This window comes from Phyllobacterium sp. P30BS-XVII (assembly GCF_014138335.1).
In the GTDB taxonomy this organism is placed as follows: Bacteria; Pseudomonadota; Alphaproteobacteria; order Rhizobiales; family Rhizobiaceae; genus Phyllobacterium; species Phyllobacterium meliloti.
This window is the reverse complement of record NZ_JACGXO010000011.1, coordinates 1-57,671: the sequence shown is the minus strand read 5'-3', so window position 1 is coordinate 57,671 and position 57,671 is coordinate 1. Positions and strand designations below refer to the sequence as shown.

The following is a 57,671-nucleotide window of genomic DNA, read 5'->3' as shown; positions in this document are numbered from 1 at the left end:
AATTATCTGTCGCGAATATGAGATAAAGAATAACGCGCAAAGATCGTCGTGAAAACTACCTTCCAGGTAGCTGACTTGATGGTCTGCATTGTCTCATTATCGGCTGACCACGCAACTTCGGCGAAGAGAAAGCGATATGATGACGGATTTTGAGAAATTGGCGAACAGATATGTGGCCGTCTGGAACGAGCCGGACCAGATGAAGCGCCGTAACGGCATCGAGAGGCTATGGGTGCAGGACGGCTTGCATTTCACGCCGACCCGAGATGTCAAAGGCTATGATAGATTGGAAGCCCGAATTGAGGAGTCCCATAACAAATTCGTTCGAGAGCAGGGATTTGTCTTCCAGGTCGCGGGCGAGCCGCTGGGCCATCACGACGTCGTCAAGTTCCATTGGGTGATGGTTGACCCAAAATCGGATACCATCAACGCCGTTGGCTCCGACGTCCTGCTTCTGGATGAAAGCGGTCTCATCATTTCCGACTATCAGTTCACCGAGCCGCTCACGCGCGCCTGAAGAGGAGGGGCCCATGTCCGTCACTTATGTCATTACGTTCGATGTCGTCGCTCAACAACGATCGCGCTTCCTTTCGCTTCTTGAGGGCGTGCTAGACGCAATGCGATCTGAACCCATGTTCCATGAAGCCGTTCTCCACAGCGATCCGGCATCGGATTGCCGTTTCATGCTCTATGAGACATGGGAAAATCACGACGACGTGCTGAACGTGCAGCTACAGCGGCCCTACCGGCTGGCGTGGCACGAAGCATTACCCGAATTGCTTGAGAAAGACCGCGACATTTCGATATGGAAACCTGTCCGCTCGGATCGTTTACAGCAATAACCACGATCGCGTGATCACTGGGATTGCGGGAAAGAGAACAACTACGGACTTTATATCACTAATCGAGAATACCGAAGATTTCCAGGTAGGCCTTCCAGTTTATCTGCTGCCCGCACTAAACAGGGAGTGAAGATACAGCCCTGTTGTGGAGAATGAATGCTCGTACAGTAGGGGATGCTTCGGTTTTCCTATGGGCAACTGCAAGTTCCGAGGTTGTCTTGTTATCAATGATTGGTATGTAGCGAATGCCGGGCAAGTGAAGGCAATCAAGCGATTTGGGTACGAGGGCTATTCCAAGTCCGACAGCAACCATACTGGCTATAGTAAGAAAATCGCGTCCGTTGGGATTGATCACCGGCTGAAACCCGGCTTCGTTACAGGCCAAAATTGTGTTCCTGTGGAATCCAACATCTGGCGATTGTCGAGGCGCTATGAAGGTGTGCTTTGACAGTCCAATGAGGTCGATGTTCGTGCTTGACGCCAAGGGGTGCGTGTCCGGCAATGCGACAACGAGTGGCTCTCTCAATATAACGCTCGTCGTGATGCCGGAAGGGATTGGGGCCGGCGGCCTGATGTAGCTGAAATCCAACGTTCCATCTGCAAGTTCGGTGAGTTGCTGTAGCATCTCCATCTCGACCAATTGCAATTCCACGTCGGGATAAGCCTGCCTAAAACCGTTGATGGTTGCGATCAGCACGCCGCAATGGGCGGCAGAAGCGACATAGCCGATTGAAATTCTGCCCGTCTCACCGCGCCCGACGCGCTTCAATGCGGCGAGGGTGGCATCCGCTTGCGCCAGAACCTTTTTTGCTTCCTCAAAGAGCAGTTGGCCGGAGGCTGTCAGCCGCACCGAGCGGCGGCTCCTGTCGAGCAGCGGCACGCCCACAATCGATTCAAGATTTATGATCTGCTGGCTTAGACCGGGCTGCGCTATTCCAAGCCGCGCCGCTGCACGCTCGAAATTGTGCTCTTCCACCAGAGCCACGAAATACCGCAGATGTCTAAGCTCAAAACTACCGGCGCGCGTGGTGTGGATCGTGCTCATGTCACCCATTCGAATTAGAATAATTACAACCTATGAACTCGTCTGTTTTTCATAAGTATGACTTCTGAAAATACCCGGCGTCACTTATTGGATCAAGCGGCAATCCTTATTTATAAAGATGAGATATTTAATCAAGATTTATCCTGCGTTCGATCTTGTGATCGCGGGATAGCCGAATATAAGGCGTTAAGGTGGGTATGGGGTCGAAGTTGAAATTGTTGCGGGCAACGAGGGTAGTGCTTGCGGGGTGTGTCGTGTTTCCGTTTACGTCGCCTGTATACGCGCAGGAGGCGGGTAATGCGATTGTCCTTGACCCAATCATAATCAAAGCGAACGAGGACAATCCGACAGGTCCCGTCGATGGCTACGTGGCGCCAACGACTGTAACGGGGTCAAAAACATCAACACCGCTGATCGAGATTCCGCAGGCGGTAAGCGTGATCACGCGCAAACAGCTGGATGATCGCGGCGTGCAGGGTGTCAGCGAGGCGCTGAATTATACGGCGGGTGTTTTCAGTGAGCCCTTTGGCGGCGATCCCAGATTCTCTGACCCGATTATCCGAGGTTTTTCCGCCGAGCAGAATATCTACCTCAACAGCTTCCGTTTCATTCGCGATTTCGGCGCTTTGGCGTTCGAGCCCTATGGGATGGAGCGTATCGAGGTTCTCAAAGGTCCGGCATCGGTGCTTTACGGACAGGCTGTACCGGGCGGGATTGTCAATCTTATTGCCAAGCGCCCGACTTTTACGGAGTTTCGCGATTTCAGCACCGAGGTCGGAAGCAACCAGCGCTATGTGGGCAAGTTTGATATTGGCGGTGTTGTCAACGAGGACGTATCGTATCGGCTGACTGGACTTGGTCGTCTGGCGAATACGCAGCAGGATTATGTGGAAGACAATCGCGTCTACATTGCGCCGGCCATTACCTGGTCTCCCGACGCCGATACGTCGCTAACGGTGCTTGCCAGCCTGCAATACGATAAAGGCAATTCCCCGCTTGGACTGCCACAGGCGGGAACGCTTGATCCAAATCCCTATGGCGGAAAAATATCGAGAAGCACCTATATTGGCGAGCCTGATTTTGATCGCTCGAAAAGTCTGACGATGACTTTGGGCTATGAATTCCGTCACCGTTTCAACGAGACGTGGGAATTCAGACAGAATGCCCAATATGTGAATGTCGACTTCGATTATCAGAATGTCTATTTTTCATCGCTTCGGCCTGACTATCATACCGTGAATCGCAGTGCTTCCTTTCAGGAAGAGGATATTTCCAGCTTCGGCGTCGATAATCAGCTCGAAGCAACATTCGACACCGGCCCGCTTGAACACAAGCTTTTGTTCGGGCTCGATTATCGTGATCACAAGCAATATCGCTCGTCTAATTTCTCGACCGGGCAGACCCCGATTGATGTTTACGATCCCGTTTATGGCGCAACCATCAGATACAATCCCGCCTCAACGACAATCTCCAATGACAGGCTGCGGCAAACGGGTCTTTATGCGCAGGACCAGTTGAAGTTTGACAAACTGACAGTGACTTTAGGGCTTCGTCAGGACTGGTCCAACATCACGGATACGCTTGGCGACTATCAGGCGGATGATTCCGCCGTCAGTGGCCGGGCTGGCGCGGTCTATCTGTTTGACAATGGCCTTGCGCCCTATGTCAGCTATTCAACCTCGTTCGACCCGCAAGTAGGGCGCACCACCGCTGGTGATCCCTACAAGCCATCGGAAGGCGAGCAGTTTGAACTGGGCGTGAAGTATCAGCCAACCGGCCATGACAGTTTTATCACCGCCAGCTATTATGACCTTACACGAACCAATGTTGTTGTGAATCAAGCAGGTCTTGTCGGGGGGAACCTGCAACGGGTAACGACCCAGTCCGGCGAGGTTCGCTCGCGTGGATTTGAGCTTGAAGGTGTCGCAAGCCTGAAGCAGGGGTTGGATCTGACCGGAAGCTACACCTATACGAGTGCTGATATAGTGGAGGGTACAGATACCGTGACACGCGGTGTCATTACGGCCACGACCACCGGCAACACTCCGGCCAATATACCCGAGCATATGGCCAGCCTGTGGTTGAACTATGCGTTCCAACCGGACACCGCCCTTGATGGTTTTTCGATTGGCGGCGGCGTTCGCTATATCGGCAAGCGCTATGGCAATGATGCGAACACTATCAATCTGCCATCTGCAACATTGTTTGATGCCGCCATTCGCTACAAGAAGGGGGATTTCAAAGCGGCGCTAAACGTGAACAATATCGCGGATAATGATTATGTCGCCAGCTGCAGCTTTGGATGCACCTATGGCGAGGGGCGCAGTGTGATTGGTAGCTTGAGCTATAGTTGGTGAAAAAGCCTTTGGGAATGCTGCCATGATATCGCGCCGGAAAGCGCTTGGCCTTCTTGCGGCATTCAGTCTGGTTCCCGGCATTTCGCGGGCTCAGGGCAAACGCATTGCTGCCATTGATTGGGCGATGCTGGAAACGGCACTCGCGCTTGGTGCGTCTGTTGTTGCGGCAACCGAATTGAAGCAGTTCCGCAAGGAAGCCATCGAACCATCGCTTCCGCCTGATATTACGGATCTGGGTCTGCGCGGATCACCCAATTTTGAGCTTTTGCGGTTAATGACCCCGGATATTATTCTGAGTTCTCCCTTCTATGCGCGCAATCAATCCAAGTTTGCGGAGATAGGTCAGGTCATTTCCTTGCCATTCTACGTTAAAGGCGAACCTCCCTTCGAAAAGGCTCTCGCTGCTGTCGCGTCGCTGGGAAAAATACTTGGTGTAGAGGCGAGGGCCGAGACGCTGCTTGCCGAGACGAACGCTGCGATCGATCGATATCAGACTGATCTTGCGCGGTTCGCACTGCGTCCGACCTATCTGATCAATATTGGTGATGCCCGTCATTTTCGTGCCTTCGGTGCGGACAGCATGTTTGGTGACGTTCTTGTGCGTCTGGGGCTGGCCAATGCATGGATGGAGCGATCCCAGTTCAGTTTTGCGGCTCCCGTGCCGATAGAGAGGTTGGCAGAAGTTCCCGAAGCCCGTATTCTCATCGTCTCCGACATTCCGGTGGAAGCAAGGGAAGCCTTGAAAAACAGTATTCTGTGGAATGCCCTGCCGGCCGTGAAAAACCGGCGTGTGGTGCAATTGGACAATGTGAACCCTCACGGCGGAGTACCGGCTGCAATGCGTTTTGCGCGCTTGTTTCATGTGGCGCTGACACAGCACCCGGACGCGCTATGAGTTACGCCACGCAACGCATTCGCCGCCGCCTCCTGTGGTCCGTAACGGGTTGCACGGCCGCTTTATTGTGCCTTTACAATATCTTGCGTTACGCTCCTGCCAGTGGATGGCCGTCACTGCCGTTTGATCCCGGATCGATGACAATCGACCAGATCATCATCGTGTACGGATTGCTGCCACGCGCTGCTGTTGCCTTGTTGTGCGGTGCTGCTCTTGGTCTCTCAGGGGCGCTGTTGCAACGCCTGCTGCGCAACCCGATTGCCGATCCTTCCACTTTGGGCATCTCATCCGGCGCGCAGCTGGCCATGGTCATGGCAACGCTCTACGCCCCAAATCTGATTGAAAGCAGCCGTGGGCTTGTCGCGCTCTCAGGGGCGGGCGGTGCGGCGGCCCTTGTTCTCATTCTCGGATCGCGGCGTGATCTTGATCCGGTTGTGATGATCCTTGGCGGCTTGCTGATCAGTATTACCGCAGGTGCGCTCTCCGCAGCGCTCGTCCTTTCCCAAGGCGAATATCTTATGTCGCTTGTCGCGTGGAATGGCGGCGCGCTCAGTCAGCAGGATTGGCTGACAACACGAAACCTGCTCATCCAATTGGCGCTGGGCATCGTTGCGACAGCCATATTAGCCAGACCTCTCGTTATTCTCGGGTTGGATGACAGCAGTGCGCGGAGCCTGGGATTGAGCGTTGGTGCCTTGCGTCTGGCTGTTGTTGCATTGGCCGTCTGGCTTGCGGCATCAGTGTCGGCGGCGGTTGGCCTTGTCAGCTTTGTAGGTCTGGCTGCGCCATCGCTGGTGCGACTGGCTGGTATTCGGCGTACCTCATCCGTGCTGGTGGCCTCGCCAATCGCCGGTGCATTTTTGCTGTGGCTGGCTGATGGCTTCGTACAGTTGCTCAGTTCTTCGACAGGTGAAACCTTTCCGACCGGGGCAGTAACGGCCTTGCTCGGCGGCCCTTTGCTGCTTTGGCTATTGCCGCGACTGAAATTGCGTCAGCCTGCATCACAAAAATCCGGACAGTTGGCGCATCGCCTGAGACAACCCATAGTCTGGCTCGCGGTTCTTCTCGCCATCATCCCGTTGCTTGCGCTTTTGATCTTGTCGCTGGGCCGTATTCCCGACGGCTGGGTGATTTCAACTGGAGCGGTCTTTAAAGACCTGCTTCCATGGCGCGGCCCGCGACTTCTCGCTGCCGCATCAGCAGGCGCGCTTCTGGCGCTTGCGGGTACGGTCATGCAGCGGATTACCGGGAATCCAATGGCGGGACCTGAGGTCATGGGTATCAGCGGCGGCGCCGGAGTAGGCTTTGCAGCCGCGCTTTATATTTTCGCAGCTCCCGGACCTGCCGAACTCTTTGGCGGGGCGGCCATAGGCGCAATTGTGGTGCTTTTGGCTGTCACCGCTTACGTTCTAAAGCGGAATATCCCAACAGATAGATTGTTGCTCGCCGGAATTGCAATCAGCTCGCTCGCCTCCGCAATTCTTTCGTTGCTGATCGCGACCGGTGATCCGCGGTCGTGGCAGATTCTGGTCTGGATAAGCGGCTCTTCCCTCTCCGTGACCTTTACGCAATCAATTGTTTTGGCCGGACTGGCAATCGTCATATTGCTGGTCAGTCTGCTTTGTGTGCGTTGGCTTGAAATATTGCCACTCGGTGATGCAATGCCTCTTTCATTGGGCTTATCGGAACGGGGCAGCCGTATTGTTCTCATAAGTCTCGCGGCCATATCGACAGCTGCCGCATCAATGCTTGTCGGACCGCTGAGTTTCGTGGGTCTTATGGCACCCCATATGGCCCGTCTGGCGGGATTTCGCGGCGCGGCAACACATCTGCTCGCCGCCTGCCTTATCGGTATGCTATTGATGCTTGTTGCAGACTGGGGATCGCGGACGGTGACGTTTCCCTATGAACAGCCGCTCGGCCTTTTTGCGTCACTGGTTGGAGCGCCATATCTCATCTGGCTGATCAGTCGCAAAATATGATGAGATATCTTCATAAGAACGTCTAGGTGCAAAAGGCGTTATCGAGTCGCCCGAAGTCTCTGTTGATCTCGGCGATCGCAGCTCGGCTCACCCCCGTATCCGCGACGTCAAAGACCGTAGCCTGCGTGCTGCCTCCATTCTTGACGATGGCAGCTACTGCGCTTTCCAATGTTTCGCTGGTACGTCCGGTTATGATCACAAGAGCGCCCGCGTCAGCAAAGGCGCACGCAATCTCGAAGCCAAGGCCGCGGCCGCCTCACGTGATAAGTGCTACACGATCCCACAAGGAAAATTTTCCAGAATATTCATGTTACGTCCCGCGGCTTGGCAGCGTCATCTCGTATGCCAGTGGTCCTTCACCAATCTTGCCAAGCGATGTCTGTCAGAGCCCAGACAGTTCTCTTGGTTATCTGTCCGGGAGCATCGCGAGCAACACTTCCGGCAAGGCCTGCGCGACGAAATGAACGAGCGAATTCGGGAAGGCCATGGTCTGGAGTTTTCCATCGATTGCCAGATGTGCAAATCCATGAACCGTGGACCATGCTCCCAGCAACAGCGGTTGTAAGCGGCTTTCGTCGGCGGATTGGCCTGTAGTAAGATAATCCCGAATACTCGCTTCAAGCTCAGCCAGCGCCGCTTGCCCAGCAGCTCCAAGGCGCTCGTCATTTTCAAGCAGCAGGTCGTGGCGGAACATCAGTTGAAACCGTCCCGGAGCGCCGATAGCAAAGCTGACGTAGCTCTCGCCCTGTGAGCGGAGCTGGCTTCCCGGGTTGGAACTTGTTGTGCGAGCTTGGCGCAGGGCTTCGGTAAGTTCGACGAATCCGTCGATCGCAACTTCCGTTAAAAGTCCGGCGACACTGCCAAAATGATGGGCAGGCGCGCCGGGAGAAACCCCGGCCCGGCGCGCGGCTTCGCGCAATGAGAAACCTTCAGGTCCGTTTTCGCGCAAAATATCAGTGGCTGCCTGCAGCAAAGCGCTGCGTAAAGCACCGTGATGGTAAGTGTCACGGCCTTCGTCTTTTTCAGCTGGCGGATGTGATTTCGATGACATCGTGGTCGTATCTATACAGTGATTAAATTATGTGTCATTCTGAAACTATACACTGTTTATATGCCGAGCAAAGCCCACAGTCCGCAATTGTGCGGCAGTGCGGAAATGAGAGGTGCGCCATGGCTCTATGGACAGCCAACGACATACCTGATCAATCAGGACGAACTTTTCTGGTGACGGGAGCCAACAGTGGTCTCGGCTATATCACAAGCCTTGAATTGGCTCGCCGGGGCGCGCGTGTCCTAATGACAGCGCGCGATGAAACGAAGGGGCGGGCAGCCGTTGCGCAGATTCGGTTGATCGTTCCCCGCGCGCAACTGGAATTGCATATCTTTAACATGGCGGATCTTGAACAGGTCAAACAGTTTGCACTTGGGCTCATCACCAACGAAACGGCCATCGATGTCCTGATCAACAATGCTGGCATTATGATGCCGCCACGAACACTGACACCACAGGGTTTTGAGTTGCAGTTTGGCGTCAACCATCTGGCTCATTTCGCGCTGACAGGATTGTTAATTGAACGATTGAGCAAGGGACAAGATCCGCGAGTGGTTACGGTCACCTCTGATCTTCACAAACGTGGAACTATTCGCTTTGACGATCTGACAGGCGCGAAGGCATATGGCCGGGTTGCATTCTATGCGCAGTCGAAATTCGCAAATGCTGTTTTCGGGCTGGAATTGGATCGGCGCCTCCGGGCGCATCAATCACCGGTCCGGAGTTTGCTTGCACATCCCGGATATTCTGCCACCAATCTGCAGTTGAGCGGACCGACGGGGTTTCTCAACCTCTTTATGCGGATAGGCAATCGCTTCATGGCACAAACTGCTGAGATGGGTGCCCTTAACCTCTTGTACGCCGCTTGCGCTGCAGACGTTGAGGGCGGTCAGTTCTTCGGGCCAGATGGGCGCAATGAGATGAAGGGTTATCCAACGTTGGTCGAAGCAGTTTCCTCTGCCAAAGATCCGGTGCTTGCCGATCGCCTTTGGCAATTGTCGGTTGAGCTAACCGGCGTACGTTCGTTCCAGTATATGGGCTCTTAACCAGGAGGAGGCAAAGCTACGCAGACCGCTGCGAGGGAATTCAAGGCGTTTCGATTTTCGTACGCTGATGGACATGGTGAAGTATTGTCAGGAGGCAGGATCCCTATGACCCATAGAATTACAATGGCCGAGCCGTTGCCGATCACCGCTGTTGTTCGCGTCTCGCGCGCCAGTTTCGACCCCAGCCGGTTCGCCGAAGTTGACGGCGCAAGCAAGAAGACATCGGAGTATATAATCCCGGCCATCAGACGGCTGCCGGGGCTCCTTCACTTTTATGCAGGTGTATCGCCGAAGGGCTCGATCGTGCAAATTAGCGTCTGGGATACGGATGAGCATGCGGCAGCATTAGATCGACTGAAGGAGATGGTCGTTGACGGTCGGAGAGAAATGGAGGCGGTCGGCGTGACGTTCACCCCGATTTTCAACTATCCGATCGACTGGACCTGGACGGTATAATGGTCAGCTTTCCAACGAACACGGATTGGGGGACAGTTCAATTAGCCGGTGGCGGCTTTCTCGGCCTCTATACCGCATCCGTCCTGGCGGAGATCGAGCAGCGTACCAGATCACGCCCACCGCCGACCAATTCACGGCGCAGAAGTATCGTTGGAACGATCTCGCCGAATTTCCCGTCAAGCGCCTTACTGAGGACAGCGGCTGCTCCATCCAAACATGGCTTCAGGGATCCTACAAGTTTCGCACGCAGATCCGGCCTTGGGTGATTGGTGCTGGGTTCGATATCGACCTCGGCGTCTATTTCGAATGGAAGGGCGAGCCGCAGGATGGTAATCACCGCCCGGAGGAGCTGAAGGCACTCGTCCAAAATGCGGACCGTCGCAGTCGTTCGTTGACGTTCCGCTGTTTGAACGACTTTCCCAAAAGTGTTGCGCGCTGTTCGATCCGGAAAAGAGTCTCACGCAATTCAGCCGCACGATGCGGATCATCAAGGAGTGCAAAAGATTGCGTATCGCTGATCTCTTTTAGAAACTCCGCCGCCATGGCGAGATCATCGTACATCTGGTATCCCAGCACATCGTTTACCTGCTAAATCCAGGCTTCAGGACCTCCACAATCCTCCAGCGGACAATTGCCATGACCGTTGATGCATGTGGGATAGTGTGTGCGAGCTTTGGCAGTAAAGCGCTCTTCAAGTCGGATTTCTTGCTCCCAGGGAATGTTGAGATCATATTCATATAGAAACCGGCCACCTTTTCGCAGCTTTAAGCCACCGAGCGAAATGTCTGGGGATTTGCCTGCGGTTTCCCACGAACCGTATCGTGCCGTGTGGACGATGAACTGATACAGGTGGATGCTTTCCAACCCATCGCGACCTGAAGGACGCCATGAAGCTCTCGCACGGTCATTGTCGACAGCACCTGCACACGGCGCCACACCATTGGGCTCATGCCAATCAACCAGATTCGGAATTGCAGGACCCGTGGGCGCTTCGCCCAGCACTGGTGCGCCATTAGTTGCAGATGATGGATATCGCTTCTTGCGTGTCGGTTTCAAAACGGCTGACCTCGGCGAAAATCACCGTACTGCCTCTACCTTATTCACCATGGTTCCGGTACTGCCACACAATTCCTCATGCTCTCTCCGAAAAGTCATCTTTGAGCTGTCGGGCTCTCGGATCTGGGATCGGCACGGCTGCCATCAGCGCCTTCGTATAATCGTCCTGTGGATTTTCAAACACCGCGCGTCGGGTTCCCATTTCGACGATACGCCCGCCACGCATGACAGCGACGTGGTGGGACATTCGCTCAACCACGGCCATGTCATGCGAGATGAAGAGATAGGCAAGCCCCATCGTCTCCTGCAATTCGAGCATGAGATCCAGCACGCGTGCCCGCACTGAGACATCAAGTGCCGCAACACTTTCATCGGCAACAATAAGTTTTGGCTGCAGGGCCAGCGCCCGCGCAATGCAGATGCGCTGGCGCTGGCCGCCGGAAAATTCGTGCGGATAGCGTGTCGCCGCGTCGGGCTGCAAACCAACGCGTCGCAATAGTTCGGCTATCCGGTCATCGCGTTCGCTCCGCCCGCCAAGGCCGTGAATGATCAACGGTTCGGCAATAGCCGCACCAACCGCCATGCGCGGATCGAGCGAGGCATAAGGGTCCTGAAAAATCATCTGTGCCGAACGACGCACCGGCTGCATCTGGCGTGCGTTCAGCCCGGCAATGTTCCTGTTGTCGATGACGACATCGCCGGTGAAGGGGATCAGCCCAAGAACCGCCTTACCTGTGGTTGATTTGCCGGAACCGCTTTCGCCAACAAGCCCCAATGTTTCGCCGGGACGCAGCTCAAACGAGACATCATTGACGGCGGCAAGGTGTGGTTTGCCTTTGAACAGCCATCGGGCGGGGCTGCCATAGGTCACATTCAGATTGCGCACATGCAGGATCGGCGAGGGTGATGGGGGAACAGCGGTTGCTGCCTGCGGGCTGACACGGGGCGGGCCATCGGTGCCTGTGTGGGCACCAAGACGGGGGACAGCCGCCAGCAATTCCTGTGTATAGGCTTGCGTGGGTTTCTCGAAGATCGACAGCGCGTCATCCTGTTCAATGATGCGCCCGTTCTGCATGACCGCAACGCGGTCGGCCATTTCGGCAACAACGCCCATATCGTGGGTGATCAGGATAATCGATGCGCCGAATTCCTGTTTCAACTCACGCATCAGTTTGAGGATTTGTGCCTGCACTGTCACATCAAGCGCCGTGGTCGGCTCATCGGCAATCAGCACTTTCGGACGGCAGGACAGCGCCATGGCAATCATGACGCGCTGGCGCATTCCCCCGGAAAGCTCATGCGGATACTGGGTCAGACGACGTGCCGGGTCGGTGATATGCACGGCGTCCAGCATCTGACGTGCAATCGTCTGCGCCGTGCCGCCTTCGCTGCCCTGATGTTCGCAAATAGCCTCGGTCAGTTGTGCTCCAATCGACATCACAGGATTGAGCGAGGTCATCGGCTCTTGAAACACCATGGCCACATCGCCGCCCCGCACGCTGCGCATGGCACGATGTGACAGGGCCACCAGATTCTTCTCGCCAAGATGAATACTGCCCGATGCCACCTGCAGCGACGCTTTCGGCAGCAACCCCATGATGGAAAGAGACGTTACCGATTTGCCGGAACCGGATTCGCCCGCGATGCACAGCGTCTCCCCGAGATTAAGGTCAAAACTGATATCATCAAGAACCCGCCGCCGGCCTTCCGGCGTGCGGGCATCGACACAGAGATTACGGACAGTCAGAACAGGCATGGGAACAGGCACAATCACGCGAACACGATCCTCGGGAAATAGAAGGAAACCACCCAGTTGGGCGCATCGACGATTTCGCTGATGCGCAGGTCCCCGCAGACCGAACAGAGCAGATAGGCATCAATCGCGCTCATGCCATGTTCTGCACCCAGCAGATCGATCATGCGCATCAGAGCTTCGCGGGCGCCGGTCATCAGGTCCGGACCGATGCCGGTCGTCACCTCATAACCCGCACCATCCAGATGCCGTGTTACCGGTTCGGTCGTGGTGAACCTTGGGCTTTTCAGCCGCGCATCCTTCACCAGCTCGATGGTGGCTTCCACTTCCATCTGGCTTTCAATCGCCGTGCCGCAGACTTCGCCGTCACCTTGCGCCGCATGGGTATCGCCGATGGAGAAAAGCGCCCCGTCCACCTCAACCGGAAGATAGAGCGTCACGCCCGAGGTCAGATCGCGTATGTCGAGATTGCCGCCGACCCGGCGGGGCGGAACAACCGAATGCAGCCCCGCTTCCGCAGGGGCAACACCAATCGTTCCGGCAAAGGGTTTGAGCGGCACGCGGCCACCGGGTCCGTAAAGTGCCGGTGCCATGCTGATGGGATCATAGTTCCACATATGCAGGGCGGGCTCCTGAAACTGGTCGGCCAGCAGACCGAAGCCCGGAATATTGGCCGTCCAGCCGACACCGGATGGCACAAAGCGGCGGATCGTCACCTTCAGTGCATCGCCCGGCTTGGCGCCCTCGACATAGACAGGGCCAGTGACGGGATTGATCTTGCTGAAATCGAGACTATCGAGCGTCTCTAGCGTCGATCCCTTGCCCAGCTGGCCGCCAGATGAGTCAAGACACTCGAAATGAATCGTTTCACCGGCCTTGGCAATCAGCGCCGGTTCAAAATCGCGGTTCCAGCCGAAATGATGTTTTGTGCGATGAATGGTGTGGGTGCAGACGATGCACATGTCAGAACTCCCGGAAAAATGATGCATGCCCTCGGGGCGTGTTCCCCGAGGGTGTGACAGGCAAGGGCAGGTCTACTGCTTCACGTAGATCGCGTCGTAATTGATAACGCGGGTCGGATCGACATAGATCTTGTCCGAGCCACCCATGCGCGGCGACTTAGCCACAACACGGCGTTCGTTGATCACAGGAATCCACGGTGCATCGGCCATGATATCGGTGAATATCTTGCCCCAGACAGCGGCACGTTCGGTTGCTTTGGCCGGATCAGACATCGAGTCCGCCGCAACCGCACGCTTGTCGAGATCGGCATTGCAATACCAGGACCAGTTCCAGCCACCGGCAACCGCGCCGGAGCAACCAAGGATCGGGCCGTAGAAATTCGATGGATCGGGAAAGTCAGCAATCCACGCCATGCCGCCGGACCAGATCATCGGCGCTTCGCCTTCCGTACCGCCTGCGGCAATCACATTGGACTGGGCCAGCGCGCGCACTTCGGCCTTGACGCCAATTGCCGCCAGATCCTGCTGGATTGCCTGGGCAATACGCGGCTGCGGGTCGGTATTGGTGGAATAGAGGACTGTCTGGAACCCATCGGGGAAACCAGCCTCAGTCAAAAGTGCCTTGGCTTTCGCCACATCATAGGCATAGCCGGTATAGCTCTTGTCATAGCCGGGCATTGCGGGCGGCAGGGGCTGATTGGCCGGTGTGGCGCGGCCATTGAGAATGCGGGTAATGCGTTCCTTGTTGACGGCCATGTTCACCGCCTGACGCACTTTCACATTGTCGAATGGCTTGATCTTGGTGTTCAGCGAGACATAGCCGGTGTGCAGCTGTTCGCCGTCCACGATCATCCCGGCTCCGGCACGAGAATTCTTGATCTCCAGGAACTTTGCCGGAGGAATGCCATCACCGGCGATATCGACCTCACCCTTTTGCAGGCGCAGCAGAGCAACAAGCGGCTCCTGGCCAACCTCGACCGTAAACGTGTTGATATGCGGCATGTCCTTGACGAAATAATCGGGATTGCGCTCAAACACGAGACGCTGGCCGATGGTCCACTCCTTCAGCACGAATGTGCCGGAGCCAACGGGCTTCTTGCCGAAATCACCACCGGCGGCCTCAACAGCCTCCTGCGGAACGACGGAAGCGAAATTGATAGCCAGAACGTGCAGGAACGTCGCATCCGGTCGTGACAGATGGAAGATCACCGTGGTGGCATCGGGAGCCTCGATACCCTCAAGGGTCGTGGCCTTGCCACCGGACACGTCCTCATAACCCTTGATCGCACTGAAGAAACCGGCGCCGGGGCCTTGGGTCTTCGGATTGACCGCGCGTTCGATCGAATATTTCACATCCGACGCCACGAGTTCGCGGCCATTGGTGAACTTCACACCGGTGCGCAGCTTGAATGTATAGGTCAGGCCATCCGGCGAGACATCGAAAGTCTGGGCAAGAGATGGAACAAGATCAGGCGTTCCCGGCGTGTAGTCCATGAGCCTGGAATAAAGGCTCTTGATCATCGACCAGTTCACCCAGTCATAGCCCACGGCTGGGTCGAGTGTTGCAATGTCATCCTTGTAGGTGATGAGGACATCGCCGCCCTGTTTCGGCGTTTCCTGTGCCCAAGCGGGCAGCGGCGCCAATGCGAGCACCGTTGCCATGGTGGTGTTGCGAAGCCAGCGTTTTAACATTCTGTTCCCTTTTCTTGTTCTGGTTGAAGTTCAGCGCGCACGGATGCGCGGATCGAGCAGCGGCGCGATGATGTCGGCAAGTAGGTTGCCCAGAACAATCGCGAGTGCGGAAACGAGGGTGACGCCCATGATGATCGGAATATCGACCTGTTGAATGGCCTGCCAGGCCAGCTGGCCGATGCCGGGCCAACCATAAACAGCTTCGACCACCACGACACCGCCCATAAACTGGCCGATATCGATACCGATCATCGCAATGATCGGCAAAAGCGCATTGGGCAGGGCATGGCGCAAAACAATACGCGCGGACGACAGGCCCTTTGCCCGCGCCGTGCGCACATAATCCTGATTGAGCACATCGATCATGGCCGAGCGGACCATGCGGGCATACCAGCCCGCACCGAGAATACCCAGTGTGGCGGCAGGCAGCACCACATGGGCAGCGGTGCCAAAACCGCTCATCGGGAACCAACCAAGCGTGACGGCAAAGACGTAAAGCAACAGCAGCGCGACAACAAATTGCGGTGCTGAAACGCCGACGAACGAAGCCATCATCACAACGCGGTCAACCGCACCGCCACGGCGCAAGGCCGCTATGACGCCAAGGGTCAGGCCAAGAACGACCTCTACGAAAATACCAGCTGCCATCAAAATCAAGGTTGCGGGAAGTCGGGCGAGGATCAGTGCGCCCACATCGGTCTTTTGTGCGTAGGAGCGACCAAGATTGCCCTGGAGTATGCCTTGCACATAGGTCCAGAACTGCACGAGAAGCGGCTGATCCAGACCGAGTTCCCGGCGGATATTGGCAACCGTTTGTGCCGTGGCGCTGCGCCCGGCAATCATGCGGGCGGGATCAGCAGGCAAGGCATAAAGCAGCAGGAAAGTAATGGCAGCAACGCCAAGAAGGATCAGCGCGGTTTCCACGAGACGGCGCATAATGAGCAGGGCCATATCACCCCCTCCCGCGCTGGGTGGGATCGAGAATATCGCGCAAAGCATCCCCGACCAGATTGAATGACAATGCCGTTAGAAGGATGACCGCGCCGGGGAAGAACACCAGCCATGGCGCCGCCTGAAAATAGCTCTGGCTTTCAAAGATAATGTTTCCCCATGACGGTTGTGGCGGCTGCACGCCGATGCCAAGAAAAGAGAGCGTGGCCTCAAGCAAAACAGTTGTAGCGATGCCAAGTGTGCCCCAGACGATGGCTGTCGGCATGAGATGCGGCAGAATATGCACGAACAGAATGCGCAGGTGCCCGGCACCGAGGGACCGTTCCGCGAGAATGAAATCACGCTCCACCAATCCGCGCGTTTCCGTATAGACAATGCGGGCCACCTGCACCCAGTTGACCAGTGCAATAACCATCGCAACGATCCAAAGGCTCGGATGCAGCAATGCGGCCAGAACAATGGCCAGCAACAGGGCGGGAAACGCCATCATCAGATCGGTGAACCGCATCAGCAGGCCCCCGACGGCACCGCGTAAATAGCCGGACAGGATGCCGACCAGAAGGCCAATGGCGACAGCAATGCCATTGGCGACAAGGCCGATGATCAACGACGTACGGGCACCAAACAATAGACGCGAGAACAGATCCCGCCCGAGTGTATCGGTGCCAAGCAGGAACTGGGTGCTGGGCGGCAGAGGCGCGCCCTCAATCGACAGCCCGTCAAACATCTGATTGTCAGGGCTATAGGGCGCAATCAATGGAGCCCCGAGTGCCATCAGTACAACGAGCGCGACGATAATCAGGCCGAACAGTGCGGATGGCTGACGCAACAGGGTTTTTAAAACGCGCATCAGCCAGCCTCCGGCAAAGGTTCAGCACCGGCAAGAATGAGGGCCGCAACCTGCTCCATGGGCATTCGCCGCTGCATCGCGCAATTGCGCAGGATGCTGTAGGCATGTTCCTCATCGACATTATGGGCGGCCATGATTTTCTCGACAGCCGCGTGCACTAATGGCCGAAGCCGCACGCGTTCTTCAAGGTGTTGCAATTGCCGGGATGCCGCTATGCGTTCCGCATGAATTGCAATGGCCATCACAAGGGTGGGGTAAACAGCAGATGTTGCAACGGGCTTGGCAATAATGGCCCCGGCACCCTGTTGCATCGCCCAGGCGATACGCCCGGGCGCCTCCGAGCTGAGTAATGCGACAACAGGCAGTGGAGCTTTGCCTTCTGACCACGGCAACAAATCATCCCAGCCTTGATCCGCATCGACCAAAACAATATCGGGTAGATCCGTGGCCGCCAATGGCTCCCATTGCACGGTGACGTAAAGACCAAGCAGCTTGAGCTGACGTGTCAGGCGTTCCGTGGTTATGTCAGATCGATGAAGGATGGTTACGCGCCAACCGGTGAAATTAGGGGTATCTCTCATGAAACGATCCGCAATCTGACGGGCATTTTTGTCCGGCGACGGGTAAGATAGGGATCAGCTGCAATTGCTGGCTGTGAATTCACAATATCAAAGCTGTTGTCATCATTGATACGGCCAAGATGAAAAGGCAGCGCCATGTGATTGGTATCGGGATCGATCTGTACCTCACCGAAGACGGTCGACAGCGGCACACCGGATAAATGGCGGCGGACGGTTTGCGGATCATCGGTTCCGGCCGCAATAATCGTCTCGCCGCAGAGTTTGACGGCCGCATAGGCACTGGCAAAAATATTGGAAAGATGCCGCTGCGAACCGAAGCGCTTCGAAGCCTCTGTCTTGAAAGCCAGATTTTCCGGCGAAACAAGACTGTCAAAATAGGCCGCCACCGAAAAATGCCCAGTCGCCACGCCAGTACCAATCTCGTCCAGTTCACATTCGGAAAGATCGCAACTGACGACGGGGCAATTTTCCGGCAAAAAGGCTGGGTCACGATCACCAAGGACCTTGAATGCCTGCAGGAAAGCATAGCTTGCCGGACCAATCAGATTATTCAGCACAAAACTTGGCCGCCGCTGTTCAATATCAAGGATGATACGCTCAACGGCGGTTTCTTCCAGCGGCAGATAACGTTCACCCAGTACCTCCCCGCCAGCCTGGTAGATCAGCTCCCGCGCAAGCCGGTTCATCTCCCACCCCCACACATAGTTAGCACCGACCAGATAGGGTCGCCGACCATAGCGTGGCAGCATGTAATCGAATAGCGGTAGCAAGTGCTGATTGGGGCAGGCACCAGTATAGATCACATTTTCATTGGCCTCGAAGCCTTCATAGGGGCACATATACCAAAGTAAGCCATCATGCTTTTCGACAAGTGGGATCACTTCCTTGCGGGCAATGGACGTAATTGTCCCGACGATATGGTTGCAACCATGGTCCCGTAGCAACGAGCGCGCGCCATCAAGGTAGCCGGGAATATGACCCTGTGGATCGATGAATACAGGTTCGATGGCACCGGGATACTTATTCCTTATTTCATCGATGGCAAATTCAGCACCATCGCGGCTATCCCGCCCGATGGCTCCATAGGGGCCAATCGTCGAATAGAGAATGCCAATTTTTACTGCGTTGCCCATATCCCACCAAAACAAAAACCCCACGACGCGATTCCCATCTAGGATGGGGCGTCATGGGGCGAAACTGCCCATCGACTGTTGAAGTCATGTGAATGCAACAAACGTTGCGCAATCAATAGGCACGATTAAAATACGTGCACCCAAAACTTGTCAAGCGACTTATTTGAAGCCGCCATCAAGACGTTTCGGCAGGTGTCCGAAGAGACGATCGTTTGGTAGTGTTCTGCTGGTTCAATGTGTCTTGACCGGCAGCGCTACCACCTGAACGCGCCGCAACATCATATGGAAAAGACCAAGCGCATCCACCACGACTAGGCATCCTCGGCTGTATTGCAGGCATTACACTCAACACCGCGCTGCGTATGCGCAGGTTGGAAACCAGGCCTGCTCTCTGGCGGGGGCTCAGAGGTGCGAAGAGCGTCTTGCACGCCGGCACCCTTCTTCGCCTGCCGCTTCAATCGCGATCCAAAGCCGTGATTATTTGGGATCTTACGGACAGGCTGATCTCATAAACCCTGCCCCCGGCAATCGGCCCTTGTTGGATCTCTTCGAGCAAGGTGAGATAGACGCAGCATTTGCTCCATTTCTTCCATCTGGCTTCTTTAGACCCAACTCAAAGTTCAGGCAGTTACTGCCCGACTTTAGAGAGCAAGAACTACAGTACGCCTCTAGCGCCGGTTTCGTTCCAGGAATGCATATTCTAGGAATAAAAGCTGAATTGACGTTGAAATACCCGTGGCTTGTTCAGGCAATAAGCGAAGCGTTTGATAACAGTGCGAGACTTTGGCGTGAAAAGTGTGAGAAATTTGCAGAGACCTCGCCGTGGATAGTAGATGAGCAACGCATGGTAGCACTCGATTTACCGCCGGACTGGAATAAAACGGTTATTCTGCAAACGTAAGAATAATTGAGACTTCCTCGAGGAGCAACACCTGCAGGGGATATCCTCCCGTCGAATAAACCCATCTGATATTTTTGCGTACGATCAATCTTGATTTGGAAACTGCGGTGGCGCGAGATGTTTGGCGATAAATCTTACGCTCACCCTATGGATTCTACACTCTGCCCCAAACCACCCCTCTATTGGCACAGTGATATCCGTGGCTCGATAATTATATTTGTTGACGTTCTTCGAGAGGCAGGACGCCCGCCGCATCTTCCAGCGCTGACTTCAGCAGAACCTCATTGGCTCCTGCAGTTACAAATCGGCATTACTATCTGGCATGTAAATGGTGCTTCATCCGCGTTTAGTTGGTTGGTTTTTCAGGAAGAACTGTCGTTTGAAGGCGAACATATCCACGAATGTGCAAAACTCTGGGGCAGCCAGATTGATCTCAGATGGCATTTGGGGCAGCCATTTATCAAGCATCGCTGATAACGCTGTTTTCTCTGGGGCAGTGAGATATTTGATAAAATAGGCGATGCCGACATGAAACACATATGTTTCGTGTTTGGGATGTCGGATAGAAAGTAGGCCAGACAGTCGGTCGCGCAGGTCCCTCATTCTATCCTCATGAATCTGGTTTATTGGTTCAAGGTTTAATCCGATACCGTTGATGAGCGGTTGCCAACCGCTGACCTTTAGTTGCAAAGGTAATTCGCAGTCTAGATCAAACGTTGCAAGCTTGTTGCTGAACAACCTGTCACAGTTGTCCAGAGGCGCATTGGGCGATAGATCACTTGGCCAAAACCCCTCTGTCCTTACCTGATCGCACACGCCTTCGAATAAGGTCATATGCCAGCTGGAAGGAGGTAGCAGAGCATAAGTATGTGCCAGATCGCACCCTACCAATACATCATAGATTGAATTCAGAACGTCATGAAATGCGTTTTGTCTGGGCAAATGACAAATGATCGTATTGCCGGGAAAATGAAGAAAATTACCGTTGGTGTCAAATTTGCTGCCAACGCCACTGGGATGATTATTATGAGTTCCAATAACGGATTGGTCCTCTGGATAGCGTGGTGGATTATGCATGATTTGCGTCTATATCCGTAATATTATTGACCAAGTACAACTTTTTCTAGGAAATTGGGACTTGATTGCGTCAGCTTGATTCACCGGTAGCCATTCAACTGAATAGCTGCGCTGCTCAGTAGGCAAAGCGTCCAGAGCCATCAAGGTGCTGCTGTTAACCGGTGCCGAACCCAATTCCTTATTGAGCAAAGCTTGTGTGGCTGCGGATGTCAGCCAATCCACGAAGACCAGCCCGGCGGCCTTGTGCCGAGCATTGGATACAATGCCAACAACATTACCACCACCCGGCAAACCAAATTTTGGGATGTAGAATTTCATCCGCCTGTCGATTTCTCCCTTTTGCTGAAGCCCCGCAAGATTATCTTCCCAGGCAGCGACGATCTGGAATTCACCGCCATTAAGTCGGCTCAAGCTGTCGGCGTTCGATGCAGTAAAGCCGTAGTTTGCCCTATTAATCGAGAACCAATCCCAAGCCGGTTGGTAATTGCCTGATAAAATATCGGTCTGCTTAACCTTTGCTCGTACGACGGCTTGCAAAAACGCGTTGCCCGCACCGCCCCCGCGTGTGTCATTGAAGGCGAAGGCTTGAGGGTACTGCTTGATCCAAGCAGTTAGCTCGTCAAAGCTTTGCGGCAACTTGGCCTCATCCAATCGGGTTGGATCATAAGCGAATCCGGTTTGGTTGCCCCAGAAAGCGACCGCGTAGCCCTTGCTGTCGCCGCCGTTGATTTGCGTGCGTAGTTTTGAATACTCAGGCAAGATGTTGAGAGGACCAAGAAAATAGGATGCTACATCAAACTTGGGCAGTTGATCTCCTCCGATCGACATAACGTCAATATCACCGACTGACCGACCGTGTTCAGCAAGGAACTTGCTTAGATTGCCATCTGAAGTGCCGTCCGGAATTGTCACTTTGATTCCGTACTTTTGTTCAAAGCTCTTTGTCAGTTCGCGAAAACGCGGTTGAAGATACCAATTGAACCAAACGACCTCGCCCTCTTGCTTTGCCTGCTCGATGATTTCGGTCCATGGCTTTTTTACAATGTCTTCAGCCGCGAGCGTTGGCCGAGTAAGGGTAAGTCCTGCTATCGCGATAGATAAAAGAATTTTGAACATAGCATGCACTCCTATAATTGATTGTGGTTTGAGATCATCCTTTGCCGCCAACCGTTACCGCACCTTCGCTTTTAAGCAGGTGTTCGAACAGCAACATGAGGATGACATTGGGGACGACTAAAATAAGTGAAACAACCGCCGCATTTGGTCGAATGAAATTATACCCGAGATAGGAATAGAGAATGGTCGGAACTGTCGTAAAGTCTGGAGCGCCTAACACGAAGGCGAGGGCGAACTCCTCAATACTCTGGATGAAGACGATGAGGAGAGCTGCCAAGATGCCGGGTTTGAGCACCGGTAAATAAGCGGCGGCAAAGCGCGCATAGTGGCTGGCACCAAGATCGCGTGCGGCGTCAATCAGATCCTGTCGAACCTGCGAGAACGAGACAGAAAGTATCCTGATGGCATAGGGCAGAAACAGCACCGTATGACCAATTACAATGCCAACGAACTTGTTGTAGACGCCCAGCCTGTAGAGTAGTGCGGTGAAAAATAGGGCAATGACAAAACCTGGTAGGACCAGTGGTAAAAGAGAGATGAACTGGGCGATCGCCTTACCTCTGAATTCTAATCGTCCGAACGCAAAAGCGGTGGGCATTGCAAGCAGCAAAGCCGAAATTGCGACGATCGGTGCTAACATGTAACTGTTACCGATTGCGCCTGCCAGATTGGTGGTTTCCCACATCTCGATCCATCTGCGCAGAGAAAGCTTCATGGGAAACAGATCTGGGTAACTCCAGGCCTTGTCGGGATCTACAAGCGACCACAAGATTGCCATGCCGAATGGCATAGCAAGCCAGACCAGCATGACGATCGCAACCAAAGTGACAAGAATGGGATTGAGGCGTTTGCGAGACACTAAGGCCTCCTTCGCTTAATTGTAATCTGTGCGAATGTCGCCAATAAGAGAGACCCTGATAATGCTGCGACCATAAGAATGATCGCAACCACAGCAGCTTCGTTCCATTGCCCGAATTCGTGCTGTACGGTGTACATGTGTTGTGCAAGTGAGCTGACATTTGTCGGACCAGCGACGACCTGGAACGAATAATCGCCAGCGGCGCCAATAAAGATAATAATAAGGGCCGCCTGCATTGCTTTCAGCGTCAATGGCAGGACGATTTTGTGGAACCGCGACCAGGCGCCGGCTCCAAGGTCGCGGGCGGCATCCAGCAGGTCGGAGTGGATCGATTGCACTGCACCGCTCAATAACAAAAGTGCAAAAGGCATATTCTTCCAGACCTGCAGGAACATAACACCAGCACCATAACGATCATTCTGCATCCTGAATGGATTCTGTATGAAGCCCAAGCCGAGCAGCACTTCATTCAGGAAGCCGTGGAACGCAATTACGTTGATGAACAGGAATGCGGCAACCAGTCCCGGCACCATCATTGGTGCCTTAAGCAAAGCGGAGAGGAGCAATGATCCCGCGAACGGTTTACGCAACCACAACGCAATGGGATAGGCAAGCGCGACAGAAACAGTGGCCGAGACAAGTGCGATTTTCAAAGAGTATAGAATTGATGAACGCAGCAGGGGGCTGGCCAGTTGTCTTTCCCAGAAACTCAGGGAAAATTCACTTTCTCCAGCGAAGTTGAAATAGCCAAACGATTGAGCGACTGCCGTGCCAAGGACAGTACCCACAAACAAGATAATCAGACCAACTCCGGGAAGCAGCAACAAAGCAATACCGGCTCTTTGCCAAATGATCGAAGTGCCGTACGTCATTTGATCGCCTCTAGAATCGAAAAATTCGACGGATCAAGACGCAATGACAAGGTCGAGCCGATTGCTAGCGGCTTGCGCGTCTGGATGCGATATGGTGCTCCATCGCGCGAGCGGATCAACACATCCGTTACATTGCCCTGAAATGCTTGAGCGGTTACTGTCGCTGTGAAGACATTTGCTTGTGATACATTGTTATTGATAAGTACCTCAGCATCCTCCGGTCGCCAGCAGATATAATGACTTGGCGCGAGGGGTGCTATGCGAGAACTAATGTCCATTTCGCCAATACCGGTGTGCGCGCGCCAAGTAGACTCTCCAACTTGCCGGATAAAATTCGCCTCAAGAATGTTTGCGATGCCAATGAAATTGGCGACGAAGCAGTTCTTTGGCTTGTCGTAAATATCGGACGGAACGCCGATCTGCTCTATACGGCCATTGTTCAGAACCGCGATACGATCAGACATGGCAAGTGCTTCAGCCCGGTCGTGGGTAACATATAAAGCGGTAAAGCCGTATTCAGCCTGTAGTGACCGTATTTCGTAGCGCACTTGCTCACGCAGTCTGGCATCAAGATTGGACAATGGTTCATCAAAAAGAATAATTCCTGGCCGCATGGCCATCGCACGCGCTAAGGCAACACGTTGTTGTTGTCCGCCAGATAATGCCGACGGCAGTTTTGCGACATGAGGTGCCAGGTCGACTTGTCTGAGTGCAACTGCCAATCTGGCGTCGCATTCAGCTTTACCAAGACGGCTCTGCTTTGGACCAAAGAGAATGTTCTCCGCGACTGTCATATGTGGAAACAGAGCATATGACTGAAAGCACATAGCTGTGTCACGTTGTTCAGGGGGCAACGCGGTCACATCTTTACCGTCAATGAGAAAGCGTCCTCGTAATACCGAATGAAAACCGGCAATGGCTTTTAGCAACGTGGTTTTCCCGCATCCGGAGGGGCCGAGTAAGGTCAAAAATTCGCCGGACGCAACATCAATGGTGATATCGTCGAGCGCCTTATGGCCATTGGGAAAAATTTTGGAAATCTGCTGTATCGCAAGGCTTGCCATTTCCCCTCCGTAAGGTTGCATCGTCCAAGCAGTAAATATGATTTAATTTACACCATGAATTTACATTAAATGCATGACATGAACATGACAAACGCGTATTTCTACCGCTGGTGGGACATTCGGCGTCCTGTGATGGAAGGCGGGTGTAGTTTGACGAATATGGTTGAACCCTGGTCGCAACCGATTAGCTTTACTGACATTGAATATGAGATAATCCGCTTTATTCGGCGCAACCCGCAGAAGAGTAGGACGGAGATCGCTACTCATCTCAATATTTCCAAATCAATGCTGACCAAGGCAGTCGCCAAATTTGAACAAATCAATCTCGTTAACGAAGAGCGATCGACACTGGAGAACGGCGAACGGGGACAGCCACCGATAAGGCTATCTCTCAACAAAGATAGGTTTCACAGTATTGGGGTCTATGTCAGCCAACATTACAGCGCGGTTGTGCGGGCGGATATTGGAGGAAATGTCCATCAAGCCTATCTGCGTGAGTTGGATGCGGAGGGTGACGCAATCACCGAGATCGTTCTCAACGATATAGCAAGGCTACTGGCGCAATCGTCAGTTCCGCCGCTTGGGATAGGATTTGCCGTCCCAGCTATAGTAGGTGATAATGGCAATCTGTTTGAAGTGACGCCGTCACAGGCAAAATTGCCATTGGCAAATCTCGCCCTGGCGATGCAGATTCGTTTTGAATTACCGGTGTATTGGGACAATAGCGCCTACTGTATCGCTGCTTTCGAGGCTCACCAGCCCAACCATGCTCGGCGCTGCATCTTTTACCTGACGCTGGATTTTGGTATCGGTGGCGGGTTAGTTACGAATGGGGTTGTGTTTCGCGGCGCTCACAATCAGGCTGCCAATATCGGCGCGCTCATTCCCGAAACCGGGCCCCGACCAAACCTTACCGATCTCGCCAAATATCTTGACTGTCCGATACATAACTTATCCGATGCGTTCCTGGCGACGCTTTTTCGCGCGAATGATCCGCAGCTGCTCGCCTGGATTTTGGACCGTAGTAAGAACCTTTCCATGCCATTGGCGGCTGTTACACAATTGTTCAATCCGGATTTAATCATTCTGGGCGGATTTTTCCCACGTGAGATTTTGGAGGAGATGAGCAAACAGATTGATCTAAGCGTCTTGGATACGTTTGGCCGACGGCCACTGATCAAGCCTGACATCAGCGTGACACGTCTATTGGGTCCATCAGGTATCGCTAAGGCTGCAGCTTTGTTGCCTGTCCAGGCACGACTATTAGGTCAGCGCGCTACACCAGAAGCTAAAGCATCGTTGCCTTTGACGCCGGTGCGGTAACTATCACACTGATCAGGTCGTACGCCGCCGGTCCGGGCTTCTGTCCAAAGCTAAACCGTTCCAGCTTCATATTTGGTTCGTCTGTTTCAGTCGCTTTGCTTCAAACGTCCGCCACATCACATGTGCGGATAAAACACTTCGTGATGTGAAGTGAACTTAATCGCTGAATGCCACCCAAATGCGCCTTGCGTTATCAATCGTTTCCACCACTTCCATGATGGCCATGTCTGGCAAATAGGCAATAGACAACGGAGCGCTAGTACAGTCTACAAACCGGCGATTGCCAGAATTTTCGTTGGTTGCAGTATCCAGACAGGTACGCCGTTTTTACGAAGCTAGGCTCATGCGCTTGCATTTTGGTCACTGGGGCCAAAGCAATGTGGATGCCTTGCTACAGCAGGCTAGACCCCACAACAATCCCAGAAAATTCAGTCGTATCACTCGGTCACTTTGCTAGCAGTGTGATTGTCGCCTCACGCCGTGTGGCATCGCGTAAAATCGTTGCCATTATGCAACATTGAAGGGAAGCATTTTCAAACTAGGTAGCACTGCCGATAGGAATTAATCCCTTAAATTGGCAACACTCCTAAAGCATTTATTGCGCTAAAAGGAGTGTATTTATGAATTTTCAAAGTCTTTTATTGGGATCAACTGCAGCCCTTATTGCATTATCCGGGGCCCGTGCGGCCGATGCGGTGCTCGTGGCTGAACCGGAGTCTGTTGAATACGTCCGTGTTTGCGACGCCTACGGAAAAGGTTTCTTCTATATTCCCGGTTCGGAAACATGCCTGAAAATCGGTGGCCATGTCCGCTATCAGGCTAAAGTTGGTGATGATGCTGGCTCGGGTGAAGATCTGAAAACCTACAAGCAATTCTCGCGTGCCACACTGCGTTTTGATGCACGTTCGGACACAGAACTCGGCACATTGCGGTCCTTCATTGAAGCGACAGTTCAGTATGATGATGATAGCAAGGCGAAGCTTCCCCATGCGTATATTGAACTCGGCGGTTTCCGTATTGGCACCACTGATGATCTATTTGGATCGTGGACAGGTTCTGCCGCCGACGTCATCAGCGACGATGTGATCAATTATCAGTCGGGCAAAAGCAATCAGGTCAGCTACACTTTCACGGGTGAAAATGGGTTTTCGGCACTTATCGGCTTGGAGCAAGGCGAAGGCGAATACACGGGCGTCGGCTTGTACGCGCACCAGCAGAGTGTGGAAGACAAGAATGCGAAGAAGGCCAAATACGCAATTGATGACTACGTCCCACACGTCGTCGCTGGAGCGAAATACGTACAAGAGTGGGGTAGCCTCTCTGTGGTTGCCGGTTACGATAGCAAAGCTGAAGAGTTTGCCGTCAAAGCTCGTCTTAATGTGAAACTTACCGATGGTGTGTCTGCTTTCGTCATGGCAGCTTATCAATCTGATGGTGATGTTCACTATGAACGCGTGAACGGAAAAGGCTCCAGTGTTCGCAAAGTCAATTACTTTGGTCAATGGTACGGAGATTATGCTGTTTGGGGTGGTCTTTCGGCCAAAATTTCCAATAAAGCAACGTTCAATGGACAAGTTGCTTACGAAGCAGATGGCACTGTCGCAGGTGCTGCAAACGTAAAGTATGAACTTGTTCCAGGCTTTGTCATCACGCCGGAAGTTAACTACACTGCTTTTGGCGGTGGTCGTGAAGCGGTCAAGAACACAAGTGACGCGTTTGGCGGCATTATCCGCTTCCAACGCAATTTCTAGTGAATTGAATTTTGACGGAGAGCTCAAGGACAGCGCCGTCAGAAGGCAAAGATACCAGGCCTCCAGTCAACATCTTTGCAAAAGAGCGGTGGATCCTCTCGATCCGCCGCTCTATTATTTTGGTCGAGGATTGGTGTATCCTCTGTTTACATCGTCAACCTCTGCTGTGTGGGAACAAATAAAAACACCGGTCTGATGGGAGACCGGTGTTTCTGCATTTTCATTCAGAGTGTTTATGAAGATCAACATCTTCAGACGTCATACTAGCAGCTGCCAGATATATGAAAACAAGTATCGCCACTCATAATTTTTAACCTGATACCAATGTTGAACGCCATGGCAAATCTGTTTGGTTTGTGTGCGTTGTCTTTGAATGGATGACTAGGCCCGTCTGGCCAGCAGGCAACAGCGGGTACGAATGATTTTCCCCTGTCCTTGCGGACCTTCCTCGCGCCTCGGGCGCAGAGCGCCCTGACAAAATCATCCGCTTGCTATTCCTGCGGAATGTCTTCGCTTCGTTTCCCGCTATCCTCCGCTCCGTTCCGGTCCCTTGGGGAAGGGCAAGAGGCCCTCCCTGGAGTGCATCCCAGCCCTTCGCCGGTGTGAACGGCCGACAGCTCTTGACTCCCAATAATGGTCTTTCAAACACAATCTTGATGATCTCGAAAGCCGCCGTTTAAGCATCCGTAGTTGGCAGCAATGCCTAAAAGTCGCTTTTGGTACGCTTCAGGGCCTCTCATTTTTACTGCAACGCTAACATGTTGAAATAGGGACAATTCACGTCTCACAGTTGAGTGCGGTGCGACGACACGCCAGATGCGCGGAATGAATTCTGTATATCGCGGACTAACAGTTCGGGCTGTTCAAGCGCGGCGAAATGCCCGCCCTTCGCCATATCTGTCCATCGATGCACATCGAATACTCGCTCGACCCATGAACGCGGTGGGATCGGTAGTTCCTTCGGGAAACGTGCGAATGACATCGGCACGTGTACATTGGAAACATCCGGAAATGAAAAAGGCCGCAGCCGATTTTCCTTGTACATCCGAAGGGACGAGTCGATGGTGTTTCCAAACCAGTAGATTGATACATTCGTCAGTAACACATCAGCTGATATTACCGTCTCCAGGTCGCCGTCACAGTCGGACCAGCTCGCGAATTTTTCGGCTATCCAGCCCAGCAAACCAACCGGGCTATCTGAGAGGGAGAATGAAAGCGTCTGCGGCTTGGTCGCCTGCAGCAGTGAATAGGCACCCTCCATGCTCGCGAACGTTGCGGCCCGGTCCAGGAATTGCTGTTCCTCGCTTGTAATGGCCGGATATTCCGCCCCCAATGGCGGTCGAAAACTTCCGGGGATGTAATTCAAGTGAATCCCTTCGACACAGCCCGGATAGAGAGCACCAAGCCAGGCCGTTACCCCCGCCCCAATATCGCCGCCTTGCGCAAAATATCGCTCATAGCCAAGTTGAAGCATCAGCCTCTGCCAGAGTCCGGCAACCCGTCGGGCATTAAATCCAGTTTGCCTTGGCGCTGCTGAGAAGCCGAAGCCAGGGAGCGAGGGCACCACAACGTCAAATGCGTCCCGCGGATCACCTTCGTGTGAGCCCGGGTCCGTCAACAGCGGTATTACTCTTTCGAATTCTACGAAGGAGCCAGGCCAGCCATGTGTCAATATAAGGGGCCGTGCATTCGGTCCCACGCCCTTTTTGTGAATGAAATGAATGTGTTGCCCATCAATATCGACAGTGAATTGGGGCAGCTCGTTCAATTGCGCCTCCCTCGCGCGCCAATCAAACGTGTCCGACCAATGTGTTGCAAGCCTTTGAACGAGTGCGAGGTTCGCCCCGTCCTCGTCCCCGTCCTGAAATATCGAGCCGGGCCAGCGCGTTTGGCGCACGCGTGTTTTCAGGTCCTCGATCTGTTCGTCGGCGATACTGATCTGGAAGGGCTTCATGCAGCAATTCCTTCAATTGTGTGTTCTGTACTTCCATCCCGCCGATCTTCGACTGTTCGGCACCGAGACAATTTGCGCAACAGAAAAACGAAACATCTTCATCGCCAGTTCTCTGTATCCACACGAGAAATTGAATCGGAAAACCAACAACAAACACGGACCACTTAAAAAATGCCACTTATTGTGCCGTTCCCATCGGCCAACGGGTCACAGGGATAATAGGACGCTCTTCTCCTTCTCAAGCACACGACGAGCTGCCGGCCGCTCAATCAGACGGTCTTTCAGGGTCATGAGATTGGTAAGTTCACTGATCGGCAGCCCGAGATCGCGTCCCCAAGAGAAGAACACGAGGGCATATGGGTCAGCGACAGTGAAATGACTACCCATCATCCACGTCCGGCCTTCCATGATGCGGTCCATTTCTTGGAGGTGATCCCAATAGTTCTCCTTGCTTTTCGCTTTTACGGCCGCAAACAGGCTCTTGTCCGATACCACCTGCTCAGGGTGGTAAAACTTTGTGAATGTAGGATGGACGGTACCGGAGAGCCAGGCACAGGTCGCAATTGTCTGCGCTCGTTCAAACGGATCTCTGCCGAGTAGTGCTCGATCAGGAAAAGCATTCCCGATCCAGCCGAGGATAGCGGTGGATTCCAACAGAACCTCACCATGGTCGAAGCGAAGTGCCGGCACCTTCGCCCGCGGGTTGATCTCTCGGTACTCAGGTTTGAACTGTTCGCCCGTCAGGATGTTTACCTTCTTCAATTCGAAGACAGCTCCCGCCTCTTCCAGCGCAACATGAGAAGCCATCGAGCAGGCATGCGGAAAGTAATAAAGCGTCAACATGTGGAGTAGTCCTTTTTAATCGGATGTGGCAATCATTGCTTCGTTCTATCTGTGCGGCGGGATCCGTTACCTATGCTTGGTTCGGTCCACAATCCGCTGCGGCTCTTGCCGCCTGCACAACCGTCATGGCGATTGTTTCAGGTTGGGTCATATAGATCGCATGGCTCCCAGCGACTTCAACGATATGCGCGCCGGCCGACTGTGCCATCTGTCGTTGAAGACTGGGGTCGACGAGCCTGTCGTCGGTGGCGACCACATACCAGCTGGGTTTCGCACGCCACGCGGCAGCGGTGACTTTGCCGGCCATCGATGCGATGGCCCAAGGCTTGAGCGCTGCTGCCATGAAGCTGCTCGTTTCGAGAGGAAGGTCGCCGCCGAAAACTTGAGGGAATTTGGAGGTGTCAAACAGGATGTAGCCATCGCCGGTCGGCAGGAAGGGTGGTTTCGATCCGCCCGGCACGTGAGTGGCTGTCAACGTCTGGACCGATTCTCCCGCATCGGCGACGAAGGCAGCCACATAAACCAGGCTAATGACCTTCGGGTCGTTGCCCGCCTCGGAGATGACGACACCACCGTAGGAGTGGCCCACAAGGATCACGTTACCTGGAGCTGCGTCGATCGCGCGCCTCGTATTGGCAACATCATCCTCAAGCGACCGGATGGCGTTCTGCACGACTACGACGCGATAACCTTCGCGATTCAGTCTATCGTGTACTGCTCGCCAACCCGAACCATCCACAAACGCTCCATGCACCAGCACAATAGTTGTGGCGGGCACTGCCTCCTTGGTATCTCCTTGCATTGAAGTCGTGTGGTCCTGTGAAAACTCTGTCGTAGCCACTATGCTGCCTCCTTCTCAATAGGGGCGAGGGTCTGCGAGGCTACAAAGAACTCGCAGCACCATTGTCTGCCGGCAGCACATCTAACTGCTGCGTCAGGCGCGCGGAACTACTCAAATTGGCAAGATATTATTTCATTAAATGAAAGTATTGCGCCCACTCGACGGTTTACAATGGGCTTAGGGCTATGACATAGCCGCGAGGTCGGTGCGAAGCCGCGGCGCGGCAAAGTCCAGGAAACAACGGAGTTTGAGCGGCAACGGCGCTTTCGATGTATGGAGCACGTGGACCGGAGAGGGGGCCGGTTCCATCTCTTCGAGAACGATCTGCAACGTTCCGGCCTTTACGGCATCAGCCACCTGGTAATGCAGGAGTTGAGTGAGCCCCACCCCCTGAATCGCCGCTGCTGCTGCCGCCTCCGGGGTTGTTACCGTCAGGCGAGACGACAATGGGGGAATGCGTGCGTCCAGTGAGCCGGGAACGCCAAAGCGCCACTGTGCAACTTGAATGGGCATGTTTATCGTAATTGACGGAAAGTGCGCGATATCATCAAGTGTGCGCGGTTCACCCTTGTCTACAAACAAACGGGGACTTCCACACAGCACCGTTCGGATCGATCCCACGCGACTGACGGTCATGGCACTATCTGGAAGCTGGCCAATCCGGATCGCCACATCAACATTTTCCTCGACCAGCGCCAGATTGGTGTCAATGAGCACCAACCGCACATGAATTCCGGAGTAACGTTCCAGAAACTCGGTAATGATCGGTAAGACATGAAGGCGCCCGAACATTGTGGGAGCTGTTACAACCAATTCGCCGATCGGCTCGATGAATTCGCCTACTACTTCGCGCTCCGCCTGTTTCACCTTATTGAGAATCTCTCGTGTGGCAGCGACGTATACAGCGCCGGCATCAGTCAGCGTGATTTTGCGGGTTGTGCGCGTCAGCAGGCGGGCGCCAAGCAGGGCCTCCAGTTCGGAAATCCGACGGCTCAATGTTGGCAGCGATACCCGCATCGCCCGGCCGGCAGCCGAGAAGCTTCCATGATCGACAACTTCCAGCAGCATCGACATGGCCTCAAGGCGATCCATCCAATCCTCTCAATAAATGGAATAGTCATTTCTAACCCACACATAGTTCATACGTGGTCGGAATGCTAGTTACGATCGGCGAACAGTTGTGAGGAGAGCATCAGGTGCCAGTGCCTCATGGCTTCATGGAGATAACCCGAACTCCGAGCGTAGAAAAGGCTGGTCGTGGTCATCTACGCCGGGATTACGCGGGGCCGCGAGTTCTATGAGACACCGTACAGGTGCGCTTGCTTCGCAAGTCTACGGCAGGGCCGGGCGTTGACCAGTATCCATTGGTTTCGCACCAAAACCCAGCTGGTTAAAGCCATTCAGCAAGTGATTAGTATACGCTCATTCGGGAGAACATGATGCAAAGCAGTTCCGTGTATACAGAAGGTATGCTGACCGGCATTCGGAATGACCGAGAAGGGGTCTCTAGCGGATTAGTGGCTTTTTCCGTCCCTTTCGGGGCCGGAACCTGTCAGGCACGTGTATGTAAGGAGCAGCATGTAGCGTTAATGTTGCTATCGGTCGTGGTTCGCAGCATGGATAAACTTCGCGACTTTTTACTTAATCACAGCTTAATCTCGATCAGATCCGATCGATCAATGGACCACGGCTCATCAGGCGGCAAAGCTTACATATTCCTGCTCTCATCGAACAGGCTGCTCACCTTCGCTTTCATGCGATGTTTCTTCGATTGCCGCCGGCTCGTGATCAGGCCGTTGCACTTTCGCATCATCATTGTCGGAAGGCTCTATAACCTGCTCATTGTTTGTGGAGGGAGATTGTTCGTCCTGATCAGCGATTATAGCTTCTTCCGAAGTGCCGACAGATGGTTCAGGCTGCGCGCTACTATTTTCCTCCGGCTCGCTAGCCGGGACGATAGGCTCAGCTACCCGGTCTTCTGCGACCGATGGCGCTCGTGCATTTGACTCAGCCGTTGGAGTTTCATCAGCAGTATTGTTGTTAGGCTCGATCTGGCCGCCAGTCTCCATCGGGGTGGGTATCGTTTCTGGAGAGTCCAATGAGGATCTGGCTGCCTCTTTCTCCAATTCATAAGCTGGTGTGGAAGGCGTGTAGTCCACCTGCTTCATGTCGATGTCAGTTTCTGCAATTGGCAGGTTCTCGAAATAATTTTCGGTTTGATGACTCTCGTCAATAATGACGTTGACGTTCTGTTCAGCGTAGTTGTTGACCACCACTTGTGTCGATGCGTCGATATTGATGTTAACGTTGACAGTGGGCGTAAACGGATCATCGTAGTAGCTCCAGTCTGTATAGGTGTAGTAGGGCTCATAATAGTCGGACCAGCAGGTCTCCCAATATTCATAGGTAACCCGTTCCACGACGAAGTAGCGGGTATAAGCCGGGTAGTAAGTCGTCGTGACGACCCGATAGCCGTCCATCCAGCCCATAAACGAACCGAGGAGAAACACGGTTCGCTGATAGTTTGCCTCATCAATACGGTCCTGTTCGACCTGGTCCAATTGGGCCGACAGTCTTCTGATATTGGCTGCGAGCTGAGTATTTGACCGTGTTTCGATTTGCAGCCTGTTCACCTGTGAACGAAGCTTGGCTACCTGCGCCTTAAGTTCTTTTACCTGCTCGAAACTTGCCTTCACGGGTTTTGATTTGACTGGTTCAACAAGCGCATAGCGCGTCCCATAGGCGGCCCAGTTCGCGGAAAGAGCCCGGACGCCTTCGCGCACCGTCGGATTGGCAATCCTGGCAGAATCCGAAATTGCTTCAATGCGGCCAACTGCAACAGAGAGACCGCTTGTAGCAGTCGTCATTTTCTTTGGGTCGCGGGAATTAAGACCTTTTTCAAGGCCCCCAAGTGCCTGCAGTGCTTCGTTCGTTGCTTTCATAAGCATGGCATCCGCCCGCGAGCCTTTTTTGGGTTCGTTTTTGTAAGCAACAAGAATAGTTGAAAGAGACCGGCGCATATTGAGTTGCAATTGGGCTGCATCAATCTTTGCAGATGATGCAGCTATAGCCGGACTGATCTCAAACAAAGGAACGGTGATTGATCCAGTCATGGCCAAAAGAAGGGCGCTGCTCAACATCATCGCTACACGGCGTGTTTTTCTGATCGAGTTCATTCTTTTCCTCTTGCGTATTGGGTAGGCGCGGGCAAGTTGCACGCGCAGCGTTGTGAGGTTCGGGCGCGGCGTTCGAACTGCTTCGGTTTGTCCTGATCGCCGTTTATTCAGGCCTGCGCGTTTGCTCTTGTGCTGAAAAGTTCATCCGCACTGCCCCATATATTCTCCCCTATGGAGAGGCAAAGAGTTAGGTTACGCCGGGTGTTAGGCATCGTTCGCACGAGGAATCGAACAATCGAGAAGCGGCCCTCCCCACAGTGCCTTGAATCTCAGGGCACCATTCTGCAATCGGAGTATTTCTCATACTGGCAATGTAGGTTGAATGGTCTGCCGACATGCGATGGCCGAACGATCAACGTCGACGAGATGATTGCAAATAGAGCGGCCATATAGATGGCAGCTGGCATAATGCGAAATAACATTTGCATTGTGTATTCCTTTTGGAGGCTTTCAAACGACGAAAATGTGTGACCCTGGAGACTTTAATCGACGCGATCCTGAGGGTTGGGACCCTGCGGTTTAGCGTATTGAGAGTTCGTCCCGGTCGGCATATCGAAGACTGGCGAAGACTCGTTACCAGTTTATCATTTTGACATTAGGGCCGCCGGTTTGCCCGATACTGTATGAAAATCTGAACCGTCCCGCCTGCATGTCGGGCCAGGCAACCAACATCGTAAAAAACATGCCGGATAACGCAGCTACATAAATGAGGACTGGTACAAAACGAAACAGCACGCTCATATTGAAGCTCCTGGTTTTTGCTCGGATATCGAAGAAATAAACCATCGTGTGCGATCGCCTAATGTCTGCTCGGTTGCATGGATTTTGACCTCGTTGCCAATTCACTTGTTATGCTTTGACGGTGGCAGGTATACTTCATGATGCCTGAAAAACGCGTGAGTGCGTTGTCAGCGAATTGTCAGCTTCATTGAACTAAGCTATCTCCTTGACGGGCTTAGATGGTTTTAGGAGGATGCGAGTGCGTTTTCGGCCCCTGAGAGCCTTGCTACGGTGTGCGGTTGTTGTCCTGGCACTACACCTTCCCAAGGCGGTGCAAGCACACGAATGGACAAGTGACGTAGAGGGTGTTCATTACATCCAAATCTCCGACGAGGGAGATTCGGATGGTTCTCCGAGCGACGGTGGCACTGTGGGTGGATCGGACTCGGACGATGGGGTCTCCGATTCGGATGATTCCGAAGGCGATCAGCGATCTTACCCCGATGGTTCCGGAGGCAACCGGCCCGACGAGAAATTTGTTGGACCAAATGGCGCTTTAAGAGCCGTCCAAGCCAATAGAGCCCTCCCACTGGCCGACATTGTAACCATTGCCCGCCGCCTTACCAACGGCCAGATCATTGACGCACGGTTGCGCCCCGTGAAGGGCGTTCTCCAGTATGAGTTAAAGGTGCTCGAGACCAACAGCGAAGTCAGCCGCTATTCTTTCAATGCCCGTACAGGCAAACTCATAAGAGTGAGGTAAACATGCGCATACTTGTTGCCGAAGATGACCGCCGCATAGCAGAGTCACTTGGCGCAGCACTATCGGCCGCCGGTTTCCTCGCGGAATATGCCAGGGATGGAGAAGATGCCTGGTTTCGTGGTGACACCGAGACATTCGATGCCGTGATCCTTGATCTGGGCCTTCCAACACTGGATGGCTTGACGATCCTGAAGCGGTGGCGCCGCACAGGACGTAACGTTCCCGTATTGATTCTTACCGCGCGCGGACAATGGGACGAAAGAGTGGAAGGAATTGAGTCCGGCGCTGACGATTATGTTGTTAAACCTTTCCGGATGGAGGAGGTTGTGGCACGCATACGCGCGATCGTGCGCCGGGCAGGTGGCTTTGCATCATCTCAGATTGAAATTGGCGAACTGGTTCTCGACACACGGATGAGACAGGTCTCGCGCGCAGGCGTTCCAATCGTATTGACACCACAAGAATACCGGCTGCTCGCTTTCATGGCACACCAGGGCGGACGTGTCGTTTCACAGATCGAGATTACCGAACATCTCTACACGCAGGACTTCGAGGGTGGTTCGAACGCCATTGAAGTCTTGGTTGGTCGCCTGCGCAAGAGATTAGGTGCCGATATCATCGCAACACGTCGTGGCTTTGGGTATATTCTCGGTGGGGATGCCCCTTGAGAATCCGGTCTTTACGGGTTCGTCTTATACTGGGAGCTGGTATCTGGATTGCCATTGCCCTCGTATTGGCTGGTGTAACTATCGGATATCTATTCACCAATAATGTGGAGCGCGGCGCGTCCGCAGATTTATCGGCGACAATGTCGCGCCTTGTCGCCTTGATCAATCCGGACGCGCCCGGTGCCTCACCTTTGCTTACCGGCGCTTTGCCTGATCCACGCTATCAGACACCCGTCAGCGGTCTCTATTGGCAGATAACAGATCTTGGTACCCAGCAAAACATCCGCTCACGATCCCTCTGGGATTATGTTCTCAAGGTTAGCCCGTCAAAAGAAGGCGGGCAGCTTTCTACCGTTCAAGGGCCGGTGGGCCAATCATTGCTTGCATTGTCCCTTACGGCACGCTTTGCAAAGACCAAAGATGAACGGCGCTTTCAGATCATTGTCGCTCAAGACAGGTCTATCCTCGATGAAGCGATCACCCGATTTGGGCGGGAACTGGCCTTAGCACTTCTGGTCCTCGGCCTCGTCCTTGTCGTTGCCGTCATCTTGCAGGTGCAGTTCGGTCTTTTTCCGTTTAAGAAATTGCGTAAGGATATTGAAAGCATCCGCAATGGTGTTGCTTCTTCAATCGATGCCATCTACCCGCTGGAAGTTGCAGCTGTGGTCGGCGAAGTAAATGCTCTCCTTGCCATGCAACAGAAATCTATGGATTTTGCGCGATCCCGTGCGTCCGATCTTGCTCACGGGCTTAAAACTCCGCTCACCGTGTTGGGCACGATTGCCTATGAGCTCGAAAAAGACGGCAACACGCGTAGTGCAGCATCTATCATCGATCTGACGAACGAGATGCGTGACCGGATAGATTATCAGTTAAGACTGGTCCGACTGCGTCAACGCGTTCGGATGCATGCACTCAGCGCGTCATTAAGCAGCGTGGTTCCCCGCACGATTGCGGTGTTGAAAAGAACACCCAAAGGCGAACAGCTGGTCTGGGTCGTTAATGTCATGGATGGTCTGAACGTCGACATCGACGTAAACGACCTTGTTGAGCTTGTCGGTGTGATACTGGAGAACGCTGCGCAATGGGCGAACACGCAAATTCACATCAAGGCTAAGCAGGACGGCGCGTTTGTCGAATGGCAAATATCCGACGATGGTCCGGGCATTCAGGTTTCAGATCACAGTACGATTGGTCGACGTGACAGGCGGTTGGACGAGACAGGCACAGGCACTGGGCTTGGCCTGGCGATTGCTTCTGAAATTGTCTCCCTCAACAACGGAACGATTGCGTTTAAATGTTCTAATCATGGTGGACTTGAAGTCATCATCCGCTTGCCAAGTGTAGCAGCCAGTTAGAAATGTCGCGTTGTGTGCAAAGTAAAAATGTCATCCTGACAGATGCCGAGGCTCATCGACGGGCAGGGTGCAGCCCTCAACATCGCAGCCCGGACATTGCCTTCCCCGTGTCCTATGGTGATCTAGGCGGTCTTCATTTGCCTATCGCATCAAAGTCGAAGGCCGCACCATCGGCTATACCGATGACATGGAATGGATCGAGGCGTTGATCCATGATCTGGTCGATTGCAGGGATGCGGCCCGGCTCCTTGAAATTCCATTGGCAGAATAAGAGCAAATGATCCTTTGTGGGGGCGGGCAGATTGTCTGCCCGTCTGGATGTGATTCTGGTTAATCGCACACTTCGTATTCGTAATCGGGCGAAGTGTTCCGAACGACCTTGCGGTCACGATAGAGGATAGAAATTTTGTCACCGCGTGCGTCGCATGCAGCATTAAAAAAACGTACGGGATCAACGGGCTTGCCATTATGATCCTTGTTGTTGTCATTGTACTCGATCTCGTAAACCTGATTGCCATACACCTTGGTGTACTCGCTGCATTCCTTCTCGTATTCGCATTCTTCGATAATCGCAAAATCAAAGCGGATCTCATTCGGTCCTTTGGGTGCAAGTTCCGAAGCGTTCTTCTGGGCAATGGCGAGATAGGCATCGTGAGCCCGTTTGACCAGCAGCTTGGCAAACTTGGTATTGGTTTCTGGTGACAAAACGCCTTTGGATCTATCCCATGAATCGAGATTGTCGGGTTCGATGGCCTTGAAGCCATCAGCCGCGCATTGGTCGATCCAGGGACCGATTATGTCCATGAGTTTCTTTTGTTTTACGACTGTTGAGACATCCAATATATATTCATCCGTCCATTTTGGATCGGTAACGTATTCACCATTCTTTTTGACCAGCAGATCAGGATGCTTTGTTGTCCACCACTTTTTCAGCTTCGGTTGCGTCTGGAAAGCATTCACGTAACAGATGTTGTATTTGTCTTTTACAGGGGCAACCGTTCTGTCCCGGACAACGATCTTCACATTGCCTTGCGGGTTGTAGTTGCCTCCAATCTGGTAGTCGAATTTGCCATGAGCGGGAGGCAGTGTGATTGTTTGAGCATTTGCAGACAAAACACCGCAGCCTGTAGCGACGACGGCGATCATCGCCGTTTGGAACCATTGAGTACGCATTTCGATCAAGACCTTATCTAGCTGAGTTCCCCGCCTCGAGCACGGCGCTCTGGCGTGATCATTTGACGGACTGGTTACGGTCTGAGTCAGCTAAATCCGTATATTTGTCGCTTGCAGAACGACGGTCAAGAGTAATGAAGCAGCTTCTGATAAGCAGATGTCACGTTGTTAGGCTCAGTTACAAGAGTTCCATTAATGTCCGCGTTAATAGCACTCCGCGCAGCGTTAACGGCAGCTTACTGGTCTTTGAACTGCATTTATAAAGGTCCGAAATCAGGGCGCAAATCAGTCGTCGAACAAAATAAGTCTGACATTCCCACCCTCGGTCGGCAACAACATACGGATTGTCACCGATAGGTTTAAATAAAGTGCGCGGTCACCGCCGTTTCCAAGCAATTGTTAGCGGTAGCTGTGCGGCGTTTCTGACGTGTGAGCCTCTATGGGCTTTCTCTAACTCGGATGAGTTGGAGAAGGTGTCCATCTGCTCGTGTCCTCTTGTGCCAATTCTTCCGCAATTGCGCACGAGCGATATCTCACCGAAGAGGGCCGGCTACGTGGTTAAGCTGTTAATTTTGCACCATGTCGCGATCAGAATCACAACGCCTGACATGAAATGATTTAGGCCCATTAAACACGATCCGAGTTGGAAGCGGATTGTCCGATGAATTGATCGGAATATCATCTCAAACCATGCAGAAAAACCTAGGTGGGAAGATTTGCACCTGTCAAAATGGGTAGGGAAAACATCAAAATAGATCTGTCGTATTTATATTGATATAATATTTATAACATTAATAAAGCGGGATTTTATTTTATATTGCCAATTTTTACAAAATTATACAGTAGTAAATTACTATAATGTGTATTTAATGCTGTATAATTGAAATTTATAATTTATGGAGATTATTTATTTTTATAATTATAAAAGTTATTTTTTATTACGAGAAATATGAAATTTTATATCGACTCAGTAGCGGCTTTGTCACAGTGAATTATTATTTATCATTATTGAAACGAATAATAGTGATTGCATCGTATGCATATTGACTTATTTTTTTGACGCGGCATTCAATGTCTTTGAGTTGAGATATCAGTTGTATTTGATATCTAGACATTAATAATTTGGGTTGATCTCAGCTTACTTTAAGCCTGATCAAATTCTCTGCTGGGGGGCGAGATGGGGAATATGGGGGAAGTGCCAGCTTTTGATGGCCGGATCAGTCGTGTTCCGGACAACCTTCTGATGGTCTGTATGGGCTTTTTCCTGCTTATTGGCGCGAGCTTGTTATTTTCAAATCAGGCCTCGGCGCAAAATTGCGGCCCCTATAACATTTCGGTTGTTCACGGAGGCTCTACACAGCTCACAGTGACTTGTGATCCGTTCGGCCTGAATAACCCCTCAGTCACAACACAACCGCAACACGGAACAATCACAGTACTGAATATAAACTCGGGCCTTATTCAATATTCGCACAATGGCGGAGCTGATGTCGCAACGACTGACAGTTTTGTGCTTGCTGGCGCTTCTGCGCAATCCATTCTCGTCAATGTTACGATTGGCCCCGCCTCGACGATGACCATTTCCCCCGGGGCACTTGGCTCCATGCGGGCTGGCGTCAGCTTCAACCAAAGCCTTTCGGCCAGTGGTGGGGTTGCACCCTATACGTTCTCGCTTGTGTCAGGTGGTGTGCCGGGAATAAACCTCAGCGGGAGCACGTTGTCGGGCACGCCAACGGAGCGAGGGGCGCATACACTGGTCGTTCAGGCGACCGACAATGTGGGTGCAACGGCTCAGAAATCCTACGGTGCTACGGTCGCCAATCCAATTTTGACAACGTCACCACTCAATCCGACTTTGGCTGTAGGGCAGCCGAGCACCATATCATTCACGACCACAGGTGGCATTGCGCCTTATAGCTACAACGTCAATACCGGGACTTTACCTCCCGGTATCAGTCTTGCATCAAATGGCAGTCTGACAGGGACACCAAGTGCAGCTGGAACCTATACGTTTGATATCGTAGCCAGAGAGAGCAGCACCAGTTCGGATTGTAACTGCCCATTCTTCAAATTGGACACTGTCACGGTCACCGTAGCCAATGTGGCGCCGCCGGTTGCCAATGCGGTCTCGGCTGTTGTCGCTTATAATTCGAGTGCCAATCCGATTACCCTCAATCTTACGGGTAGCGCCGCCACTTCGGTTGCCGTTGGCAGTCAGGCGACGCACGGCACCGCCACAGCTTCGGGAACGTCGATAACTTACACCCCAACAGCCGGATATGCCGGACCTGATAGCTTTACCTATACGGCAACAAATGCAGGCGGCACCTCGACGCCTGCAACGGTGTCGATCACGATCAGTCCGCCTACACTGGCGATGTCCCCGGCGTCTGGCGCCTTGCCCGCTGCAACTGTTGGCACTGCCTATACACAGACGTTCACACCATCTGGCGGCAAGATTCCCTATAGCTATGCCATCACGGCTGGTGCCTTGCCTGCGGGTCTTAATCTGAACCTGTCAAACGGTACTCTCAGCGGCACGCCGTCGACAGCTGGTCCGTTTAGTTTCTCAATTACGGCAACCGACAGCTCGACGGGAACTGGGCCATTCACAGTCACTCGAAATTATTCCCTGACTGTCAATCCGCCAGCACCGATTGCGAATCCTGTCTCGGCAGCGGTCGCTTATAATTCGTCTGCCAATCCGATCACGCTGAACATCACGGGCGGCGTAGCGATCTCGGTCGCGGTTGGCACCCAAGGCACAAATGGTACCGCTACAGCGTCGGGGACATCCATAACCTATACGCCAATAACTGGACGCGCCGGACCTGATAGTTTCACCTATACAGCGACAAATGCTACCGGCACGTCGGCGCCGGCCACGGTTACGATTACCATCAGCCCGCCCACATTGGCTTTGGCTCCGGCGTCAGGTGCGTTGCCTGATGCAACTGTCGGTGCAGCTTATAGCCAGACATTCACCGCATCTGGGGGCACAGCCGCCTATAGCTATGCCGTCACTGCTGGCGCCTTGCCCGCCGGGCTTATCCTGTCAGGCGGTGTCCTCAGTGGTACGCCGACGACAGCTGGTCCGTTCAGTTTCTCTGTCACGGCCACCGACAGCTCGACCGGAAGTGGTCCGTTCAGCGTTACGCAAAACTATTCGCTGACCGTTGATCCAGATGCGCTTATCTTGCCTGCCACCACTCTCGCAAACGGTCAAGTCGGTGTGGCGTATTCCGCCTCCATCAACCCTGCGACAGGCGGCACTGCGCCTTATACATATGCACTCACAGCCGGAGGACTGCCCACTGGTGTCTCTGTCTCATCGAGCGGCGGCATCTCGGGAACACCCACGGCAGCAGGTACGTTCAACTTCACGCTCATGGCCACCGACAGCGCTTCTATGACGGCCAGCCGAAGCTATTCGCTGACCATCGCTGCGCCTACGCTCTCAATGACACCGCCAGCAGGAACGCTTGTGCTGTCTTATGGCCAGGTTTACTCGCAAGCATTTGTCGCATTCGGAGGAACGGCACCCTACAACTATAGCCTTTCGGCGGGTGCTCTACCGGTAGGGATAAGCTTAAACTCAGCTGGCACGTTGTCGGGCACGCCGACGCAACCCGGATTATATACTGTCAGCATTCGCGCAACCGATAGTTCGACAGGCACAGGTGCGCCCTTCGCTCGAACCCAGAACTACGTATTGTCGGTATCTGCACCAACAATTACAGTGGCGCCCGCAACACTGCCCAATGGCACTGCCGGTACGTCCTATGCTGCTACGCTCTCTGCCTCCGGAGGCATTGGCCCCTATAGCTTCGCATTGACCAGCGGCAGTTTACCAGTCGGAGTTTCGTTCAACTCGGCCGGTGAATTCTCCGGAACGCCAACCGTATCGGGAACGTTTTCAACGACAATCACTGTGACCGACGCCCACGGGCAGACCGGCACACGGGCCTATACCTGGGACATTGCTGCACCAACAATTGCCATAACACCCACGACATTGCCCAATGGCACAGCCGGTACGCCCTATGCTGCCACTTTGTCAGCCACGGGTGGTGCAGCGCCCTATAGTTTCTCCTTGACGTCAGGCAGTTTGCCGATCGGAGTTTCGTTTAACTCGGCCGGTCAATTCTCTGGAACACCGACAGCATCCGGATCATTTTCAACCACCATTAGGGCGACCGATGCCAACGGCTTTACTGCCGTGCAGGTCTATAACTGGATTATCAATGCACCGACGATCATCGTGGCGCCTGCGACACTACCCAATGGTGCAACTGGTACGCCCTATGCTGCCGCTGTGTCAGCCACAGGTGGAGCCGCGCCTTACAGCTTCTCTTTGACTGCGGGCAGTTTGCCTGTTGGGGTTTCATTCAACTCGGCCGGTCAGTTCTCTGGAACACCAACATCATCGGGGACATTTTCAACCACCATTAGAGCAACTGATGCCAATGGCTTTACCGGTAGCCAAACTTATACCTGGGCCATCAATACTGGAACTGTCATTGTCAGTCCCGAAACATTGGCTGCGGGAACGGTGGCCGTTCCCTATTCGCAAACAGTCAGCGCGAGTGCAGGCATTGCTCCCTATACGTTCACAATTACGTCCGGCAGCCTGCCAGCAGGTATTACGCTGAACCCAGGAACAGGTGTTCTCAGCGGAACGCCAACAGCACAGGTCAATGCCAACTTCACTGTTACAGCGACCGATAGCAGCACAGGCAGTGGGCCCGCGACGGGCAGCCGGTCGTATACGCTGATCGTCAACGCACCAACCATCACCTTGCCCCCGACGACGCTTGCGGGTGGTGTTGTTGGTACAGCCTATTCGGCCACGCTCAATGGGGCGAGCGGCGGTACGGCTCCCTATAGCTATGCTGTTACAACCGGCACCTTACCGGCTGGTCTTAGCCTGTCGGCAGCCGGTGTCATCAGCGGAACACCGACGGCGATTGGCAACGTTAATTTCACTGTTACAGCAACGGATAGCAGCGGTGCTCCCGGGCCATATACGGCAAGCCAGACGTATTCATTGGCGGTTGTCGTGGCACCCCCAGTTGCGAACGCAGTCTCCGCGACGGTTGCCTACAACTCAAATGCCAATCCGATCACGCTCAACATCAACGGCGGCGCCGCGGCTTCGGTTGCAGTAGCCAGTTCACCGACGTTTGGCACCGCGACAGCTTCGGGGACGGCGATCACTTACACCCCGACGGCCGGACATTCCGGAACTGACAGTTTCACTTATACGGCGACGAATGCGTCAGGCACTTCGGCACCAGCCACGGTTACGATAGTGATTGGTACGCCAACGCTCACTTTGACACCGGCTGCAGGTGCCTTGCCGGGCGGGACTGTAGGTACGGCCTATAGCCAAACGTTTGCGGCATCGGGTGGTACGGCGGCCTATACCTATGCTGTCTCGACCGGTGCCTTGCCAGCGGGTCTGTCTCTGTCGACGGGCGGCGTTCTGAATGGAACACCCACAGCAATTGGCAATACCAATTTTGCCATTACCGCAACCGACAGTTCGACGGGAACTGGGCCATTCACGCTCACGCAAAACTATTCAGTGACCGTTGTTGACGCCATACCGGTGGCAAATCCTGTTGCAGCGACAGTACCTTTCAACAGCGGCGCCAATCCGATCACGCTCAACATCACAGGCAACGCCACATCCGTCGCCATTGCCGCTGCACCGTCTTCCGGTACAGCTGTGGCCAGCGGCACCTCGATAACATACCAGCCTGCTACAGGCTTCTCCGGTACGACTTCATTCACCTATACCGCAACCAATGCAACCGGTACGTCAGCGCCGGCTCTTGTGACCATAACCGTCAACGTGGCACCGCCGGTGGCTCAGCCACAAACCGTCGCTGTCGCCTTCAATCAGGCAAAAGCCTTTACGGTCACGGCGACAGGGGCAGGTCCATTAACCTATTCTCTCGTAACAGCACCGTCCAACGGCACGGCTGGGGTGAGCGAGAGCGGAAATGCCACCTATACGCCCAACAGCACGTTCAGCGGGACCGACAGTCTGGTCTTTGCGGCAACCGGCCCGGGCGGCGCAAATAATGCAACAGTGACATTCAACGTGGCCGCGCCGGTGGCGATTGCAGACCTGTCGGCTCTATCGCCAAGTTCGGGAACACTGCAACCCGGTTTCTCGTCCTCAGTCACCAGCTATACGATCGAAGTGCCCAATACTACCGAGACCATGGCTCTGACGCCAACGGCGACCGCACCCAGTGCGACCATCACCGTTCAGGGCCAAACTGTTGGTTCCGGTTCATCCAGTGCCGCGATACAGCTGCCTGTCGGACAGACCCGCATCGCAGTTGTCGTCACGGCACAGGACAATACAACGACGAAGACCTATGAGGTCACGGTGCGCCGTCTGCCGCCAGCGCCAGTGGCGGCAACGCGTACGGTGGAAGTGCTGGCGGGACAGACAGTCCATGTTGACCTGACGCAGGGATCGACGGGCGGGCCCTTCTCCAACGCGCGCGTTGTCAGCATTTCCGACAGTTCGGCCGGTCCGGTGAGCATTGCCGCAAGCCAGCCGGCCTTTGACATGGTTTATGCATCTGATCCCAACTATGCCGGTAATCTGCTGGTGCAGTACACGCTGTCGAACCCCTATGGCACGTCGAACCCGGCGACGATCACCTTTATCGTTACAGCTCGTCCGGACCCGTCGAAGGACCCAGAGGTCATCGGTTTGCTGACCGCACAGGCGGACAGTGCCAAACGCTTTGCTGCCAACCAGATCCAGAACTTCAATTCGCGCCTTGAGCAATTGCATGATGAAGGTGACCGGCGCAACAACAGCATGGCCATAAGACTCGACTATGCGCAGGAGAACGGGCCGGATGAAATGGACGAACCGTTCCGCACACTGATGCAATCAAATTCCGCTCCCGGATTGTCGAATGGTGCGCCTGATTTTTCCATGTATTCGTTCGCCGAAGAGAACCGCAAGAAGCAGAACCAGCCGGCCCCGGACTTAAACCTTGGCCGACTGGCAGTGTGGACGGGCGGTTTCGTGAATTTCGGTGATCGCAATGATCGGAATCTGGATTTCGATTATACGACGGTCGGTGTGAGTGCCGGTATGGACTACCGGTTCTCCAAAAAGTTCGTCGCCGGTTTTGGTTTTGGTTATGGCCGCGATGCATCCGATATTGGTGACAACGGCACCGAAAGCCGCGCTCATGCCTATAGTGCTGCAATCTATGGCAGCTACTCACCGGTTAAATCGGTCTTCATCGACGGTTTGATCGGCGGAAGCTGGCTGGATTTCAGCAGTCGGCGCTATATCACGTCCACCGGCGATTTTGCCTCCGGTGATCGCGACGGCCAGCAGATATTCGGATCGCTTACCGCAAGTTACGAGCACCGCAAGGATGGCTGGCTGGTGTCGCCTTATGGCCGGTTTGATTTCTCCCGGTCGTGGCTGAATGGCTTCACCGAAAAAAGCGGTGGTGCCTATGCGCTGAAATATGGCGACCAGACTGTCGATACATTGTCGGGTATTCTTGGCCTGCGCATGGAATACACCATTCCGATGGAGTGGGGTGCGTTGAAGCCGGGTGCCCGTGCGGAGTATACGCACGACTTTGAAGGATCAAGCCAGATCAGGCTCGGTTATGCCGATACGGCAGGACTTCCCTACGACTTGAATACCGAGAGCAGCGGCAGTGACTATGTCACGCTCGGTCTTTCGCTCGATGCACAACTTGATACAGACTGGAACGCGAATTTTGACTACCGAACAACCGTCGGGGCAGACAATCAGAACCATGCATTCGGGCTGCGTGTCGGTAAGAAGTTCTAACGGATGTTGAGGCGTGGAAGATCTCGGGGAGGAGCTGTTTGCTTCTCCCCAATCTCTCGATAGCGTTCGGTTCAAACGCAGAGAATAAACTGCTGCAATAAAGGTTCGCGCAAGCAATTGAGGTTGGGATGGAGATTGTAACGCTGGATCATTTCGCCCGCTGTGTCGGCGAAGGGTTTGAGATCGATATGGGAACCGGCTCTCTTGTTTTCACGTTGACCGAGGCACGGCCTTTGCCTGAACGCGGCTTTACCGGAATGAGACGATCACCGTTTTCTCTGTTGTTCCGCAGCGAGTCAAAGGTTCTGCTGCCGCAAAAGATTTACAGGTTGAAGAATGCTGCACTTGGAATTCTCGATATCTTTCTGGTGCCCGTCGCCCGTGATAAGGACGGCATCATCTATCAGGCGATCTTTAACTGACGGCTGACGATGCATCCGTTGGTTCTGACGTATCCTGAGACGGAAGCCATTCCATCCGTATGTGGGTATCGCTGGTATCGGCGGCCTTGAATCCAAAAGCCTCGTAAAGGCCGAGCGCGCGTCTGTTGTTTTGATCGACATGCAGGACAATACCACCGGCGTTCCCGGCGATTGCCGCATTCTGGATGCTGGATAATATGGCAGATCCCATCCCCCGATTGCGCCATTCGGGTAAGAGCCCGATATCGATAATATGCCAATTGTGCGCAGCCATCTGGATATAGAGGCGGCCGACTGACATGCGGTCCTTCTCGATGATCAGGAAATCCGTTTGCGGAAATGCAGCAATGTAATAGCGGTGCTGCAGAGCAAATTGCTGGTCCAGAAATGCGTCCTTATGTTCCTGTGGCCATGGTATGTGAGCCAGTTCATCTTTGCGGAACGAATGATAAAGCCGATGTAGAAATGGCAGGTCATCGAGCGCCGCAGGGCGCAGGACACACGCCGCAACAGCGAGCCTGTCACTCCACGGTCGAGCCGGAAATTCCGGCAGCTGGCCTGCCCCTGCGTCTTTCATCAGCTGAAAGATGGAAATATGCCGGCCAGTGCGATGCTAAAGTTGATTGCCAGATAAGGCTGACGGTTTTCATGCGGTTGACTGCTACCTGCAACGCCGATGACATTTTGTGCGAACTGTGTGTTCGGTTGCACATTGGGCAGAAACGGACTGCTCGAATTCGGCACGCTCAAACCATTTCCCGAACTGGGCGAGGGTGCTCGTTTGCTGGGTTCGCTTTGATTATAGATCGTTAGAGAATGCGCATGTGCCGGCATCTCCGCTTGCGTCAGCGTTATGTTGTTGCTGCCAAAGGTTTGGCCGATGGTTCGCGGGGTCAGACCTGCGCCCTGGCCCTGGTTGCAGCCCGCGCGATTGGTGAAATTGGGCAGCTGAAATGTGGTTGTGCCATTGCCGCCATACTGGATGCCGAGCAGAGAGAACAAGGCCGTATTCTGCTGGATGGCAAGTGTAGCGCCATTACAGGAGGCCCAGCCCCGCGGAGGAAAGTTGAAGCCGAACAGTTGGATCTCACCGATGAAAGGTTCTGTCATTGCAGTGTCCTTGATCTAGATGGCACGGGTCAGTTCTGTGAGGGAAAGATGCCTGCGTAGGCGATGCAATATTGCACCGTCAGGGTCGGCATCGTATTGTCATGCATGATGGTCGATCCGCTCATCTGGGTTGATGCTGGTGATGTTCGAATTCCGGTGGCACCACTCAGATCGGTAGCATACATCGTGTCACCGACGATAGCGCCCAGCTCGGCTGTAGGCCCTATTGATGCGGTGTTGGCGAGGCCGGTTGTGGCAAAGTAGGGATGCGTGTGCGTCGGCATTTGCGTGGGCAAAAGCGTGACATTTTCGCTGCCGGCGGACTGGCCGATCACATATGTCGATAGGCCCTGGCCGGTACCTTGATGGATCGGTACGCGTCCACAAAGATTGGGCATGGCAAACGTCGTCTGTCCATCGCCGCCATAGGTCGTGCCAATCAGAACGAACAACGTCTCGTATTCCGAGATGGGCTGCAATGAGTTATTGCAGGGCAGCCACCCGTTGGGCACTCGGGAAAAGCCAAAAAGCCGGATTTCTCCGACATAGGGAGTGCTCATCGTTGGTCCTCCGTACGATGGGTTGATGAGAGGTCGTTAATTGCGCGACGGGAAAATTCCAGACAGCGCAATGCAATAGTTGATGACGTCATAGGGCTGTATGTTGGCATGTGGCTGACCATTACCGGCGGGGGTAACAGTCTGACTCGACAGCACAACCTGGGCTCCGTTGGACGGGGCGTAGATATTGGCACTGTTGGTGCCATAGAGCGCATTGCTAGGATTGCGCAATGTGCCGCTGCTGGACGTCCCGTTCGCCAAGTGAGTGTGTGCGGGTAATTGCTGCTGAAGCAAGGTCACGTTTTCGACGCCGCCGGTTTCGCCAATCTGATAGGGCGAGGGCTGCCACGAGGAATCAACTGATGATCCAAACCCGACTGGCGTGCGGCTTTGCATATTTGGCAAAGCAAAGTTCGTCGTCCCATTGCCACCATAGTAGGTGCCCAAAAGAGAGAACAACGCCTGATTCTGACTAATGGCCAACAGTTGCCCGTTGCTCAAAGCAAAACCCTTCGGAGCAAACTGAAACCCCGCAAGCATAATCTGGCCTAGAAAGACTTCTGACATACCCCACCCCTCGGATATTTTAATATTGATTGGTATCATCGCTCTAACGGCGCATAAAATGCAAGAACAATTTCTTTGAGATAATGTATAGAAATTCAAAGATATTTTTATATTTTTGACAGGTGGTCATTCCTATTTGCGAAACAGGATTTTTAAAGGTATTAATTTTTCTCAAACTATGGCCTCGTTGACGAAGTCATATTTATCGTTGCGATCGCGCGCCCATGATCTTAGTAACGTTGCTATCGGAGAAAGAGTTGTCTGTATCAGACGGCGGGCAATGTGAGATTGTGGGGTCCAGCGAATTTGCTTGCCAACAGCTGTCCGAAATATCGCCATGCATCGCTTATTGGAACGTTCAAAACGCTTTCGCTTAGCTCGTAAACTTGACAGTTGTATAAAAATATTATGACATATGATAATTAGATATTCACTGCCACAAATCTTATGGGGATAGCATGGCGTTTCTATATCTCTTTGCAGCATTTGGTCTTGGTGCTTTGATATCGATGCAACCGCCAATCAATGCTCATATTTCTGCTGAGTTGGGCAGTCCGCTACTCGCGGCGTCGTGTTCCATCGCAATTAGCTTGGCCATAGTATTTATCGCACGATTGGCCACGGATTCCTCCGTGACGGTGAATTGGTCTCGTGTCTTTGCTCTACCGTGGTGGACTCTGATTGGTGGGGCGGCCGGCGCGCTGTTTGTTATTGGTGCGCTGATTGTGGTGCCCAAGTTGGGTGTGGCACCCTTCTTTGTTTCTGTGGTTCTTGGCCAATTGTTGGGTGCAGCCGTCATTGATCAATTTGGTGGCTTCGGCATCACGATAAGCAGCGTTACTTGGCCTCGTGTGGCAGGCATTGTTCTGGTTTTTTTGGGTGCGGTACTCACTCAAATCAGCTCTTGGCGTTAGCTGTGACTTCGAATGATATATGTCCGGGATCATTCTACCGCTCTCTATTCATTCAACTTAATCACGTTGAAATAAGAACGCCTTATTAACGATAGAATTTATTGAACTTGGAAGGGATCGATCTCTGTAATCTGAGCTAACATGGCCAGCCGATGCGGGCAGCCTGCCGTAGGCTTGCCTGCACCACCAGGCGATGAAACGGCGCGATCAGAAAAATATAAATACGCCCCAGCCGGTTGTGACAGTGAACCACAGAGGTGAAGACCAGACGATGCTCCTCTTGCCTTGCCGTTGGACCGGTGCAAAGAACAGATAGACGAAAGTCTAAATGCTTGTCGTCCTCTCCGAATACAATTTCAAGACGGCTTTTGCCATAGATCTTGAATATTCCAAGACGGTTCGTCTGGTCGTGTTCGCCAATGGACTCGAGATGACGGGCTGTCTTGAGACCTAATCCAGCAACGAGAGCATCTCGCATTTTTATAAGAGTGCCGATCCAACGTGGTTGCTGGGAGAAGAGGAATCTCGCTAGCAACTCGGGGTCTGTCAGGGTGCCACTTGGAAGTGGAATTGAGTAGGCGTCAGCCAAATGTACTAATTCGTAGGTATGGCCAACCGTTGCCTCTGCGGGTATGGGCACAGATGTGACAAGCTCGTATTTTGTTGGCATCATGTTTACCCTAAAGTTTTCTGACTTTGTCGCCCAGTAATTTGCGTGCCTGCTCGTAGCGGTCGCGCGCTGTCTTGATGTCATTGTCCAGCCGGTCGAGAGCATTCTCCTGGGCCAGCATCTTCTGTGAATACAGGCGCGCAAGATCTGATCCTTGTGGTGCCGATGCCAAATTTTCGCGCAGGCGAGTCTGGTCGTTAATAATAGCATCGCGCCGCTCTTCAAGCTGGGACATTTCAGCCATTGCCTCATCGCTGGCTTTGGCGGCTTCCGCCAGAGTGGTCAGGCGGGCTTTGGTTTCGGCGTCGAGTTCCGGCGCGATCATAAGGGCCTGGATGCGGGCGCCGGTGACTTCTCCAATATCGATGGCCTCGACTTCAGGGCGTTCCAGGACGACCTTGTACTGTTTGGATTTCCCGGCTTCGACATCAAAGCGAATGCGGTAGGCCTGACCGGCAATGGTCGCATCCTCCGGTTTGGGTTCGACCAGCTTCCAATCCGCCATGCGAGGGTGCTCAATCACCACATGGCGCAAATCAGTCGAACCGTTTTTGAGCCGGTAAGTGGTCGTTTGCCGTATGCGGCTTTCGATCTGAAGGGTACCATCGACCGATTTGATTTTGGTAATCGTGGATTCAGAACCGGCCTCGCTGTCAACCAGAATCTTCTGGTCTGTACCGAAACCAATCAACCGGAAATCACCCATTGGAAGGAGAGGGAACTGAGCTTCACCTGAAAACATTGGCCCCGCCTCAGTTGCATCGTAAATCGTGGCAGATCCCGCTGGCAAAGATACCGCGCCATTATTCTTCAAAGTCAGCGCGCGCCATGGATTGCGTGTTCTACCCTGATACCAGGCAACCGATTGCGACGGCACATTGAGATCAACAAAGGGGGTCGTGAGGCTTTCACCTGCTCCAACAGTAACCGGAGACGAAAGCGTGAAGCTGGCACCAGCAGGGTTTTCTTCCGCAGTGCTGCCAGGCTCCTGCGGGCCGGTCAGAGCATCGCCGCCGCCATAATAGTCTTTCCCCGGGATTGGTTCGATTGCAGCCTGTTCCGGTATGGCCTGTGCTGGCGAGGGGGCAGCCCGATACTTCATGCTGCCGTCAAGCGCTTGTCTGCTCTCAGCAAAAATCTGCCCTTGGTCTGCGCGGGGGAGAGCCGCGCGGCTTACCGGTGGAGCAACCAGTTGGCGCGTGACGTAATAAGGATCATACAGCGCCTGTCTGAAAGTCACCGGCGCAGCAGACGACAACGTCACTTCCACATCTTTCCAGGCATTGCCGGTCATGTTTTCCAGAACAACCCAGCCCTGCAGACGGGCTTGATCTTCGCCCGGCTTCGGCAATGTCAGCCGATAGGCTGCTTTCCACACGGGTGTTTCGGCTACATAGCCGATGCGCACCGTACGTTTCGCTCCTGCAGCGAGCTTGATAGCGATATCGCGTCCCGTGCGGTCTTGAGCGGTTCGCAGTGCCACAAGTGCGGTACTGACTTGTTCCCCAAGGCGCGCATCCTTGAATTCCAGCCCTTCAGCTTCTTCAAGGATGAACTGTTCAATAGACGCGCCCGAGAATACCGAAACACGCGTGCGCGTTGTCACCCCACCATCCTTGCTACTGACGGTCTCACTTTGCACGCTGGCTATGCGCCCCTCGATTTGTCGAGGGCCTGCCAGTTTGATTTCCGCCCCTTTAAGCGCGGAGAACAGCGCCGGCATCGTATCAAGGTCAGATTTGGCGAAAGGCAGTGAGGCAAAGGCATCATCGATGCGAGCCTTGCCGGGGAGTGTAGCAGAACCGGGACCGGCGGGGTCCAGGATCAGTATGCTCTTGAGGATATCATCGACCTGATCAAGGCGCGCACGTAACAGCAGAGGTTCATTGCCATCCACCTCGGCAGCATATTCAAAATAGCCAACGCCGCCTGTACCAAGCACGGCGCGTTTGAGTACGAGTTCGGCAGCCTGAGCGGCGCTGGTCATCATTGTTGTGACCATCAAAAGGGCAAGAATGGGGGAGCGCATGTCAAACCTTATGTAAGGACAATAGGGCAAAGTGTTATGCAGCTTTAGTCAATTCATGCCTGTTGTCTACTGGCACACAACAGGTGGCGCCTGATGTCGTTTGGCAATTAGCAAGTCTTCACTAAAGGGGCAGTTTAGATGCGGCGGCAGCTCATCGCGATCAAGGTCTGAGTTTACGGCAAAACACATGTAACGGTTACATTCTCTGGTGTTACGTGGTTCATCATCTCGACTCCAGCTAGATATGGAAACTCAGCGCTGCGATTGAGAGTGAAGGGCCGACGCCTTTTGTGGGGTGACCTGGGTGAGAAAGTGCTTCCTTCCCACAGTTGGTTCATGACTGACGAGCATATCACGATCATCGAACTTGCTCTTGTCAGGTAGCTTGGTTGTTCACGTCTGGTTCATGCAACGGCTCGCATATAAGCCGAGGGCCAATCGAGGTTTTGAAGATTTGAAAATCCCTCTCAACAGATCGAAACAGTCCTGACTGAAGCGTTAGTGCCTGTTTGGATAATCATTCGAGCATGAGCGTTGAGCGCACGTAATTTTGAGGTATCAAGTGTCGACATCACCTATTGCTTCGGCAGTAACACAACCCATTACTACGCTTGGTATCGATGAATTGATCGAACAATGTCTCGCCTCTTGGCGTGAGGTTGGTTTGACGAGAAGACCCCGCGTGCGATGGTTTCCCAGAATCGCAATTCCGCACTCAACATCCTTTGATCGGTTGTTTGAACGTGCTGAAGGCGACGATATCGATGCAGTTATGTTTGCAGATGAACGCCGTAACTCGCCTCTACATAACCTGCGTGATGTCATCGGTGCTCTGCAATTGCCGATCATCGACGTCAAAGGTCGCGCTGGCGACTTTGCCGACGTACATTTTGATATCATGGAACCACGTACTTGGGTGGAAACTGCGCGCTGCATTTTGAGGTTTCGGCAGGGGCGGAAGATATTGGCACCACAATATCGTGAGACGATCGAGGCGGAGCAGCAATTGCTTGCTCACACCTTTGTATCCGGTCGCTCCATCACAGGCATGCGTTACCCGCTTGCTCCGACAGCGGTCTGCTATCCCGGCTTCTTTTCCGCTGAAAAGACCATTCCGATTGCCGAAAGTTTGGTCAAGCGAGGCTATCTCAGAAAGTCATTCTTTGATCGCGTGCATGAGTGCGGAAGCTGCAGCTCACGCAGGCTCAGTGTGCGAGAGGAATGCCCGTCATGCCGTTCAGCGGATTTGCAGGAAACCGCACTCATTCATCATTTTCACTGCGCAGCGCTTTTGGCGGAACAGGATTTCCGGCAGGACACGGCACTCATATGCCCAAAATGCTCGCGGCAGCTGCGCAATTATGGAAAGGATTATGATCGTCCCGGTCATGTACACCGCTGCAATAATTGCGCTGCTCTGACTTCAGAGCCAGAGGTCGGATTCATTTGCCTGGATTGCAACGCAAAGATTGATGCGGATTCTGCAAAACGTATCGATCTGTTTTCCTATTCGATAACAGATGCTGGCGCGGATTTCCTTCAGACTTCTGACGTTCCGATGATCGGTGGCCTTCCCATTTCGCTCGCGCAGCGTCTGGACCAGTTGCGCAGTGATGCCAACATGAGTTTGGCGGTTGCTGAAATCACCTATCATGCAAAAAGTTCGATCATTGCGCTGAAGGGCGAACCGACATTCAATCGTCTGCGCGCCTTGTTTCTTGAGAATGTTCAGAACCATCTGGCGGGTACGGGATCGGTGCATGTGAGCGCAAGTGCGGACTATTTGTTGATTGATTATCGTGAAAGCGGCAGTGAAGCAGATATCACTGCGCTCCTGCTCCGCTGTGAAAATATCCTCAGTGATCATCTAGAGGCGAGCCTGAGGTTTATCAGCTATCCAGCATCGGCATCGCAGTGAACATACTTGAACTTGGTTTTGCTTTTCTGCTTGCGCAGACGACGATCAGCTTGGTCGCCGTATTCTGGTACACACTCATATTTGAAGTTCCCCGATATATTCTACCCTTCCTTGCTGCGGGGCTGGCTATGCGTTCGCCGGAGCCAGAAGCAATTCCGGATATGCACACCGGTACGCAAATGCCGAGCATCAGCATTATTCTGGTTGGGCACAATGAAGAAGATTCCCTTGAAGCGTGTGTGCGCTCATTGCATGAACAATCGATTTCCGGCTTTGAAATCATCATTGTGAGCGACGGTTCAACGGATAAGATGATCGACGTTGGCAAACGCCTAGTAAAGCAGGGATTAGCCTCTCATATTCTTTCAACCGATCTGCGTGGCGGCAAAGCAAGCGGCATCAACCTGGCATGCGCATTTGCCAAGGGTGACATTATTATCAATGTTGATTGTGATTGTTCGTTTGATCGGTTCGCAATCGAATATCTGCTCGAACCCTTTGGGAACCCCAAAGTAGGTGCCGTCTGTGGCGACATCGCACCCCGCAACAGCAGCGCCAGTATCATTACGCAGTTTCAGGAGATTGAGTATCTACAGTCGATCTCCGTTGGCAAACGTATTGCCAGTGCTGTGAACCAGGTGGTTTGCGCCTCGGGCGCGTTCAGCGCATTTCGCCGGATTGCCTTGAACGATGTTGGCGGTTTTGACGTTGGAGGTGGGGAAGATCTTGACGTCACCATTCGTTTTCGTCTGAAGGGGTGGCTTATCGAGTATGCGCCGGATGCGATTTGTTACACGGATGTTCCTGTGACCGCGTTTCAATACATAAGGCAGCGCTTACGATGGGAGCGCGATGCCATTTGGATTCGCTTTCGCAAGCACCGGCGTCTCCTGAATCCCATGAACCCGGCCTTCCAGCTTTCGGAGGCCGTGCATCAATGGGATTATATATTGTTCAATGTCATTGGTGCAGTCATTTTTCCGGTCTACCTGATTTGGCTGATGGTTCAATATGGCTCATTTGCTCCCGCCATCCTGATCGGGATGCAAGTTGGCCTGCTTTTGATCGACTTGACCATTCTTGCCATTTCGGCGTGGTGTACCGGGCGCAACGTCTTCTGGCGCAATGTGTTGTTTCTTCCCGGCTATTCGCTTTTCATGACCTACGTCATGCGACCAGTCCGTCTGATTGCCTACATTGATGAGTGGGTCTTTTCTGGCTCCCACCGCGACAACTACACCCCAATCAAAGTCCGCCTTGAAAGGCCTTGGTAGAACGGAAGACAATAGTGAAACGCCTACACAAACATCCTCGCATTGATACACTTGGCAAACAACAGCGTGCGACATCCGGTAAACTCGGGCGGCTTGTTTATCTCGGACTTGTGCTCATTTTTGTCGGCTCACTTGGCTATTATTTGATTGGTGGCATGTTTGTCTTGTCGATCGATGGAACTGTGCTCAAGGAGCGGCATGCGGTGGGTGCAAGTTACCCCGGCAAGGTCATAGAAGTTTACGTCAAGGAAGGCGACAAGGTTGAGAGCGGTACACGTCTGCTACGGCTCGAATCCTTCGATACGGTCAAGGAAATTGCTAATCTGGCATTGCGCGACAGCGAGCTGTCGGTAAGAGAAGGCCAGCTTCGCGGTAAGCTCGCCGCAGTCAAGGCAGTCATGCCTTTGGCGGAGCGAACTGCACGGGAGAGCACCTCGACGGTAGCTCAGTTTGATACTGTTTCCGGTCGCGGCATCGTTTCCGCGCTGACGAAGGACGATGCATTACGTGGCAGTCTGCAGGCGGCAGAGCGTGTTGCTGACCTTACCAGTCAGGAGACATCGGCCCAGATTGAACTCGATCTGCTTGCCAATTCACGTAAGATTTCCAACGCAGCCATTGCCCAGTTGAATGGCATTTATGATGATGGCTATCTGCGCGCCAGCACGCCCGGTGTTCTCGGCGCCAAGGTACCAATCCCTGGGCAAGTGGTGCGCTTTGGTGATGAACTTATGGAGATCAATGGCGGCAAGTCGTACATCTTGGCTTATTTGCCGGATCAATATCTGTTCTCCATTGAAGAAGGCATGCCTGTGAATGTCCGCAGCGGCTCAGAATATTCCAACGGGACGATCGACGCCATCTTAACGGTTGCCGATGCCTTGCCTGATGAGTTTCAAAACATGTTTCGGCCGCGTGACCGATCACGACTTGTGCGGATTGCCCTTGCCGAGAAAAATCCGTTTGCCGTTTCGCAGAAAGTGACGGTCTCGGGTTGTGGGTTTGGCTATTGCTGGGCTCGATAGAGCGAAGAAGTTTGAGCGCCTCTCTAACGGGATAGACGTTTTCATGAGCGACGATATCGAAGAACCTTCTGCAGGTAGTGGCCAGAAATTGCGGCGGGCGCAGGAGATAACACAGAGCGTTAAGCTCAGCCCTGTCGCCTATCAGATAGCGTCGCAATATGCGCGCACCAGCAATTCGCCTGTCATGATCAGCGGAATCATGCGGATTGTCGAATTCCT

The 57,671-nt window shown here is 53.5% G+C and carries 49 protein-coding genes and 2 pseudogenes; 19 read left to right on the top strand and 32 right to left on the bottom strand.

Annotated features, from left to right (window positions below; all coding sequences use genetic code 11):
* The first annotated feature begins 136 nt into the window (after positions 1-136).
* Both FHW17_RS23345 and FHW17_RS23340 read left to right on the top strand, forming a co-directional pair.
* On the top strand, positions 137-517 hold the full coding sequence (locus FHW17_RS23345) for a hypothetical protein (RefSeq protein WP_112526544.1): 381 nt from the start codon (positions 137-139) through the stop codon (positions 515-517).
* A gap of 13 nt (positions 518-530) precedes the next feature.
* On the top strand, positions 531-842 hold the full coding sequence (locus tag FHW17_RS23340) for a putative quinol monooxygenase (RefSeq protein ID WP_112526546.1): 312 nt from the start codon (positions 531-533) through the stop codon (positions 840-842).
* Positions 843-957: 115 nt separating this feature from the next.
* Here FHW17_RS23340 and FHW17_RS23335 read toward each other — a convergent pair whose 3' ends face one another.
* Positions 958-1,887: a LysR substrate-binding domain-containing protein gene (locus tag FHW17_RS23335; protein ID WP_112526641.1), complete on the bottom strand. Its 930-nt coding sequence runs from the start codon at positions 1,885-1,887 to the stop codon at positions 958-960.
* 254 nt (positions 1,888-2,141) lie between these two features.
* Here FHW17_RS23335 and FHW17_RS23330 point away from each other — a divergent pair, with 254 nt between their 5' ends.
* The 3 genes from FHW17_RS23330 to fhuB are packed head-to-tail and all read left to right on the top strand — an operon-like array spanning position 2,142 to position 7,121.
* Positions 2,142-4,244 carry a TonB-dependent siderophore receptor gene (locus tag FHW17_RS23330; protein ID WP_182510926.1) on the top strand — a complete coding sequence of 701 codons (2,103 nt, stop codon included), beginning with the start codon at positions 2,142-2,144 and terminating at the stop codon, positions 4,242-4,244.
* 22 nt (positions 4,245-4,266) lie between these two features.
* Positions 4,267-5,139 (top strand): iron-siderophore ABC transporter substrate-binding protein, encoded by an 873-nt coding sequence (locus tag FHW17_RS23325; protein ID WP_112526550.1) that lies wholly within the window; start codon positions 4,267-4,269, stop codon positions 5,137-5,139.
* The gene (fhuB, locus tag FHW17_RS23320) at positions 5,136-7,121 is read left to right on the top strand and encodes a Fe(3+)-hydroxamate ABC transporter permease FhuB (RefSeq protein ID WP_182510925.1); all 1,986 of its coding nucleotides are present in this window, start codon (positions 5,136-5,138) and stop codon (positions 7,119-7,121) included. The genes FHW17_RS23325 and fhuB overlap by 4 nt, the downstream gene beginning before the upstream one ends.
* A 22-nt stretch (positions 7,122-7,143) precedes the next feature.
* Here the strand turns inward: fhuB and FHW17_RS25295 are convergent.
* Together FHW17_RS25295 and FHW17_RS23310 are read right to left on the bottom strand one after the other, a co-directional pair.
* Positions 7,144-7,365: pseudogene (locus tag FHW17_RS25295) on the bottom strand (SDR family oxidoreductase); the annotation flags it as partial.
* A gap of 162 nt (positions 7,366-7,527) precedes the next feature.
* Positions 7,528-8,172, bottom strand: a complete 645-nt coding sequence (locus FHW17_RS23310) for a TetR/AcrR family transcriptional regulator (RefSeq protein WP_112526554.1) — start codon at positions 8,170-8,172, stop codon at positions 7,528-7,530.
* Positions 8,173-8,291: 119 nt separating this feature from the next.
* Here FHW17_RS23310 and FHW17_RS23305 point away from each other — a divergent pair, with 119 nt between their 5' ends.
* Positions 8,292-9,218, top strand: a complete 927-nt coding sequence (locus tag FHW17_RS23305; RefSeq protein WP_113097226.1) for an oxidoreductase — start codon at positions 8,292-8,294, stop codon at positions 9,216-9,218.
* 105 nt (positions 9,219-9,323) lie between these two features.
* Positions 9,324-9,674: a hypothetical protein gene (locus FHW17_RS23300; RefSeq protein WP_112526558.1), complete on the top strand. Its 351-nt coding sequence runs from the start codon at positions 9,324-9,326 to the stop codon at positions 9,672-9,674.
* A gap of 67 nt (positions 9,675-9,741) precedes the next feature.
* Here FHW17_RS23300 and FHW17_RS23295 read toward each other — a convergent pair whose 3' ends face one another.
* The 10 genes and pseudogenes from FHW17_RS23295 to FHW17_RS23255 all read right to left on the bottom strand — a co-directional run bounded on the left by FHW17_RS23295 (position 9,742) and on the right by FHW17_RS23255 (position 18,652).
* Positions 9,742-9,888 (bottom strand): hypothetical protein, encoded by a 147-nt coding sequence (locus FHW17_RS23295; RefSeq protein WP_162700446.1) that lies wholly within the window; start codon positions 9,886-9,888, stop codon positions 9,742-9,744.
* A gap of 119 nt (positions 9,889-10,007) precedes the next feature.
* On the bottom strand, positions 10,008-10,235 hold the full coding sequence (locus FHW17_RS25290; RefSeq protein WP_246707002.1) for a hypothetical protein: 228 nt from the start codon (positions 10,233-10,235) through the stop codon (positions 10,008-10,010).
* 27 nt (positions 10,236-10,262) lie between these two features.
* Positions 10,263-10,615 (bottom strand): annotated as a pseudogene (locus FHW17_RS25285) (plasmid pRiA4b ORF-3 family protein).
* 191 nt (positions 10,616-10,806) lie between these two features.
* Positions 10,807-12,486, bottom strand: a complete 1,680-nt coding sequence (locus FHW17_RS23285; protein ID WP_182510936.1) for an ABC transporter ATP-binding protein — start codon at positions 12,484-12,486, stop codon at positions 10,807-10,809.
* A 14-nt stretch (positions 12,487-12,500) separates the two neighbouring features.
* Entirely contained in the window at positions 12,501-13,445 is a 945-nt protein-coding gene (locus FHW17_RS23280) for an acetamidase/formamidase family protein (RefSeq protein WP_113097225.1), read from the bottom strand.
* Between the two features lie 72 nt (positions 13,446-13,517).
* Positions 13,518-15,137 (bottom strand): ABC transporter substrate-binding protein, encoded by a 1,620-nt coding sequence (locus tag FHW17_RS23275; RefSeq protein ID WP_182510924.1) that lies wholly within the window; start codon positions 15,135-15,137, stop codon positions 13,518-13,520.
* Between the two features lie 30 nt (positions 15,138-15,167).
* The gene (locus tag FHW17_RS23270; protein WP_182510923.1) at positions 15,168-16,088 is read right to left on the bottom strand and encodes an ABC transporter permease; all 921 of its coding nucleotides are present in this window, start codon (positions 16,086-16,088) and stop codon (positions 15,168-15,170) included.
* 1 nt (position 16,089) lies between these two features.
* Positions 16,090-16,938 (bottom strand): ABC transporter permease, encoded by an 849-nt coding sequence (locus tag FHW17_RS23265; RefSeq protein WP_112526569.1) that lies wholly within the window; start codon positions 16,936-16,938, stop codon positions 16,090-16,092.
* Entirely contained in the window at positions 16,938-17,519 is a 582-nt protein-coding gene (locus FHW17_RS23260) for an ANTAR domain-containing protein (RefSeq protein ID WP_112526571.1), read from the bottom strand. Before FHW17_RS23260 ends, FHW17_RS23265 begins: the two co-directional genes overlap by 1 nt.
* The gene (locus tag FHW17_RS23255) at positions 17,516-18,652 is read right to left on the bottom strand and encodes a transporter substrate-binding domain-containing protein (RefSeq protein WP_112526573.1); all 1,137 of its coding nucleotides are present in this window, start codon (positions 18,650-18,652) and stop codon (positions 17,516-17,518) included. The genes FHW17_RS23260 and FHW17_RS23255 overlap by 4 nt, the downstream gene beginning before the upstream one ends.
* Positions 18,653-19,187: 535 nt before the next feature.
* Between FHW17_RS23255 and FHW17_RS23250 the strand changes: the two genes are divergently transcribed.
* Positions 19,188-19,553 carry a hypothetical protein gene (locus FHW17_RS23250; protein ID WP_112526575.1) on the top strand — a complete coding sequence of 122 codons (366 nt, stop codon included), beginning with the start codon at positions 19,188-19,190 and terminating at the stop codon, positions 19,551-19,553.
* Between the two features lie 336 nt (positions 19,554-19,889).
* Here the strand turns inward: FHW17_RS23250 and FHW17_RS23245 are convergent, their stop codons facing one another.
* Genes FHW17_RS23245 through FHW17_RS23225 form a run of 5 tightly spaced genes read right to left on the bottom strand, consistent with a single transcriptional unit; the run spans position 19,890 to position 24,541 of the window.
* A complete protein-coding gene (locus FHW17_RS23245; protein WP_112526577.1) occupies positions 19,890-20,630 on the bottom strand; it encodes a DUF1868 domain-containing protein in 741 nt (246 codons plus the stop codon).
* A 9-nt stretch (positions 20,631-20,639) separates the two neighbouring features.
* A complete protein-coding gene (locus tag FHW17_RS23240) occupies positions 20,640-21,746 on the bottom strand; it encodes an extracellular solute-binding protein (protein ID WP_182510922.1) in 1,107 nt (368 codons plus the stop codon).
* A 34-nt stretch (positions 21,747-21,780) separates the two neighbouring features.
* A complete protein-coding gene (locus FHW17_RS23235) occupies positions 21,781-22,605 on the bottom strand; it encodes an ABC transporter permease (RefSeq protein WP_348643774.1) in 825 nt (274 codons plus the stop codon).
* Positions 22,605-23,477 (bottom strand): ABC transporter permease, encoded by an 873-nt coding sequence (locus FHW17_RS23230; protein WP_112526581.1) that lies wholly within the window; start codon positions 23,475-23,477, stop codon positions 22,605-22,607. The genes FHW17_RS23235 and FHW17_RS23230 overlap by 1 nt, the downstream gene beginning before the upstream one ends.
* Positions 23,474-24,541, bottom strand: a complete 1,068-nt coding sequence (locus tag FHW17_RS23225; protein ID WP_162700445.1) for an ABC transporter ATP-binding protein — start codon at positions 24,539-24,541, stop codon at positions 23,474-23,476. Before FHW17_RS23225 ends, FHW17_RS23230 begins: the two co-directional genes overlap by 4 nt.
* Positions 24,542-24,610: 69 nt before the next feature.
* Between FHW17_RS23225 and FHW17_RS23220 the strand changes: the two genes are divergently transcribed.
* Together FHW17_RS23220 and FHW17_RS23215 are read left to right on the top strand one after the other, a co-directional pair.
* Positions 24,611-25,864 (top strand): ROK family transcriptional regulator, encoded by a 1,254-nt coding sequence (locus FHW17_RS23220; protein WP_112526585.1) that lies wholly within the window; start codon positions 24,611-24,613, stop codon positions 25,862-25,864.
* A 620-nt stretch (positions 25,865-26,484) separates the two neighbouring features.
* The gene (locus tag FHW17_RS23215) at positions 26,485-27,615 is read left to right on the top strand and encodes a porin (protein WP_112526587.1); all 1,131 of its coding nucleotides are present in this window, start codon (positions 26,485-26,487) and stop codon (positions 27,613-27,615) included.
* A gap of 784 nt (positions 27,616-28,399) precedes the next feature.
* Here FHW17_RS23215 and FHW17_RS23210 read toward each other — a convergent pair.
* From FHW17_RS23210 to FHW17_RS23185, 6 genes are all read right to left on the bottom strand, one after another.
* A complete protein-coding gene (locus FHW17_RS23210) occupies positions 28,400-29,569 on the bottom strand; it encodes an epoxide hydrolase family protein (protein ID WP_112526589.1) in 1,170 nt (389 codons plus the stop codon).
* Positions 29,570-29,776: 207 nt separating this feature from the next.
* A complete protein-coding gene (locus tag FHW17_RS23205; protein WP_112526591.1) occupies positions 29,777-30,412 on the bottom strand; it encodes a glutathione S-transferase family protein in 636 nt (211 codons plus the stop codon).
* Between the two features lie 70 nt (positions 30,413-30,482).
* The gene (locus FHW17_RS23200; protein WP_348643773.1) at positions 30,483-31,253 is read right to left on the bottom strand and encodes an alpha/beta hydrolase; all 771 of its coding nucleotides are present in this window, start codon (positions 31,251-31,253) and stop codon (positions 30,483-30,485) included.
* A gap of 183 nt (positions 31,254-31,436) precedes the next feature.
* On the bottom strand, positions 31,437-32,345 hold the full coding sequence (locus FHW17_RS23195; RefSeq protein ID WP_182510921.1) for a LysR family transcriptional regulator: 909 nt from the start codon (positions 32,343-32,345) through the stop codon (positions 31,437-31,439).
* A gap of 632 nt (positions 32,346-32,977) precedes the next feature.
* A complete protein-coding gene (locus FHW17_RS23190; RefSeq protein WP_112526597.1) occupies positions 32,978-34,429 on the bottom strand; it encodes a hypothetical protein in 1,452 nt (483 codons plus the stop codon).
* A gap of 573 nt (positions 34,430-35,002) precedes the next feature.
* Positions 35,003-35,170, bottom strand: coding sequence for a hypothetical protein (locus FHW17_RS23185; RefSeq protein ID WP_162700444.1), 168 nt, complete (start codon positions 35,168-35,170; stop codon positions 35,003-35,005).
* Positions 35,171-35,579: 409 nt separating this feature from the next.
* Here FHW17_RS23185 and FHW17_RS23180 point away from each other — a divergent pair, with 409 nt between their 5' ends.
* The 3 genes from FHW17_RS23180 to FHW17_RS23170 are packed head-to-tail and all read left to right on the top strand — an operon-like array spanning position 35,580 to position 37,938.
* Positions 35,580-35,912, top strand: a complete 333-nt coding sequence (locus tag FHW17_RS23180) for a PepSY domain-containing protein (protein WP_246707000.1) — start codon at positions 35,580-35,582, stop codon at positions 35,910-35,912.
* A 2-nt stretch (positions 35,913-35,914) separates the two neighbouring features.
* On the top strand, positions 35,915-36,580 hold the full coding sequence (locus FHW17_RS23175; protein WP_112526601.1) for a response regulator transcription factor: 666 nt from the start codon (positions 35,915-35,917) through the stop codon (positions 36,578-36,580).
* Positions 36,577-37,938, top strand: a complete 1,362-nt coding sequence (locus FHW17_RS23170) for a HAMP domain-containing sensor histidine kinase (RefSeq protein WP_112526603.1) — start codon at positions 36,577-36,579, stop codon at positions 37,936-37,938. The genes FHW17_RS23175 and FHW17_RS23170 overlap by 4 nt, the downstream gene beginning before the upstream one ends.
* Positions 37,939-38,071: 133 nt before the next feature.
* Here FHW17_RS23170 and FHW17_RS23165 read toward each other — a convergent pair whose 3' ends face one another.
* Positions 38,072-38,215, bottom strand: coding sequence for a hypothetical protein (locus tag FHW17_RS23165; RefSeq protein ID WP_162700486.1), 144 nt, complete (start codon positions 38,213-38,215; stop codon positions 38,072-38,074).
* A gap of 53 nt (positions 38,216-38,268) precedes the next feature.
* The gene (locus FHW17_RS23160) at positions 38,269-39,111 is read right to left on the bottom strand and encodes an endo alpha-1,4 polygalactosaminidase (protein WP_246707009.1); all 843 of its coding nucleotides are present in this window, start codon (positions 39,109-39,111) and stop codon (positions 38,269-38,271) included.
* 1,510 nt (positions 39,112-40,621) lie between these two features.
* Between FHW17_RS23160 and FHW17_RS23150 the strand changes: the two genes are divergently transcribed.
* A complete protein-coding gene (locus FHW17_RS23150; protein ID WP_182510919.1) occupies positions 40,622-46,963 on the top strand; it encodes a putative Ig domain-containing protein in 6,342 nt (2,113 codons plus the stop codon).
* 128 nt (positions 46,964-47,091) lie between these two features.
* Complete coding sequence (locus tag FHW17_RS23145; protein WP_112526611.1) at positions 47,092-47,385, top strand: hypothetical protein; 294 nt, start codon at positions 47,092-47,094, stop codon at positions 47,383-47,385.
* Here the strand turns inward: FHW17_RS23145 and FHW17_RS23140 are convergent.
* From FHW17_RS23140 to FHW17_RS23125, 4 genes are read right to left on the bottom strand one after another with little or no spacing between them, the layout of a single operon-like run.
* Complete coding sequence (locus tag FHW17_RS23140) at positions 47,378-47,962, bottom strand: N-acetyltransferase (RefSeq protein ID WP_182510918.1); 585 nt, start codon at positions 47,960-47,962, stop codon at positions 47,378-47,380. The genes FHW17_RS23145 and FHW17_RS23140 overlap by 8 nt on opposite strands.
* Positions 47,962-48,495, bottom strand: a complete 534-nt coding sequence (locus FHW17_RS23135) for a tail fiber protein (RefSeq protein WP_112526615.1) — start codon at positions 48,493-48,495, stop codon at positions 47,962-47,964. Before FHW17_RS23135 ends, FHW17_RS23140 begins: the two co-directional genes overlap by 1 nt.
* A gap of 29 nt (positions 48,496-48,524) precedes the next feature.
* Positions 48,525-49,055 carry a tail fiber protein gene (locus FHW17_RS23130; RefSeq protein WP_112526617.1) on the bottom strand — a complete coding sequence of 177 codons (531 nt, stop codon included), beginning with the start codon at positions 49,053-49,055 and terminating at the stop codon, positions 48,525-48,527.
* Between the two features lie 36 nt (positions 49,056-49,091).
* Positions 49,092-49,622 (bottom strand): tail fiber protein, encoded by a 531-nt coding sequence (locus tag FHW17_RS23125; protein ID WP_182510917.1) that lies wholly within the window; start codon positions 49,620-49,622, stop codon positions 49,092-49,094.
* A gap of 458 nt (positions 49,623-50,080) precedes the next feature.
* On the opposite strand from FHW17_RS23125, the gene FHW17_RS23120 reads away from it, so the two are divergent.
* Positions 50,081-50,536 (top strand): DMT family transporter, encoded by a 456-nt coding sequence (locus FHW17_RS23120; protein ID WP_182510916.1) that lies wholly within the window; start codon positions 50,081-50,083, stop codon positions 50,534-50,536.
* 136 nt (positions 50,537-50,672) lie between these two features.
* Here FHW17_RS23120 and FHW17_RS23115 read toward each other — a convergent pair whose 3' ends face one another.
* A complete protein-coding gene (locus tag FHW17_RS23115; protein WP_210276006.1) occupies positions 50,673-51,209 on the bottom strand; it encodes a DUF2867 domain-containing protein in 537 nt (178 codons plus the stop codon).
* 7 nt (positions 51,210-51,216) lie between these two features.
* The gene (locus FHW17_RS23110) at positions 51,217-53,235 is read right to left on the bottom strand and encodes a DUF4139 domain-containing protein (RefSeq protein WP_182510915.1); all 2,019 of its coding nucleotides are present in this window, start codon (positions 53,233-53,235) and stop codon (positions 51,217-51,219) included.
* Positions 53,236-54,007: 772 nt separating this feature from the next.
* Here FHW17_RS23110 and FHW17_RS23105 point away from each other — a divergent pair.
* From FHW17_RS23105 to FHW17_RS23095, 3 genes are read left to right on the top strand one after another with little or no spacing between them, the layout of a single operon-like run.
* Positions 54,008-55,153 carry a hypothetical protein gene (locus FHW17_RS23105; protein ID WP_246706999.1) on the top strand — a complete coding sequence of 382 codons (1,146 nt, stop codon included), beginning with the start codon at positions 54,008-54,010 and terminating at the stop codon, positions 55,151-55,153.
* Positions 55,150-56,427: a glycosyltransferase family 2 protein gene (locus FHW17_RS23100; protein WP_112526627.1), complete on the top strand. Its 1,278-nt coding sequence runs from the start codon at positions 55,150-55,152 to the stop codon at positions 56,425-56,427. Before FHW17_RS23105 ends, FHW17_RS23100 begins: the two co-directional genes overlap by 4 nt.
* Positions 56,428-56,441: 14 nt before the next feature.
* Positions 56,442-57,452, top strand: coding sequence for an HlyD family efflux transporter periplasmic adaptor subunit (locus FHW17_RS23095; protein WP_112526629.1), 1,011 nt, complete (start codon positions 56,442-56,444; stop codon positions 57,450-57,452).
* The last annotated feature ends 219 nt before the right edge of the window (positions 57,453-57,671 follow it).

Coding starts and splice junctions, on each gene's coding strand:
- FHW17_RS23345 (WP_112526544.1), top strand. CDS start 137: ATGATGACGGATTTTGAGAAATTGGCGAACAGATATGTGGCCGTCTGG.
- FHW17_RS23340 (WP_112526546.1), top strand. CDS start 531: ATGTCCGTCACTTATGTCATTACGTTCGATGTCGTCGCTCAACAACGA.
- FHW17_RS23335 (WP_112526641.1), bottom strand. CDS start 1,887: ATGAGCACGATCCACACCACGCGCGCCGGTAGTTTTGAGCTTAGACAT.
- FHW17_RS23325 (WP_112526550.1), top strand. CDS start 4,267: ATGATATCGCGCCGGAAAGCGCTTGGCCTTCTTGCGGCATTCAGTCTG.
- fhuB (WP_182510925.1), top strand. CDS start 5,136: ATGAGTTACGCCACGCAACGCATTCGCCGCCGCCTCCTGTGGTCCGTA.
- FHW17_RS23310 (WP_112526554.1), bottom strand. CDS start 8,172: ATGTCATCGAAATCACATCCGCCAGCTGAAAAAGACGAAGGCCGTGAC.
- FHW17_RS23305 (WP_113097226.1), top strand. CDS start 8,292: ATGGCTCTATGGACAGCCAACGACATACCTGATCAATCAGGACGAACT.
- FHW17_RS23300 (WP_112526558.1), top strand. CDS start 9,324: ATGACCCATAGAATTACAATGGCCGAGCCGTTGCCGATCACCGCTGTT.
- FHW17_RS25290 (WP_246707002.1), bottom strand. CDS start 10,235: ATGTACGATGATCTCGCCATGGCGGCGGAGTTTCTAAAAGAGATCAGC.
- FHW17_RS23285 (WP_182510936.1), bottom strand. CDS start 12,486: ATGCCTGTTCTGACTGTCCGTAATCTCTGTGTCGATGCCCGCACGCCG.
- FHW17_RS23280 (WP_113097225.1), bottom strand. CDS start 13,445: ATGTGCATCGTCTGCACCCACACCATTCATCGCACAAAACATCATTTC.
- FHW17_RS23275 (WP_182510924.1), bottom strand. CDS start 15,137: ATGTTAAAACGCTGGCTTCGCAACACCACCATGGCAACGGTGCTCGCA.
- FHW17_RS23270 (WP_182510923.1), bottom strand. CDS start 16,088: ATGGCCCTGCTCATTATGCGCCGTCTCGTGGAAACCGCGCTGATCCTT.
- FHW17_RS23265 (WP_112526569.1), bottom strand. CDS start 16,938: ATGCGCGTTTTAAAAACCCTGTTGCGTCAGCCATCCGCACTGTTCGGC.
- FHW17_RS23260 (WP_112526571.1), bottom strand. CDS start 17,519: ATGAGAGATACCCCTAATTTCACCGGTTGGCGCGTAACCATCCTTCAT.
- FHW17_RS23255 (WP_112526573.1), bottom strand. CDS start 18,652: ATGGGCAACGCAGTAAAAATTGGCATTCTCTATTCGACGATTGGCCCC.
- FHW17_RS23245 (WP_112526577.1), bottom strand. CDS start 20,630: ATGCATAATCCACCACGCTATCCAGAGGACCAATCCGTTATTGGAACT.
- FHW17_RS23240 (WP_182510922.1), bottom strand. CDS start 21,746: ATGTTCAAAATTCTTTTATCTATCGCGATAGCAGGACTTACCCTTACT.
- FHW17_RS23230 (WP_112526581.1), bottom strand. CDS start 23,477: ATGACGTACGGCACTTCGATCATTTGGCAAAGAGCCGGTATTGCTTTG.
- FHW17_RS23225 (WP_162700445.1), bottom strand. CDS start 24,541: ATGGCAAGCCTTGCGATACAGCAGATTTCCAAAATTTTTCCCAATGGC.
- FHW17_RS23220 (WP_112526585.1), top strand. CDS start 24,611: ATGCATGACATGAACATGACAAACGCGTATTTCTACCGCTGGTGGGAC.
- FHW17_RS23215 (WP_112526587.1), top strand. CDS start 26,485: ATGAATTTTCAAAGTCTTTTATTGGGATCAACTGCAGCCCTTATTGCA.
- FHW17_RS23210 (WP_112526589.1), bottom strand. CDS start 29,569: ATGAAGCCCTTCCAGATCAGTATCGCCGACGAACAGATCGAGGACCTG.
- FHW17_RS23205 (WP_112526591.1), bottom strand. CDS start 30,412: ATGTTGACGCTTTATTACTTTCCGCATGCCTGCTCGATGGCTTCTCAT.
- FHW17_RS23195 (WP_182510921.1), bottom strand. CDS start 32,345: ATGGATCGCCTTGAGGCCATGTCGATGCTGCTGGAAGTTGTCGATCAT.
- FHW17_RS23190 (WP_112526597.1), bottom strand. CDS start 34,429: ATGAACTCGATCAGAAAAACACGCCGTGTAGCGATGATGTTGAGCAGC.
- FHW17_RS23185 (WP_162700444.1), bottom strand. CDS start 35,170: ATGAGCGTGCTGTTTCGTTTTGTACCAGTCCTCATTTATGTAGCTGCG.
- FHW17_RS23175 (WP_112526601.1), top strand. CDS start 35,915: ATGCGCATACTTGTTGCCGAAGATGACCGCCGCATAGCAGAGTCACTT.
- FHW17_RS23160 (WP_246707009.1), bottom strand. CDS start 39,111: ATGCGTACTCAATGGTTCCAAACGGCGATGATCGCCGTCGTCGCTACA.
- FHW17_RS23145 (WP_112526611.1), top strand. CDS start 47,092: ATGGAGATTGTAACGCTGGATCATTTCGCCCGCTGTGTCGGCGAAGGG.
- FHW17_RS23140 (WP_182510918.1), bottom strand. CDS start 47,962: ATGAAAGACGCAGGGGCAGGCCAGCTGCCGGAATTTCCGGCTCGACCG.
- FHW17_RS23135 (WP_112526615.1), bottom strand. CDS start 48,495: ATGACAGAACCTTTCATCGGTGAGATCCAACTGTTCGGCTTCAACTTT.
- FHW17_RS23130 (WP_112526617.1), bottom strand. CDS start 49,055: ATGAGCACTCCCTATGTCGGAGAAATCCGGCTTTTTGGCTTTTCCCGA.
- FHW17_RS23125 (WP_182510917.1), bottom strand. CDS start 49,622: ATGTCAGAAGTCTTTCTAGGCCAGATTATGCTTGCGGGGTTTCAGTTT.
- FHW17_RS23120 (WP_182510916.1), top strand. CDS start 50,081: ATGGCGTTTCTATATCTCTTTGCAGCATTTGGTCTTGGTGCTTTGATA.
- FHW17_RS23115 (WP_210276006.1), bottom strand. CDS start 51,209: ATGATGCCAACAAAATACGAGCTTGTCACATCTGTGCCCATACCCGCA.
- FHW17_RS23110 (WP_182510915.1), bottom strand. CDS start 53,235: ATGCGCTCCCCCATTCTTGCCCTTTTGATGGTCACAACAATGATGACC.
- FHW17_RS23105 (WP_246706999.1), top strand. CDS start 54,008: ATGTTTGCAGATGAACGCCGTAACTCGCCTCTACATAACCTGCGTGAT.